56 protein-coding genes and 3 tRNA genes are annotated in these 55,592 nt (G+C 68.9%); 30 read left to right on the forward strand and 29 right to left on the reverse strand.

What is annotated here, in order from left to right; translation table 11 throughout:
- Positions 1-153: 153 nt before the first annotated feature.
- Positions 154-1,086, reverse strand: a complete 933-nt coding sequence (locus ACEN2M_RS15880; RefSeq protein WP_441649117.1) for a diacylglycerol/lipid kinase family protein — start codon at positions 1,084-1,086, stop codon at positions 154-156.
- A 130-nt stretch (positions 1,087-1,216) separates the two neighbouring features.
- Here ACEN2M_RS15880 and ACEN2M_RS15885 point away from each other — a divergent pair, with 130 nt between their 5' ends.
- The 3 genes from ACEN2M_RS15885 (at position 1,217) to ACEN2M_RS15895 (ending at position 2,841) form a co-directional block, all read left to right on the forward strand.
- Positions 1,217-1,663 carry a MarR family winged helix-turn-helix transcriptional regulator gene (locus tag ACEN2M_RS15885; RefSeq protein WP_441649118.1) on the forward strand — a complete coding sequence of 149 codons (447 nt, stop codon included), beginning with the start codon at positions 1,217-1,219 and terminating at the stop codon, positions 1,661-1,663.
- A 260-nt stretch (positions 1,664-1,923) separates the two neighbouring features.
- Complete coding sequence (locus tag ACEN2M_RS15890; protein ID WP_134452604.1) at positions 1,924-2,109, forward strand: DUF1918 domain-containing protein; 186 nt, start codon at positions 1,924-1,926, stop codon at positions 2,107-2,109.
- Between the two features lie 93 nt (positions 2,110-2,202).
- The gene (locus ACEN2M_RS15895; protein WP_441649119.1) at positions 2,203-2,841 is read left to right on the forward strand and encodes an NUDIX hydrolase; all 639 of its coding nucleotides are present in this window, start codon (positions 2,203-2,205) and stop codon (positions 2,839-2,841) included.
- Between the two features lie 79 nt (positions 2,842-2,920).
- On the opposite strand, the gene ACEN2M_RS15900 is transcribed toward ACEN2M_RS15895, so the two are convergent.
- The 3 genes from ACEN2M_RS15900 to ACEN2M_RS15910 form a co-directional block, all read right to left on the reverse strand.
- Positions 2,921-2,993 (reverse strand) — tRNA-Arg (locus ACEN2M_RS15900).
- 52 nt (positions 2,994-3,045) lie between these two features.
- A complete protein-coding gene (locus ACEN2M_RS15905) occupies positions 3,046-3,453 on the reverse strand; it encodes an MmcQ/YjbR family DNA-binding protein (RefSeq protein WP_441649120.1) in 408 nt (135 codons plus the stop codon).
- 2 nt (positions 3,454-3,455) lie between these two features.
- A complete protein-coding gene (locus tag ACEN2M_RS15910) occupies positions 3,456-4,841 on the reverse strand; it encodes a DHA2 family efflux MFS transporter permease subunit (RefSeq protein WP_441649121.1) in 1,386 nt (461 codons plus the stop codon).
- A gap of 199 nt (positions 4,842-5,040) precedes the next feature.
- Between ACEN2M_RS15910 and ACEN2M_RS15915 the strand changes: the two genes are divergently transcribed.
- The 7 genes from ACEN2M_RS15915 (at position 5,041) to ACEN2M_RS15945 (ending at position 12,332) form a co-directional block, all read left to right on the forward strand.
- A complete protein-coding gene (locus ACEN2M_RS15915) occupies positions 5,041-5,826 on the forward strand; it encodes an SDR family NAD(P)-dependent oxidoreductase (protein WP_441649122.1) in 786 nt (261 codons plus the stop codon).
- Between the two features lie 30 nt (positions 5,827-5,856).
- The gene (locus ACEN2M_RS15920; RefSeq protein WP_441649123.1) at positions 5,857-6,531 is read left to right on the forward strand and encodes a TetR/AcrR family transcriptional regulator; all 675 of its coding nucleotides are present in this window, start codon (positions 5,857-5,859) and stop codon (positions 6,529-6,531) included.
- Positions 6,521-7,294: a hypothetical protein gene (locus ACEN2M_RS15925; protein ID WP_441649124.1), complete on the forward strand. Its 774-nt coding sequence runs from the start codon at positions 6,521-6,523 to the stop codon at positions 7,292-7,294. The genes ACEN2M_RS15920 and ACEN2M_RS15925 overlap by 11 nt, the downstream gene beginning before the upstream one ends.
- 5 nt (positions 7,295-7,299) lie before the next feature.
- Entirely contained in the window at positions 7,300-8,595 is a 1,296-nt protein-coding gene (locus ACEN2M_RS15930; protein WP_441649125.1) for an aminotransferase class III-fold pyridoxal phosphate-dependent enzyme, read from the forward strand.
- Entirely contained in the window at positions 8,592-9,800 is a 1,209-nt protein-coding gene (locus ACEN2M_RS15935) for an MFS transporter (protein ID WP_441649126.1), read from the forward strand. The genes ACEN2M_RS15930 and ACEN2M_RS15935 overlap by 4 nt, the downstream gene beginning before the upstream one ends.
- 157 nt (positions 9,801-9,957) lie before the next feature.
- Complete coding sequence (locus tag ACEN2M_RS15940) at positions 9,958-10,695, forward strand: flavodoxin family protein (RefSeq protein WP_441649127.1); 738 nt, start codon at positions 9,958-9,960, stop codon at positions 10,693-10,695.
- A gap of 47 nt (positions 10,696-10,742) precedes the next feature.
- On the forward strand, positions 10,743-12,332 hold the full coding sequence (locus ACEN2M_RS15945; protein WP_441649128.1) for a carboxylesterase/lipase family protein: 1,590 nt from the start codon (positions 10,743-10,745) through the stop codon (positions 12,330-12,332).
- Between the two features lie 8 nt (positions 12,333-12,340).
- Here the strand turns inward: ACEN2M_RS15945 and ACEN2M_RS15950 are convergent, their stop codons facing one another.
- Positions 12,341-12,784 (reverse strand): winged helix-turn-helix transcriptional regulator, encoded by a 444-nt coding sequence (locus ACEN2M_RS15950; protein WP_441649129.1) that lies wholly within the window; start codon positions 12,782-12,784, stop codon positions 12,341-12,343.
- A gap of 109 nt (positions 12,785-12,893) precedes the next feature.
- On the opposite strand from ACEN2M_RS15950, the gene ACEN2M_RS15955 reads away from it, so the two are divergent.
- The 3 genes from ACEN2M_RS15955 (at position 12,894) to ACEN2M_RS15965 (ending at position 16,226) form a co-directional block, all read left to right on the forward strand.
- Positions 12,894-13,748 carry an SDR family oxidoreductase gene (locus ACEN2M_RS15955; RefSeq protein ID WP_441649130.1) on the forward strand — a complete coding sequence of 285 codons (855 nt, stop codon included), beginning with the start codon at positions 12,894-12,896 and terminating at the stop codon, positions 13,746-13,748.
- 125 nt (positions 13,749-13,873) lie between these two features.
- Positions 13,874-14,371 carry an FBP domain-containing protein gene (locus tag ACEN2M_RS15960; protein ID WP_441649131.1) on the forward strand — a complete coding sequence of 166 codons (498 nt, stop codon included), beginning with the start codon at positions 13,874-13,876 and terminating at the stop codon, positions 14,369-14,371.
- An 85-nt stretch (positions 14,372-14,456) separates the two neighbouring features.
- Entirely contained in the window at positions 14,457-16,226 is a 1,770-nt protein-coding gene (locus ACEN2M_RS15965; RefSeq protein WP_441649132.1) for a putative bifunctional diguanylate cyclase/phosphodiesterase, read from the forward strand.
- 15 nt (positions 16,227-16,241) lie between these two features.
- Here ACEN2M_RS15965 and ACEN2M_RS15970 read toward each other — a convergent pair whose 3' ends face one another.
- A complete protein-coding gene (locus ACEN2M_RS15970) occupies positions 16,242-16,754 on the reverse strand; it encodes a metallophosphoesterase family protein (RefSeq protein ID WP_441649133.1) in 513 nt (170 codons plus the stop codon).
- A gap of 53 nt (positions 16,755-16,807) precedes the next feature.
- Here ACEN2M_RS15970 and ACEN2M_RS15975 point away from each other — a divergent pair, with 53 nt between their 5' ends.
- Entirely contained in the window at positions 16,808-17,797 is a 990-nt protein-coding gene (locus ACEN2M_RS15975) for a DUF389 domain-containing protein (protein WP_441649134.1), read from the forward strand.
- An 11-nt stretch (positions 17,798-17,808) separates the two neighbouring features.
- Here the strand turns inward: ACEN2M_RS15975 and ACEN2M_RS15980 are convergent, their stop codons facing one another.
- The 7 genes from ACEN2M_RS15980 to serS all read right to left on the reverse strand — a co-directional run bounded on the left by ACEN2M_RS15980 (position 17,809) and on the right by serS (position 23,628).
- Positions 17,809-18,117, reverse strand: coding sequence for a hypothetical protein (locus ACEN2M_RS15980; protein ID WP_441649135.1), 309 nt, complete (start codon positions 18,115-18,117; stop codon positions 17,809-17,811).
- Positions 18,117-19,640, reverse strand: coding sequence for a methyltransferase domain-containing protein (locus ACEN2M_RS15985; protein WP_441649136.1), 1,524 nt, complete (start codon positions 19,638-19,640; stop codon positions 18,117-18,119). Before ACEN2M_RS15985 ends, ACEN2M_RS15980 begins: the two co-directional genes overlap by 1 nt.
- A 164-nt stretch (positions 19,641-19,804) precedes the next feature.
- Positions 19,805-19,895, reverse strand: a tRNA-Ser gene (locus ACEN2M_RS15990).
- A 91-nt stretch (positions 19,896-19,986) separates the two neighbouring features.
- A complete protein-coding gene (locus ACEN2M_RS15995) occupies positions 19,987-21,273 on the reverse strand; it encodes an LCP family glycopolymer transferase (protein WP_441649137.1) in 1,287 nt (428 codons plus the stop codon).
- Between the two features lie 43 nt (positions 21,274-21,316).
- Positions 21,317-21,401: transfer RNA gene (locus tag ACEN2M_RS16000), tRNA-Ser, on the reverse strand.
- A 152-nt stretch (positions 21,402-21,553) separates the two neighbouring features.
- Entirely contained in the window at positions 21,554-22,366 is an 813-nt protein-coding gene (locus tag ACEN2M_RS16005) for an HAD family hydrolase (RefSeq protein WP_441649138.1), read from the reverse strand.
- Positions 22,363-23,628 (reverse strand): serine--tRNA ligase, encoded by a 1,266-nt coding sequence (gene serS, locus ACEN2M_RS16010; RefSeq protein WP_441649139.1) that lies wholly within the window; start codon positions 23,626-23,628, stop codon positions 22,363-22,365. The genes ACEN2M_RS16005 and serS overlap by 4 nt, the downstream gene beginning before the upstream one ends.
- 49 nt (positions 23,629-23,677) lie before the next feature.
- Here serS and ACEN2M_RS16015 point away from each other — a divergent pair, with 49 nt between their 5' ends.
- Positions 23,678-24,730, forward strand: a complete 1,053-nt coding sequence (locus ACEN2M_RS16015) for a diacylglycerol/lipid kinase family protein (RefSeq protein WP_441649140.1) — start codon at positions 23,678-23,680, stop codon at positions 24,728-24,730.
- Here ACEN2M_RS16015 and ACEN2M_RS16020 read toward each other — a convergent pair.
- Complete coding sequence (locus tag ACEN2M_RS16020; protein WP_441649141.1) at positions 24,714-25,295, reverse strand: hypothetical protein; 582 nt, start codon at positions 25,293-25,295, stop codon at positions 24,714-24,716. The genes ACEN2M_RS16015 and ACEN2M_RS16020 overlap by 17 nt on opposite strands.
- On the reverse strand, positions 25,292-26,236 hold the full coding sequence (gene pheA, locus ACEN2M_RS16025) for a prephenate dehydratase (RefSeq protein ID WP_441649142.1): 945 nt from the start codon (positions 26,234-26,236) through the stop codon (positions 25,292-25,294). Before pheA ends, ACEN2M_RS16020 begins: the two co-directional genes overlap by 4 nt.
- A 36-nt stretch (positions 26,237-26,272) precedes the next feature.
- Between pheA and pgm the strand changes: the two genes are divergently transcribed.
- Positions 26,273-27,889, forward strand: a complete 1,617-nt coding sequence (pgm, locus tag ACEN2M_RS16030; RefSeq protein WP_441649143.1) for a phosphoglucomutase (alpha-D-glucose-1,6-bisphosphate-dependent) — start codon at positions 26,273-26,275, stop codon at positions 27,887-27,889.
- Positions 27,890-27,974: 85 nt separating this feature from the next.
- Here the strand turns inward: pgm and ACEN2M_RS16035 are convergent, their stop codons facing one another.
- From ACEN2M_RS16035 to ACEN2M_RS16045, 3 genes are all read right to left on the reverse strand, one after another.
- Entirely contained in the window at positions 27,975-28,655 is a 681-nt protein-coding gene (locus ACEN2M_RS16035; protein WP_441649144.1) for an amidase domain-containing protein, read from the reverse strand.
- A gap of 118 nt (positions 28,656-28,773) precedes the next feature.
- Positions 28,774-29,817, reverse strand: a complete 1,044-nt coding sequence (locus ACEN2M_RS16040) for an amidase domain-containing protein (protein WP_441649145.1) — start codon at positions 29,815-29,817, stop codon at positions 28,774-28,776.
- A gap of 212 nt (positions 29,818-30,029) precedes the next feature.
- Entirely contained in the window at positions 30,030-30,881 is an 852-nt protein-coding gene (locus tag ACEN2M_RS16045; RefSeq protein ID WP_441649146.1) for a M15 family metallopeptidase, read from the reverse strand.
- Positions 30,882-30,970: 89 nt separating this feature from the next.
- Between ACEN2M_RS16045 and ACEN2M_RS16050 the strand changes: the two genes are divergently transcribed.
- The 6 genes from ACEN2M_RS16050 to ACEN2M_RS16075 all read left to right on the forward strand — a co-directional run bounded on the left by ACEN2M_RS16050 (position 30,971) and on the right by ACEN2M_RS16075 (position 37,620).
- Positions 30,971-31,666 (forward strand): NAD(P)H-binding protein, encoded by a 696-nt coding sequence (locus tag ACEN2M_RS16050; RefSeq protein ID WP_441649147.1) that lies wholly within the window; start codon positions 30,971-30,973, stop codon positions 31,664-31,666.
- Between the two features lie 247 nt (positions 31,667-31,913).
- The gene (locus ACEN2M_RS16055; RefSeq protein ID WP_441649148.1) at positions 31,914-33,197 is read left to right on the forward strand and encodes an ABC transporter substrate-binding protein; all 1,284 of its coding nucleotides are present in this window, start codon (positions 31,914-31,916) and stop codon (positions 33,195-33,197) included.
- 101 nt (positions 33,198-33,298) lie between these two features.
- Positions 33,299-34,291, forward strand: a complete 993-nt coding sequence (locus ACEN2M_RS16060) for a carbohydrate ABC transporter permease (RefSeq protein WP_441649149.1) — start codon at positions 33,299-33,301, stop codon at positions 34,289-34,291.
- Positions 34,288-35,133: a carbohydrate ABC transporter permease gene (locus ACEN2M_RS16065; protein ID WP_441649150.1), complete on the forward strand. Its 846-nt coding sequence runs from the start codon at positions 34,288-34,290 to the stop codon at positions 35,131-35,133. Before ACEN2M_RS16060 ends, ACEN2M_RS16065 begins: the two co-directional genes overlap by 4 nt.
- A complete protein-coding gene (locus tag ACEN2M_RS16070; protein ID WP_441649151.1) occupies positions 35,130-36,581 on the forward strand; it encodes a GH1 family beta-glucosidase in 1,452 nt (483 codons plus the stop codon). The genes ACEN2M_RS16065 and ACEN2M_RS16070 overlap by 4 nt, the downstream gene beginning before the upstream one ends.
- A 10-nt stretch (positions 36,582-36,591) precedes the next feature.
- Entirely contained in the window at positions 36,592-37,620 is a 1,029-nt protein-coding gene (locus ACEN2M_RS16075; protein ID WP_441649152.1) for a LacI family DNA-binding transcriptional regulator, read from the forward strand.
- Positions 37,621-37,645: 25 nt separating this feature from the next.
- Here the strand turns inward: ACEN2M_RS16075 and ACEN2M_RS16080 are convergent, their stop codons facing one another.
- Together ACEN2M_RS16080 and ACEN2M_RS16085 are read right to left on the reverse strand one after the other, a co-directional pair.
- Entirely contained in the window at positions 37,646-38,572 is a 927-nt protein-coding gene (locus ACEN2M_RS16080) for an LLM class F420-dependent oxidoreductase (protein ID WP_441649153.1), read from the reverse strand.
- On the reverse strand, positions 38,569-39,474 hold the full coding sequence (locus ACEN2M_RS16085; RefSeq protein ID WP_441649154.1) for a DNA-methyltransferase: 906 nt from the start codon (positions 39,472-39,474) through the stop codon (positions 38,569-38,571). The genes ACEN2M_RS16080 and ACEN2M_RS16085 overlap by 4 nt, the downstream gene beginning before the upstream one ends.
- Positions 39,475-39,508: 34 nt before the next feature.
- Between ACEN2M_RS16085 and ACEN2M_RS16090 the strand changes: the two genes are divergently transcribed.
- Positions 39,509-39,814 (forward strand): GNAT family N-acetyltransferase, encoded by a 306-nt coding sequence (locus ACEN2M_RS16090; protein WP_441649155.1) that lies wholly within the window; start codon positions 39,509-39,511, stop codon positions 39,812-39,814.
- A 15-nt stretch (positions 39,815-39,829) separates the two neighbouring features.
- Here ACEN2M_RS16090 and ACEN2M_RS16095 read toward each other — a convergent pair whose 3' ends face one another.
- Both ACEN2M_RS16095 and ACEN2M_RS16100 read right to left on the reverse strand, forming a co-directional pair.
- Positions 39,830-40,879, reverse strand: coding sequence for a lipoate--protein ligase family protein (locus tag ACEN2M_RS16095; RefSeq protein WP_441649156.1), 1,050 nt, complete (start codon positions 40,877-40,879; stop codon positions 39,830-39,832).
- A 9-nt stretch (positions 40,880-40,888) separates the two neighbouring features.
- On the reverse strand, positions 40,889-41,824 hold the full coding sequence (locus ACEN2M_RS16100) for an alpha/beta fold hydrolase (protein WP_441649157.1): 936 nt from the start codon (positions 41,822-41,824) through the stop codon (positions 40,889-40,891).
- A gap of 198 nt (positions 41,825-42,022) precedes the next feature.
- On the opposite strand from ACEN2M_RS16100, the gene ACEN2M_RS16105 reads away from it, so the two are divergent.
- From ACEN2M_RS16105 to ACEN2M_RS16120, 4 genes are all read left to right on the forward strand, one after another.
- Positions 42,023-42,583, forward strand: coding sequence for a MarR family winged helix-turn-helix transcriptional regulator (locus tag ACEN2M_RS16105; protein WP_441649158.1), 561 nt, complete (start codon positions 42,023-42,025; stop codon positions 42,581-42,583).
- Positions 42,584-42,588: 5 nt separating this feature from the next.
- The gene (locus ACEN2M_RS16110) at positions 42,589-43,974 is read left to right on the forward strand and encodes an MFS transporter (protein ID WP_441649159.1); all 1,386 of its coding nucleotides are present in this window, start codon (positions 42,589-42,591) and stop codon (positions 43,972-43,974) included.
- A 99-nt stretch (positions 43,975-44,073) separates the two neighbouring features.
- Positions 44,074-44,469: a sortase gene (locus ACEN2M_RS16115; protein WP_441649160.1), complete on the forward strand. Its 396-nt coding sequence runs from the start codon at positions 44,074-44,076 to the stop codon at positions 44,467-44,469.
- A gap of 119 nt (positions 44,470-44,588) precedes the next feature.
- Positions 44,589-44,957: a LysR family transcriptional regulator gene (locus ACEN2M_RS16120; protein ID WP_441649161.1), complete on the forward strand. Its 369-nt coding sequence runs from the start codon at positions 44,589-44,591 to the stop codon at positions 44,955-44,957.
- Positions 44,958-45,123: 166 nt separating this feature from the next.
- Here the strand turns inward: ACEN2M_RS16120 and rocD are convergent, their stop codons facing one another.
- Both rocD and ddaH read right to left on the reverse strand, forming a co-directional pair.
- Positions 45,124-46,383: an ornithine--oxo-acid transaminase gene (gene rocD, locus ACEN2M_RS16125; RefSeq protein WP_441649162.1), complete on the reverse strand. Its 1,260-nt coding sequence runs from the start codon at positions 46,381-46,383 to the stop codon at positions 45,124-45,126.
- On the reverse strand, positions 46,380-47,171 hold the full coding sequence (ddaH, locus tag ACEN2M_RS16130) for a dimethylargininase (RefSeq protein ID WP_441649171.1): 792 nt from the start codon (positions 47,169-47,171) through the stop codon (positions 46,380-46,382). The genes rocD and ddaH overlap by 4 nt, the downstream gene beginning before the upstream one ends.
- Positions 47,172-47,479: 308 nt before the next feature.
- On the opposite strand from ddaH, the gene ACEN2M_RS16135 reads away from it, so the two are divergent.
- The 3 genes from ACEN2M_RS16135 (at position 47,480) to ACEN2M_RS16145 (ending at position 49,316) form a co-directional block, all read left to right on the forward strand.
- Entirely contained in the window at positions 47,480-47,917 is a 438-nt protein-coding gene (locus ACEN2M_RS16135) for an Lrp/AsnC family transcriptional regulator (protein ID WP_130177356.1), read from the forward strand.
- A gap of 71 nt (positions 47,918-47,988) precedes the next feature.
- Positions 47,989-48,957, forward strand: a complete 969-nt coding sequence (locus ACEN2M_RS16140; protein ID WP_441649163.1) for a hypothetical protein — start codon at positions 47,989-47,991, stop codon at positions 48,955-48,957.
- Positions 48,954-49,316, forward strand: coding sequence for a GntR family transcriptional regulator (locus ACEN2M_RS16145; protein WP_441649164.1), 363 nt, complete (start codon positions 48,954-48,956; stop codon positions 49,314-49,316). The genes ACEN2M_RS16140 and ACEN2M_RS16145 overlap by 4 nt, the downstream gene beginning before the upstream one ends.
- Before the next feature lie 47 nt (positions 49,317-49,363).
- On the opposite strand, the gene ACEN2M_RS16150 is transcribed toward ACEN2M_RS16145, so the two are convergent.
- From ACEN2M_RS16150 to ACEN2M_RS16170, 5 genes are all read right to left on the reverse strand, one after another.
- Positions 49,364-49,804 (reverse strand): YdeI/OmpD-associated family protein, encoded by a 441-nt coding sequence (locus ACEN2M_RS16150; protein WP_441649165.1) that lies wholly within the window; start codon positions 49,802-49,804, stop codon positions 49,364-49,366.
- Between the two features lie 200 nt (positions 49,805-50,004).
- Complete coding sequence (locus tag ACEN2M_RS16155; protein WP_441649166.1) at positions 50,005-50,976, reverse strand: NAD-dependent epimerase/dehydratase family protein; 972 nt, start codon at positions 50,974-50,976, stop codon at positions 50,005-50,007.
- A gap of 13 nt (positions 50,977-50,989) precedes the next feature.
- The gene (locus tag ACEN2M_RS16160; protein WP_441649172.1) at positions 50,990-53,725 is read right to left on the reverse strand and encodes an alpha/beta fold hydrolase; all 2,736 of its coding nucleotides are present in this window, start codon (positions 53,723-53,725) and stop codon (positions 50,990-50,992) included.
- The gene (locus tag ACEN2M_RS16165; RefSeq protein WP_441649167.1) at positions 53,722-54,723 is read right to left on the reverse strand and encodes a 3-oxoacyl-ACP synthase III; all 1,002 of its coding nucleotides are present in this window, start codon (positions 54,721-54,723) and stop codon (positions 53,722-53,724) included. Before ACEN2M_RS16165 ends, ACEN2M_RS16160 begins: the two co-directional genes overlap by 4 nt.
- Positions 54,724-54,938: 215 nt before the next feature.
- On the reverse strand, positions 54,939-55,565 hold the full coding sequence (locus ACEN2M_RS16170) for a hypothetical protein (protein ID WP_441649168.1): 627 nt from the start codon (positions 55,563-55,565) through the stop codon (positions 54,939-54,941).
- Positions 55,566-55,592 lie beyond the last annotated feature (27 nt).

Here is a 55,592-nt window from a genome sequence, read left to right on the forward strand (position 1 = left end):
ACAACACTGAACGCATCCACACCGGCATCGGAGGAACACCCATCAGCCGAGTGTCACCCAGGTAGTGGCTCAGTACAACTAGCGCGCTGGCTCCCGGACTCGCAGGTGGGCTAACCCCACCATGCGGCCCGGCCGGGCTTCACCTGGCCGTCGTCAGATCCTGGCGGGCACCGGCAGTCGCACCAGCAGCCCACCCGGGTCGACACCGAACCGGCCGGTGCGGGTCAGGCCCACCGGGTCACCATCGATCTCGGCGAGCACCGGCCGGTCGAGGTCGAAGCGGAACTCCCGGCCCGACCACTGGCCCAGTGAGGCCATCCCGTTGCGCATCCGGGTGGCGAGATCGATCGCAACCCCCACCCAACCGGCCACGGCGTTCGGGCGCAGCATCACCAGGTCCAGATTGCCGTCGTTGACTTGGGCGCCACTGGCAAGTTGGATGTTGGCCACGACGGAGCTGCAGTTGCAGGCCAGCAGCATGAGGCATTCGCCGCTGGTGTGCTCCTCGCCGTCGACCGACAGGGTCACCCCGAACCCGGCGCGGAACATGGTCGCTCCGCCCGCCACGACGTAGGCGCCCCAGCCCACCTTCTTTTTCAGTTCACCGTCGGTCTGCTCCATGATGGCGGCGTCCAGTCCCACACCGCCCATCACCATGAAGGCGCGTTCCTCGCCGTCGTCGAACGTTGCCAGGCCCACGTCGATGGGCCGGGTCTGGCCGAGGAACGCGATCTCCAGCGCGTCGGGGAGCGAGTCCACCGGGATGCCCAGATTGCGGGCGAGCAGGTTGCCGGTGCCACTGGGCAGCAGACCGCACGGCACCGTCGCGCCGCGCAGCACGCTGGCGACGGCCCGAACCGTGCCGTCGCCGCCCATGACGCAGACGAGATCGGGGGCGTGCGCCAGCGCCGACCGCGCCGCAGCGACGCCCGAATCCTCGATGTTCGTCTCGAACCAGAGCGGGTCGCCCCAGTTGAAGCGCCGCGACGCCACCTCGACCTCGGCCTTCGTGACGGCAAGATCCGGGAACTTGCTCGGATTGATGACAATGGCGACGGTCGGCGCCCGACCCAGCGAAGCATCCATACGCGCACTATAGAACGGTCCCGTCGAGCGGGCGGAAATGCGCGATCGACCGGGCTAAGCTGCCGCGGGACGCAGCACCGATCCCATATTGTTGAACACAGGGTGCCTGGTGGCACGGGGAGGAGGCAACATGGTCGATCGGGCAATAGCCGTCGGCGCGTGGGAGTCCCTGTTTCGCGCCCAGGTAGCCATCATGCGCAGCCTTGCCGAAGACTTTCCGTCGCGGGAGATCTCGTTCAACGAGTACGACGTGATGTTCAACCTGTCTCGTCAACCCGAGCGCAGCATCCGGTTGCGGGAGTTGAACAAGCATGTGCTGCTCACCCAGCCCAGTGTGAGCCGTCTGGTCGACCGTCTGGCCTCCCGCGGGTACGTGCTCAAGCACGCGGACCCCGATGACGGTCGCGGGGCCATCGTCGAGTTGACGGATGCCGGTTTCGCCCTGTTCCGGCGCGTGGCCTTGGACCACATGGGTTCCATCACGACCCGGGTGGGCGACAGTCTGAGCGACGACGAACTGCTGCAGCTCACCGCGTTGTGCGACCGTCTGCGGCTGGGCCCGGACCAGCCCGCCTGAGCCAGCGGCGAGTTCGCCACCCGATTAGCGGCGAGGCGAGGGCCCTACCCCTCACCCCACCGTGGCCCTCCCTTGCAGGATTGCCGCCTCGGCCAGGCGACCCGAACGCTGCCCGGCTGAGTCTGGGTGCCGCGCACGACGAAACTAAGGTTAGCTCAGTTCTGCTGATGCCGCTGGGTCCTCGAAACTGCCGGGGCGACACCTTCGCCCTGTGCAGGCGGCGACCGCGAGCGTAGCCTGCCCGACAGGAGGTGAGCGCTATGCGCGCAACAGAGAACGACCGGATCATCATCCGGGGCAAGACCGATTCAACGCCCGACCGGCACGGCACCATCCGTGAGGTGCGCGGGCCGGAGGGCGAACCGCCCTACCTGGTGTCGTTCGACGACGGCCACGAGACCCTGGTCTTCCCCGGCACCGATTTCGTGGTCGAGCACGCCCGCTGACCGGCGCAACTGTTGCCGGTGCGGACAATTGGTCCCGGCGTACCGGGTGCAATAGTCCGGACGGGCAACAGTTGTCGGCGGTTACCCTCAGGTATGCCCGATCCCGCCCGTCGCTCCCCCGCCGCCCAGCACGCCGCCACCCAGCACGCCGCCGCCGCTGACCGTGTGGCCGCCCACGCCGCGGCGCGCGCCGCCGACCTGATCGACCGCCTGCGCGCCTGGACGCCGCTGGCCCCGGGGCAGGCCGCGCTGCGCGACGAGTACCTCGATTTCGTTCTCGCCTCGCCCGAGGCGGCGCTGGAACGTCACGGCGGCCCGGAGCACGTGACCGGGAGCTGCTTCGTCTTCACCCCCGACCTGACCCAGGTGCTGCTCTGCTTCCACAAGAAGGGCCGGTTCTGGGTGCAGCTGGGCGGTCACGTCGAGCCGGCCGACGGCTCCGTGGCCGACACGGCGATGCGGGAGGCCCGGGAGGAATGCGGCATCGACGACCTCGTGCCGGTCGGCGGCGGCATCCTGGATCTGGACCGGCACGCCCTGGGCGGCGGGTTCAGCTGTCGCACGCACTGGGACGTGGGCTTCGCGGCGATCGCCCGCCCGGAGGCCGCCGCCGTGGCCAGCGACGAGAGCGACGATGTCGCGTGGTGGCCGGTGGCCGCGCTCCCGGAGAACGTGCCCCCGATGTTTGCACGCCGCCTGGCCGGTGTGCTTGCGGAACTCGCGGTAGCCTAACGCCCAAACCGATCAGAGACTTTCAACATTCGGCCAACAAAAAACCCCCGCAATCTTGATGATTGCGGGGGTTTAGCTGTGCGCCCGAAGGGATTCGAACCCCCAACCTTCTGATCCGTAGTCAGATGCTCTATCCGTTGAGCTACGGGCGCAGTGATGAATTCAGGATCGAAACCCTCGAAGACAACTTAGAAACTATAACAGTTATTTTCCGCCCTCTGGTGCGCCTGGGGCCCTCCCGCGGTCCAATTGCACCAGTTGGCGCTTGAGCGCGACCTGCCGGTACGACGTCTCCACCAGTTCGGCCAGCTCAATCCAGTCGGTTTCGGGTGGGTCGAAATCGATCGCCAGCCAGCCGGCGGGGCCGAAATACGGCGGGATGAAGAAGCGCGCGTCCTGCACGAGGGCCCTCCGCTCCTCGGGATCCGGCTTGAAGACCATGCTGTGCGGTCGGTCCATGCTCGCCCCGGCGGTGACGAAGATCTTCTTGCCGGCGCGAAAGGTGGGCCGCCCCCACGCGAGCACCTCGACCGCCTCGGGCAAGTCCAGGCACACGGCCCGCAGCCGGTCCAGCGCCGCATCCGGCTCGTCGAACAGGCGGGGATGCTCCATGGCTAGGCTGGCTCCCCGATGGCCGCGGCCGGCGCATCCGCGGTGGGCACGGCCGTACGGATGCCCAGCCAGGAGACGATGCCGCCCGCGAACATCAGCGCGGCCACGACCACCATTGCGCGCTGGAAGCCGGCGACATCCAGGACCGACCCGACGATGGTGCCGGTCATGGCGATCGCGACGAGACCGGCGACGCGAGCCACCGCGTTGTTGATCGCCGACCCGATGCCCGCCTGTCCGGCGTGGATCGAGCCGAGCACGGCCGACGTGAGTGGGGCCACCGTGATGGCCAGCCCGAGGCCCACGAGCACGATTCCCGGCAGCACGTGCAGCAGAAAGTTGACCGGCGGCACGGCCGTGGTCACCAGCAGGAAGCCGGCGCCGGCCACGAACGGACCGATCGTCATGAACAGTCGCGGCCCGTACTTGCCGGCCAGGGTGCCGAACAGGGTGGCGAAGAGCAGCATCATCACGGTGGCCGGGATGCCGGCCAGTCCGGCGAGGGTGGCGGAAAACCCACCGACCTCCTGCAGGTAGAGCGCGAAGAGGAAGAAGCCCAGGTTAAGCGCGGCGTAGATGCCGACGGTCGCGATGTTGCCCACGGCGAAGTTGCGCACCCGGAACAGCCCGAGCGGCATCATCGGCTGCGGGGCCCTGGCCTCCCACCAGAGGAAGGCGGCGAAGGAGATCAGGCCGATGACCATCGGCAGGTACACGACCGGACTGGCCCAGCCGAACCGGCCCTGCTCGATGAGAGCGAAGACCGGGCCGCCCAGCCCCACCACGGCCAGGCAGGCGCCGAGCACGTCGACCCGAGCGCCGGCCACGGGCCGCATCGGCTCTTCCACCCGGCGGAGCAGGAACATCGTGACCGCGATCGGGATGACGTTGATGAAGAAGACCAGTCGCCAGCTCACCGAATCCACGAGGATGCCGCCGAGCAGCGGGCCGGCGATACCGGCCACCCCGGTCCAGCCGGTCCAGGCGCCGATGGCCTTGCCCTGCGCGACACCGCTGAACGTGGAGGTGATCAACGCCAGCGAACTCGGCACCAGCAATGCCGCCGCGACCCCCTGGAACAGCCGGGCGATCACGAGGATCTCGCCGGTGGGCGCCAACCCGCAGGCCAGCGACGTGATGCCGAACCAGATCAGCCCGGCGCGCAGAACCCGCACCCGACCGAAGGTATCCGAGAGCGACCCGGCCACCAGGATCAGCGCGCCCAGGCTGAGCAGGTAGCCGTCGACCACCCACTGCTGCAGCGGCAGGCCGCCGCCGAGTTCCCTGGAGATCGCCGGCAGCGCGACATTGATGATCGAGCCGTCGAGAAAGGCCACGAATGACGACAGGATGGCGACGATCAGGATGCGGCGCTGGACTGAGGTCATCCCCATAGTTAACTCCCATCGCGGCCGGATGTGGAAGAGCGCCCGCGAGCAGCCCCGCCCGCCCTGAGGCCGTTTCCGCCGGCGAACGGTTGTGTTTCGGGGCCGTAAAGTCCACCCAGCGCGCTTGCGCGCGGGCCTCAGGTGCGGGAGATTGAACTGTTGGACGAGTGTCCAAGTCAAATGACCCACTGGAGACACCGTGCCCGCTGTCGCACACCGCCGCGTCGTACTCATCACCGGAGCCAGCTCGGGCTTCGGTCGCACCTTCGCCCAACGCTTCGCCAAGCAGGGCGCTGACCTGGTGCTCGTCGCCCGGCGTCGCGACCGCCTCGAGACGCTGGCTCGAGACCTGCACGCCGCTTTCGGCACGACGACGACAGTGATAGCCAGGGACCTCAGCCTTCCCGGCGCCGCCCAGGCGGTCGTCAACGACCTCGGCGAGCGCGGCCTGGTCATCGACGCCCTCATCAACAGCGCTGGTTTCGGCACGGCCGGTCCGTTCGCCGACGAACAGGTGGGCCGGGTCACCGACGAAATCCAGCTCAATGTCGTGGCCCTCACCCAGCTCAGCCTGCTGCTGCTCCCCGATCTGCTGCGCTCCCCTGCCGGCCTGCTGCTCAATGTGTCGAGCACCGCCGCCTACCAGCCGCTGCCGAACATCGCCGTCTATGCGGCCACCAAGGCCTACGTCACCGCGCTCACCGAGGCCATCTGGCAGGAATCCCGCGGCACCTCCCTGCAGGTGCTGGCGCTGGCACCCGGCCCCACCGAGACGGAGTTCTTCGCCGCCGCCGGGTCCGACCGCTTCAAGGTGGGGCAGATGCTCACGGTGGACCAGGTCGTCGACGCGGCCTTTGCCGCGCTCGCCCGGCGCAACCCCCCGCCGTCTGTCGTGGTCGGTGGCCGCAACCGGGCCACGGCCTTCGTCGCCCGGCTGGCCCCGGCCCGACTCGCGCTGCGCGTATCCGCCCGGCTCACCGCCTGACCCAGCCCCTCCCCGCCGCACCGGAGACCCATGACCCGCCTCGCCCTCGCCGACCGCCGTGCCGCGTTGATCAGCGCCGCCGTGCGCGTCATCGCCCGTTCCGGCCTGGCCGCGGCCACCACCCGCGCCATCGTCGCCGAAGCGGGCATGCCACTGGGCAGCTTCCACTACGCCTTCGAATCCCGCGACGACCTCATTGCCGCGGTCATCGCCGCCATCACCGACGAGGTGCAGAACGCCGCGCTGGGGGCGCTCCCGGCCCCCGACAGCCCGCACGCCGACCTCGCCGCCACCCTGCGCCACGGCCTCGACCGCTTCCTCGACCTGCTCGTGGCCGACCCGCAGCGCGAGCAGGCCCTGCTCGAACTGAGCCTCTACGCGGTGCGGCAAAATGCCCTCTCGGCGCAGACGACCCACCAATATCGCGCTTACTACCGGGCGGCGGAGCACAGCCTGACCCTGGCGGCCGCCGCGTGCGGCATGGCGTGGTCGGTGCCGCCGGCCCGCGCGGCCCGGCTGCTGGTGACCGTCACCGACGGCATCACCAGCACCTGGCTCGCCGACCGCGACACCGAGGCGGCCCGCGAGACCGTCGTCTTCGCGGCGGATGCCCTCGCCCGGCTCGCCCGGCCGGCCCGGGCGGCCACCCAGACCCTCACAGTTCCGTCCCCCCAGTTCCACAAGGAGCAGCCCCGTGCTGATTGACACCGACCCGCGCGTCCAGGCGCACATCAACCTCTATGCCGTGCTCGGCACGCTTCCGCTGCTGGTGGAGCGGGTGCCGGCGGCCCGGGAGTTGCTCGCCGGCACACCGACGCCGGTGGGCATCCGCTTCGTCATGCCCGGGCTGCCGCGGCCGGTGCTCACCTTCGACGCCACCGGTGTGCGCTGGGGCCGGGAGCCGAAGACCCCGCTGCTCACCCTGGCCTTCACCTCCGTCGCCCACTTCAACCGCATGATCGACGGCACCGCCCAGCCGATCCCCGTTGCGGCACCGCACCGGCTGCGCTTTCTCACCGGGGTCTTCGCGCCCCTCACCGACCTGCTCGGCCGGTACCTGCAACCCACCGAGGCCGATCTGGACGACCCGGAGTTCCGCGAGACGAGCACCATCCTCAGCCTGCACGTGGCGGCGGCGGCGCTGGCCCAGGTGGCCAACGAAGACCGCAGCGGCCGGTTCAGCGCCCAGCACATCCCCGACGGTGACATCGCCCTCGAGGTGACCGGCACGCTGGCGTACCACCTGCAGCTGCGGAACCACCACGCCACCTTCGTGCCCGCTCCGTCGCCGCACCCGAGGGGCGCGCTCACCTTCTCCACCCTCGAGGTCACCGGCGGCATCCTCGCCGGCGACCTCAGCGCCATCGCCTGCATGAGCGACGGCCGCCTGGCCATGCGCGGTGTCATCTCCATGGTCGACAACGTCAACCGCATCCTCGACCGTGTCGGTCACTACCTCGGAAAGTAAGCACCATGACCCTCGTACCCGCCCGCAGCATGCCCACCACCCCGTACACCTTCGAGAAGAGCCGAGCCGCGTTCGACCGCGCCCTCAACGTCATCCCCTCCGGCATCTACGGCCACCAGGGCCCCACGGAGGGCTGCTACATCCCGCAAACCTCGTTCCCGCTGTTCTCCTCGCGCGCCGAGGGCAGTCGGTTCTGGGACCTCGACGACAACGAGTACATCGACTACATGTGCGGCTACGGGCCCAACGTTCTGGGCTACCGCGACCCGGATGTCGACGCCGCCGCCGCCAGGCAGGCCAAGCTTGAAGACGTGGTCACCATCCCCTCCGCGATCATGGTCGACTTCGCCGAACTGCTCGTGGACACCGTGGCGAGCGCCGACTGGGCCTTCTTCGCCAAGAACGGCGGTGACGCCACCACCCTGGCGGTGATGACCGCCCGCGCCGCCACCCGGCGCAAGAAGATCGTCTTCATCAACGGGTTTTACCATGGCGTCGCCCCGTGGAGCCAGAAGCTCGACTACCCCGGCGTGCTCGAGGAGGAGGTGGCGAACAACCTCTACGTGGACTTCAACGACCTGTCCGCCCTGGAGCGGCTGTTCAGCGAGCACCGCGGCAGCATTGCCGGCCTCATCGCGCAGCCGTACATGCACGGCAATTTCGTAGACAACACCCTGCCGGAGGCCGGCTATTGGCAGGCCGTGCGGGCGCTCTGCAACGCCCATGGCGTGGTGCTCATCGTCGATGACGTACGCGCCGGGTTCCGCCTCGACCTGGCCGGGTCCGACCACTACTTCGGTTTCAAGGCCGACCTCATCTGCTTCTGCAAGGCCCTGGCCAACGGCTACAACGTCTCGGCGCTCTGCGGGCGGGAGTCCCTCAAAGACACCGTGAGCAGCCTGAGCTATACCGGCAGCTACTGGATGAGCGCCGTGCCGTTCGCCGCCGGCATCGCGACGCTCACCAAGCTCAAGCAGCTGGATGCGCCGGCGCAATTCCAGCGGCTGGGCACCGAGCTCACCACCGGCCTGCGTGCGGTGGCCACCGAACACGGCTTCACACTGATAACCTCCGGGGCACCGGCGTTGTTCTACCTCCGCATCGCCGACGACGACTCGCTCATGCTGCACCAGGAGTGGGTGGCCGAGTGCGTGCGGCGCGGGGTGTTCTTCACCTCGCACCACAACCACTTCCTCAACGCCGCACTCACCTCCGACGACATCGCCCGCACCCTGGAGATCGCCCACGAAGCCTTCGGCATCGTGCGGTCCCACCATCCCGAACTGGAGTTGACCGCATGAGCGCACCGACGGCCATCCGCCCCCCGGTCGGTATCCGCCGTGCCCGGGTGGCGGTGAGCGCCAGCTACGCCGCGCAGGGCCTCGGCTACGCGGTGGTGGTCACTTCGCTGCCCAACCTCAAGACCCGGCACGGCATCGACGACACCGTGGTGTCGCTCATCGTGCTGCTGGTCTGCGCCGCGGCCGCCGGCGGGTCGCTGCTGGCCGACCGGCTGGCGCTGCGCTGGGGCAGCCGGGTGGCCCTGGTGGTGGGACTGCTGCTCGAAGCCGTGGCCCTGCCGCTGATCGCCTCGCCGGTGGGGTTGCCCGCCTTCATCGCCGCGTTCGCGATCTACGGCGCGGGCCTGGGCATCGTCGACGCCGCCGGCGCCATGCAGGGTGTCTTGGTGCAGCAGCGGGTGGGCGTCTCGGTGATGGCCGGTTTCTTCGCCTGGTACACCGCCGCGGCCATCGTGGGCGCCCTGCTCATGTCGGCCGTGGCCGGCACCGCGGCCAACGCCAGCATCGCCCTGGTGGCGGGGGCCGCCGTGGCCCTGGCCGTGGCCGGTCTCGGTGTGCGCGGCTTCGACCCGCGCCTGACCAAGCTGGCCCCGGCGGCGGATGCGGAACCGCACGGCAAACTGCCGCGCCGGGGCATCGTGCTGTTCGGCACCGTGGTGCTGGCCGCGTTCGTGGTGGACTCCGCGGTGAGCACCTGGAGCACCGTCTACCTGCACGACGTTCTGCTCACCAGTGCCGCGATCGCCCCGCTCGGCTATGCCGCCTACCAGGCCGCCATCCTGGTCACCCGCATCGGCGCCGACGTGCTGGTGCGCCGGTTCGGCCGGGTGATCCTGGCCGTGTGCACCACGGTGCTGGCGATCATCGGCTGTCTGGTCGTGGCGACGGTTCCCGTCGCGTGGGCGGCCGTGGCCGGCTTCACCCTGGCCGGATTCGCGGTGGGGGCCCTCGTGCCGCTGGCGTTCAGTGCCGCTGGCGAGCTGCACGAGGCCCGCAGCGACGAGGTGATCGCCCGGGTCAACCTCTTCAACTACGCCGGAGCCGTGCTCGGCGCCGTGCTGGTGGGACTGCTCGCCGACACCACCGGGCTCGCGCAGGCGTTCCTGCTGCCAATGGCACTGCTGGTGCCGGTGCTGTTCCTGGCCCGCCGGTTCGGACCGCGCCCGCAGCACACCGCAGCGCCTGCGTCCACGTCCACGCCATGAAAAACGTTCGTTTGCGGACTTCCCCCCTTCGTTTGAGAAACGAAGGCCGGAAGTCTGCAATCGAGCAGATCGAACCCCAACGAAACCTTGGCGACCACGCCCGGGCCGCATCCGCACCGGCCTAGACGCGGTCGGGGGCCGGTGCTTGACTGCCCCCATGGCGCACACGACCAGGAACACGCAGGCCTCGTTCGAGTACCAGGGCCTGCGCGCCCTGTTCATCAACTGCACCCTCAAGCGCAGCCCCGAGATCAGCAACACCCAGGGCATCATCACCCTCAGCGCCCACCTCATGCGCGAGCAGAACGTGCACGTCGAGATCATCCGCGCCATCGACCATGACATCGCCACCGGCGTGTACCCCGACATGACCGAGCACGGCTGGGCGTCGGATGCCTGGCCGGCGCTGTTCGACAAGGTCGCGTCCGCCGACATCCTGGTGCTCGGCGGGCCGATCTGGCTCGGCGACAACAGCTCGGTCACCAAACGCGTCATCGAACGGCTATACGCGATGTCGGGCGAGTACAACGACAAGGGCCAATACATCTACTACGGCAAGGTAGGCGGCGCCATCGTCACCGGCAACGAAGACGGTGTGAAGCACTGCTCGTCCAACATCCTCTACAGCCTGCAGCACATCGGCTACACGATCCCGCCCGCAGCGGATGCCGGCTGGATCGGCGAGATCGGCCCGGGCCCGAGCTATCTGGATGCCGGCTCCGGCGGCCCCGACAACGAGTTCACCAACCGCAACACCACGTTCATGACCTGGAACCTCATGCACCTGGCCGCGATCCTCAAGGCCAACCGGGGCATCCCCGCCTACGGCAATCTGCGCGAGCAGTGGGACGCCGGCGAACGCTTCGGGTTCGAACCCAATCCGGAGTACCGCTAGGAGACGACAGCCCCGAGCGCGCGAAACCGGGGCAGGAGGGATACCCGATGTTCCGCCCGCTGCCGAACAAAGCCCCGGCGCAGCAGCAGTCCGCCGCACTCGAATCCTGGCCCCTGGAGGTGCGTGTCACCGGCGGTCTGATCCGCGGAAGCGCACCCGCTCTGGGCGTGCAAACCTGGCGCGGTATTCCCTACGCGGCCCCGCCGGTCGGGCCACTGCGATTCCGCGCACCCCGGCCGGTGATCCCCTGGGCGGGCGTTCGCGACGCCAGCGAATACGGCTCGGTGGCCCCGCAAGACCGGGGCACCCAGTTCAAGGGGGTCAGCCGCCGCACCCACATGGGCGAGGACTGTCTCACCCTGAACGTGCAACGCCCCGCCGAGCGGCCGGCCGACACCGACCTGCCGGTGATGGTCTTCATTCACGGCGGCGGCTATACCTCCGGATCCTCCCAGGACTTCACGGAGCACAGCCAGACCATCGTGCGGAGCGGCCGCACGGTCTACGTCGCCCTCAACTACAGGCTGGGCGCCCTCGGCTACCTCGACTTCAGCCGGTTCAGCACCCGCACGCGCACCTTCGAGAGCAATCTCGGGTTGCGTGACCAGGTTGCCGCCCTGGAATGGGTGCGGGACAACATCCGCTCGTTCGGCGGCGATCCGCACAACGTCACCGTGATCGGCGAGTCCGCCGGCGGCAACGCCGTGGTGACGCTGCTCGCGACGCCGGCCGCCCGAGGCCTGTTCGCCAGGGCGATCGCCCAGAGCCCGCCGTCGAACGCCGCCTACTCGCCCGCGCTGGCCGGCCGCTGGGCCCAGGAGTTCATCGAAGTGCTGCGGCAGGGCCGCGCGCCCGAGCTGGCCGGCGGGCGGCGCCCGGCCGCCGAACTGCTCGACACGGTCGCCTGGCCCGCCCTGGTTCGGGCCGCCCTCGTGCTGCAACAGCGCACCCCGGATGTCGACCCCGGCACGTTCTGCATGGCCCCGGTCGTCGACGGCTCCTTCCTACCGGAACGCCCCCTAGACGCCTTCCGGCGGGGGCATGCCCATCCGGTGCCGCTGATCATCGGAACCAACGACAGGGAGGGGTCGATGTTCCGCGGCCGGATCGACATCCTGCCGCGGTCGATCCAGCGCATCCAGTCGCTCTTCGATGAGGCCCCGCCCGGTTCGCATCAGGGCATGCGGGCGGTGTACTCCGCCCTGCCGGCCCTGCGCGCCGAAATGGATTTCGGCGGCGATTACGCGTTCTGGTTTCCCAGTGTGCAGGTCGCGGAGCTGCACTCCAGGTCGGCGCCGGTGTACCTCTACCGCTTCGACCTGGCCCCGCGGCTGCTGCGCCTGCTCGGCTACGATGCCACCCACGGGCTGGAATTGCTCGCCCTCTCCACGTCTGCCACCGACCATCGACTGCGCAGGCTCACGTCGTTGGGCGGCCGGGCCAGTTTTCTACGCACCGGCGACCGGATGCGCGCGCACTGGCTGAGCTTCGCGGCCACCGGACTCACCGGGCCGGGCTGGCCGGCCTACACCGAGGGCGACCGGCTGACCCTGATCTTCGACGAGGCCGACAGGGTGGAGTCAGACCCCCGCGGCGAGCGCCGGATGGCCTGGTTGCAGTTTTTGCCGAACCTGTAGCCGCAGCGTCAGCGACCGCCCAGCATCTCGCCGGCGTTCGCGCCCACCCAGCGCACCAGCGGCAGGAGGTGCACGGCGAGCTCGTGCCCGCGGTCGGTGAGGCTGTAATCCACCCGGGGCGGGATGCTCGGCTGTGCGGCACGGTGCACGAGGCCGTCGGCCTCGAGGGTGCGTAGGGTCTGGGCGAGCATCTTCTCGCTGATGCCCTCGATGCCACGGCGCAGTTCGCCCCAGCGCAGGCTGGTCTCCGAGAGCGCCACGATCACGAGCACACCCCACTTGCTTGTGACGTGGTCGAGCACCACCCGGCTGGCACAGCCGGCCGCGAAAACGTTCGCCGCCGGAGCCTCAGAGCCGGCGGGCACGGGGTCGCCGACCAGCCGGGCGAGACGGTCGCGCACGGCAACGTCAACGGTGGGCGGGGCGTCGAGGTGGCTCAGTGCGGCGGTCATGGTTAGTAGCTTACCAAAAGGTGGGTACCTGCGGTAGGGAAGTATTGGGCACCGGCGTCGGTTACACCCACCAGAAGGCACGCGAATGCGCGCCGCGAAGGGATCACCAATGTCTATCGTCGTCACCGGAGCCACCGGCCAGCTCGGCCAGCTCATCGTCGAGCACCTCATCAACCGCGGCATCGCCCCGGCCGAGATCACGGCAGTGGGCCGCAACACCGCGCGTTTGGCCGACCTGGCCGCGACCGGTGTCGCCACGGCTGTCGTGGACTACTCCGACCCGGCCAGCCTGGCCGCCGCCTTTGCCGGCGCCGACCTGCTGATGCTGGTCTCCGGCAGCGAAGTGGGCCAGCGCGTCGCGCAGCACACCAACGCCATCACCGCCGCGGTCGCCGCAGGCGTGGGCCGCATCGTCTACACCAGCGCCCCGAAGGCCGACACCTCGGCGCTGATCCTCGCGCCGGAGCACAAGGCCACCGAGGAAGCCCTGCGCGCCTCCGGCGTCGGGTTCACGATCCTGCGCAACGGTTGGTACACCGAGAACTACGCTGCCACCGTGCAGCAGGCCCGCGAGACGGGCGTCTACCTCACCAGCGCCGGCGACGGCAGGGTGGCCAGCGCCTCCCGCACCGACTACGCCGAGGCCGCCGCCGTGGTGCTCACCACCCCCGGCCATGAGAACACCGTCTACGAGCTCGCCGGCGATGTCGCCTGGACGGGTACCGAGATGGCCGAGGCCCTCACCGAGGTTGTCGGCCGCCCGGTTGTCTTCACCACGGTCTCTGCCGAGGAGCACACCGCGATCCTCACCGGCGCCGGCCTGGACGGCGGCACCGTGGGCTTCGTCGTCGCCCTGGACGGCAACACCCGCGACGGACTGCTGGCCGGCGGCTCGAGCGACCTGGCCACTCTGATCGGCCACCCCACCACCCCACTGGTGGACGGGCTGCGCGCGGTCGCCTAACCCCCCGAAGCGGCGCTGCGGCCGCGACCCTGAGCATCCGCCCCCGGCCCGTCACGCGCCGGGGGCGGAACCATTGAGCCCGCCGGAGGCCTCGACTACGCTGTACGGATTATCGGAGGGAGATCATGAAACCACTTTCTGCTGCCGAGATCCGGGGTTCCATCGTGAACGCCACCGCCGAGGAGATTTCCCGGATTCCGCTCCCCGGCCTGCACGAGACCATCTGGGATGAACGCGAATACCTGGGTTGGCGTGACCCGCAGTCGCCACAGCGCGGCTACATAGTGTTCTGGCGGGGGGATGCCCCGCTCGGCATGGTGTTGCGGGCCGCCACCCGGGGACCCGGCCGGTCGATGTCGGCGTTCTGCTCGCTGTGTCGCACCCAGCAGCCGGCCCACCAGGTGAGCCTGTTCAGCGTGCCCAAGGCGGGACAGGCGGGCAGGGACGGCAACACCGTCGGCACCTACATCTGCTCCGACCTGGCCTGCTCCACGCTCATTCGCATCTTGCCACCGCCGTCGCAGATGCAACCCAACCCCGCCGAGATGGTCGCCACCCGGGGTGCCGGCCTGCTGGCCCGCCTCGAGGGTTTCACGAACGAGGTGCTCAAGCCCGCTGAGTGACCGATGCCACGTGTTCGGGGGTGGCGCGGTAGGTTAGGGATGACCCGGTGATGACGCCGATGACTGTGGGGCAGGGGGTGGGGGCATGGCACATTCTGCCCAGCGCCCGGGGGTCGGATATCGCCCCGGACTCTTCAACGCGGCAGAATCGGCCGGCATCCTGCTTGCCTTCGCCCAGATCGGCTTCGGGCTCCCGCTTTTTCTCTACGCCTGGTATCAGTCCGTGCAGAACGAAGAACCCAAGGTCATCCTGCTGGCCGTCGGAGCGGCTCTGCTCGCCTCCGGCGCCGTCACCGCCTGGTTGCGCCGGCGGATCAGCGTTCCCCTCCGGCACCTCTCGCTGTGCTGGATGGGCATCATGGGCATTGTTTGCCAGGCCGCCAGCGGTGCCGAGCCGATCACCTTCACCTTTGCCTGGACCCCCAGCCTGCTCGCCCTGATCGCCTTCGCGGTGATCCCCGCCGCACAGTCGCTGGCCTACCCGATCGTCTTCATCCCCCTGTCCCTGATCACCCTCGCGATCCACCCCAATGCCAACCCGGCGGATGTCGCCATGTCCTCGCTCCTGATGCTCTCCACCGGTCTGGGCTTGACCTGGTTCGCCCGCAGCGCTCTCCTGGCCGAGACCGATGAGCTCACCGGCATCCACAACTTCGCCGGGTTCGAGCAGGTGCTCAGCGCCGCCATGCGCGACAACGCGCCGACCGATCCGCTCTCCCTGGTGCGGCTGGACATCAACGAATTCGCCCTGGTCAACCGGCGCGAGGGTCTCGAAGGCGGCGACGCGGCCATCGTGGCCTTCGTCGCCGGCGTGAGAGCGGCCCTGCCCGCCACGGCAACGATGGGCCGGATGGAGGGCGACGCGTTCGCGATCCTGCTGCCAGCGCTCACCGCGGCCGAGGCCCGCAACCTGGTGGTGGCGGTGCAGGGACAGGTGGCGGGGTTTTCGGCCGGCATCTCGTCCCGGGAGGTCGGCGAGTCCGAGAGCGAGTTCTTCGGCCGGGCCGGCAAGGCGCTGTTCGAGGCTCAGCGCGTGGGACGGGGCAAGATCGTCTCCCACGGCGGGTACTACGCCTCCCCGGCTGCCGTGCGCGACGGCCTCCGCAACGGCGAGTTCTACCTGCTCTTCCAGCCCGTGATCGACCTGGTCACCGGCACCGCCACCGGCGCTGAGGCGCTGGTGCGGTGGCAGCACCCCCGACGGGGCCTGGTGCCGCCGAGCGAGTTCATTCCGCTCTGCGAGGCGAGCGGTTCCATCGAGGTGCTCGGGCATTGGGTCGTTCGCGAATCAATTGCCCAGGCTGCGACCTGGCGTCGGCTGCGCCGGTGGGACCGCCCGGCGGTGAGCGTGTCCATCAACGCGTCGGCGCGGGAGCTGGCCTCCGCCGGTTACGGCGAGTTCGTCCTCCGCGAGTGTGCCGACATGGGCTTTCCACCCGCCCTTGTGCGCATCGAGGTCACCGAGACCGACTTCGGCACCGATGCGGCGGTCGTGCGCGACAACATCCGGGTTCTGCGGGGCGCAGGCGTGCTCATCTCGATGGATGATTTCGGCACCGGACACTCGAGCCTGTCCAGGCTCACCGAGATCGATCTGGACGTGATCAAGATCGACCAGTCCTTCGTGAGCACGATCGATTCCGAGCGCGATTCGCCGGTCGCCGACCTCACGATCAAGCTGGCCGCGACGCTCGGCCTCCAGGTGATCGCCGAGGGCGTCGAAACCGAAACGCAGGCCCAGTGGCTGCGGGATCGCGGATGCCCGTTCGCGCAGGGCTACCTGTACTCACGGCCGGTTCCATCCGACGAGTTCGTGGCGAGGTTTCTCGACCAGCGGTCCCCCGCCCACCCCTGATGGCGCTCCCGCCGGCTAGCGTGCGTCCGGCGTGATCGGCACCAGTGTGACATCGGTGAGAGCGCCGTCGTCGGCGACCGCGGTCAGGTAGGTGTGCGCGAGCTGGCGGCGCCGGTCGGTCGGTGACCCGGGGTTGAGCAACCGCAGCCCCGCCGGCGTCACGCTGTCCCAGGGAATGTGGCTGTGCCCGAAAACGAGCACGTCGGTGTCGGGAAAGGCGACGTCCATCCGGCTCTCCCGCCCGGTGGCCTGACCGGTCTCGTGGATCATGGCGAAGCGGATGCCCTCGATGCTGGCCCTGGCGATCTCCGGCAGCACAGCGCGCAGGCCGGCGCCGTCGTTATTGCCGAACACGCCCAGCACCGCTGTCGCCCGCTGCACCAACTCGTCGTACAGGCTGAGGTCGACCCAGTCTCCGGCGTGCAGAACCAGGTCGGCCTGCTCCACGGCCTGCCACACCTGCTCAGGCAGGCGCTGGGCCCGTTGGGGAACGTGGGTGTCAGAGATCAGCAGCAGTCTGGTTGCCATGCCTCCATTCTGGCCCGCTACCGGTGGGGGCGCACGCGGGATAGGTTCTCAGCGTGGCCGACCGCTTCAACAGCACCGACAGCATGCGCGACGCCGTCTTCTTCGACGGGCCGGCATCCGCTGCGCGGTATTCCAGGTTCTGGATGCTGCTGGTGCTCGCCTCGATCATCGCCTCAGCGGGGATCGTCGGCGATTCCACCGCGACGGTGATCGGCGCCATGATCGTCGCCCCGCTGATGACACCGATCCTCGGCACCATGCTCGCCACGGTGCTGGGCGACCGGGCCAATCTCATCCGTTCCCTGTCGTTGGTGCTCGGCGGCGCTGCGGCGGCCGTTCTGATCGGTTTCGCTGTGGGCCTTCCCGTGCAGACCGAGGTGCTGGCCAGCACCAACGCCCAGGTCGCGGCCAGGGTGAGTCCCCGGCTCATCGACCTCCTGGCCGCCCTCGCCACCGGGGTGGTCGGCTCGGTGGCGCTGGTGCGCCGGGACATCTCCGACACCCTGCCCGGCGTCGCCATCGCCATCTCCCTGGTGCCACCCTTGACCGTTGCCGGGCTTGTCCTGGAGTCCGGCTCTGCGGATCAGTTTCTGGGGGCGATACTGCTCTTCGTCACCAATGTCGTCGCAATCCTCGGCACCGGCATCGTCGTGATGTCGGTCTATGGCGTCAGTCGGCTCGCCCGCCACCGGGTTCCCGGCGACACCAGCACGCCCAGCCTGTTGCGCCCGGTGGCGGTGCTCGCCGTGATGTTGCTGGTCATCGGTGTTCCGCTCACCCTGACCAGCGTCGAGGTCACCGCGCGCAGCAATCTGGAAGGCGCTGTGCAGACCGTGGGAGCGGAGTGGGCGAGCAGCGTCGGCTGGAGCGTCACCAACGTCTCCTCGCGCGGGACCGAGGTGATCCTGCAGGTGCAGGGGTCGCCGCCGGTGCCCGACACCGGCGGGCTGGAAAGATCGCTCGCAGCGGCGGGGATCAACCCCGACCGGGTCACGGTCGACCTGTCCCCGGCCACCATCGTGAAGCTCTCGCGCACTCCCTGACCGGTGCCGGATCAGCCGCGCGGTTCGCTGCCGCCGGGGGTGCCGGGCAGGGCGCCGAGCGTGCTGACCACGAGATCGGTCAGCTCGGCGATCCGCAGCGAGTCCCGACGCAGCTCGTCCACGGCCAACGGGACTCCGTCAAGCGCACTCAGCCGGCCTTCGATCCTCTCGACCCGGGCCTGGAGATCGTCCACCCGCGCAACCACTTCGGGCAAGCGGCCGTCCAGCTCCCGGAGCCGTCCGGCATACTCCAGGGTGAGCATCGTCTCAGGGGCGAGCTTGCGCACCAGCCCGCCGATGAGGTTCTTCGCTGCAGACACTACGACGGTCCTTTCCTGGCAACGCCGACAGTGGCGATGCGTCGATCGGTGGCCATGGCGACCTCTATGGAACGAATCTGCAGATCAGGTTCGAGTTCAATCAGCTGCCGGAATTCGCTCACGGTGAGGTGCCAGGTTGTGGGGTCGTCGACGCTCAACCGTGGCGCAGGCACGGTGGCGAAGGTTGCCATCCATTCGCCACCGCGGCGCAGGAGGAGGGCCACCAGGTTAAGCATCGCGGGCCGCGCTTCCAGGGTCATCGCGTGCACGAGCTCAGCGGCGAACACGTGTGCAGGCCCCGTCCGGCCCGATTCACCGATGGCCAGCGCCAGGGTCTGGCGGCGATCGCCCAGATCGGTCCGATGGAGTTCGACGGCGGGATGGCTCGACCCCAGCTGGGCGGAGACCGACCGCAGGGCCGACGCCGAGAAGTCCATGCCGACGAGGCGGTGGCCGCGGCTCGCCAGATGCAGGAGGTCGGTGCCGGTGCCGAAGCCCAAGTCGTAGATGGTCGCATCCGCCGGCACCCGGTCGAGGAACGCTCTGGCCACGGCCGAGGGGCGAGCGGTTTCGTCCGCGTGGGACGCGTTCTCCTCGTCCCAGAAATGGAGATGCTGATTGGTGTTGCCGAACCAGGTCTCGTAGCGCCGGGCGGCGTCAGGGGGCGTGACGAACCGGTGCCCGGTATCCGGGGTGCGCCAGGTTGGACCGTAATTGGCCTCGAGCCAGCGCTCGGGCGGATTCGGGGCGGCGAACGGCCAGCCGTCGATGACGATCTCGGTGAGCTGTTCGAAGGTGTCCCGAGGAATCGGGGCCCGCACGTGGAAGGGTTGCATGAAGATGTCGTCGCGGTAGAACCCGCCGAAGACGTCAACGTGGAACGCGGTGCCGCGCTCCTCGGGGAAGTGGATCTGCATCTGGGTGGCGCTGTACCGGATCACGGTGTGCCCGGCGTCCTCCAGGAAACGTTGGAGTTCGAAGCTCTCCAGCGCAGCATCCAGGGGGTTCTCGTAGGAGCTGACGTAGCCCACGTCCGCGTCGTCGTCGTGGGGCAGGAGCGCGCCGGAACGCACCGGGCCGAGGAGAGTCCCACCCATGATCCACGGCTTCAGGCCGAACCTGGTGAGTTCGGCGAATACTTCGGTGGTGCGGCGGAGGAGGTCGGCGACGGTCTCCCGGTCGGCGTCACCGAAGGTGACCGAGTGGTGACCCCATTTGTTCAGGACCACGGCCTGCCCGGCCTCATCGGTGAAGCGCAGGGCACCGTCCGGGTCGACCGCAGACCGCACCGGCACCCGTTCGAGCTCCGCTCCGGTCTCGGCAGAGTGCACCACGAGGTCGCCGGCTCCGCGCAGAGTGAGACCGAAGGCCGGGGGCAGGTGGTAGCGGACGACACCGTCGACCGACCGGTCTGCGACCTCGGCGGTGAGGGTGAGCACACGACGACCCGACACTCGCACCTCGATGGCGTGAGCGGCGTCGCCCGGCATCTCCAAGGCTGATCGGGTCAAATCGAGCTTCATTTCACTGCGACCGCCTGTAGCTCAGCCGGTGAAGTGTTCATCGGATGTTCAAGTACCGTCCTCCTGCCGTTAACCCTACTGTCTGAGAGTTCTCACAGGCAAGGGCGCGGGCGGGCGCAGAAAAGCCCGCCCGATCCTGAGGACCTGGCGGGCTTTTCGAAGTGCGGAGACGGAGGGATTTGAACCCTCGGTGCCCCGTGAAGGGCACTCCACCTTAGCAGGGTGGTGCACTAAGCCGGGCTATGCGACGTCTCCCGAATGTCTGCTTGCGCAAACACACATCCACCATACTAACCGCACCGCGGCGTCCGTTTGAACACCGTTCGCACGGATGCCGCGGCGGGTACTACTGGTCGGCGAGTGTACGGCCGGCCGAGCAGGTGTACTGGGACGCATCCTGCCCGTAGACGTTGCTGGGCAATGCCGACGCCGTCGGAGCCGGCTCGGCCTCGGGGTCGGCAGGGACCGCCGGATCCACCGGAGCCGCCGGCTCCACGGGTTCGACCGGCGCTCCTGCTGCAGGGTCGGCCACCGAGAGGAAGTCGGCCTCTCCGGGCGCCAGCGTCGGTGACTCGTCGGCCAGGATGGACGCCATCAGGTCGTCCGCGGCAGATTCGTCGGGTTCGACGCCCCCGTCGACGTTGTAGACCGGGTACTGCACGAAGACGACCTTCTCGAGCGGAATGTCCTTGAGCGCCATTGCGATGGAGACCATGGTGTCCATGCTCTGCAGGTGGCTCGACAGCTCCATGTTCTCGACGGCGGCCTTGGCGATCGAATACAGCTTGATCGGGTCGCTCAGGGTCTCGGAGCTCTTCAGTGTGCGTACCAGCGACGACAGGAAGACCTGCTGGTTGCTGATGCGGCCGAGGTCGCTGCCGTCACCGACGCCGTACCGGGTGCGCAGGAACTGGAGGGCCTCCAGGCCCTTGAGCTCATGCTCGCCTGCCGTGAGGTTCAGGTCGGTGTGCTCGTCGACGATCGGCTCCGCGATACAGACCGGAACGCCGCCGACGGCCTCTGACATGGCCGCGACGCCGTTGAACTGCACAACAGCCGCGTACTGGATCGGTAGGCCGGTGAGCTCTTCGACTGTCTTCACCGTGCAAGACAACCCGCCGTAGTTGAGGGTGGTGTTGATCTTCTGGTTGCTCATGGCGGAATAGGTTTCGCCGTCGGGGCCCGTGCACTCGGGGATGGGCACGTAGGTGTCGCGGGGGAAGCTGACGACCGTGGCGCTGCTGTGGTCCTCGGCGATGTGCAGGAGCATGGTGACGTCGTTGAGGACGGCGGTCTCCTCGTCCGGGTCACCGTAGCCGTCGCCCTGACCAGCCCGGCTGTCGCTGCCGACGAGGAGCAGGTTGGCCCCGCCGTCGATGGAGCTGATCTGCGGGACCGGGCCCTCGGTCTCGTTCTCCAGGTGGATCGGCGCCTTGACGCTCGTGGCCACGTTGAGGGTGGCGAGGGCGGCGACGGAAACGCCGCTCACCATGACCACGGCGAGAGCCGCGGCGAGCACCTTGGCGACGTTGGCGAAAGCGTTGGAGCGCTTGAGCCGTCCATGCCTGGCGATGGTGCTGATCTGCTTCGATCGTTTCGATCGTGTCGAGCGGGGGCGCAACTGGTCGCTCACTTACGATCCTTTCGTCATCCTGCAGGTGCGGCGCCTCGCAGCGCGGAGGGCGTGGGATTCGAACCCACGAGACATTTCTGCCCACCAGTTTTCAAGACTGGCTCCATCGGCCGCTCGGACAGCCCTCCCGTGTTCGACGGCGGGACCACCCCGTGATGGGCTGGATCCAACATCGAACTTCGCCCGATCTTAGCCGATCACGGAATCTGTAGCCTGACACGCGAATCTGGTAAGGCCCTGCACGGCCGATCACTGCGCCGCGGTGGCGCCCGCCGCAGCTCTAGAGACTGCTCAGAACCACGGCCAGGCCGTCGTCCTGCACGCTCACCGTGAGCTCGCTGGCGGCCTCGAGGACGTCGTCGGGTGACTGGCCCATGGCGACGCCTCGTCCCTCGGCACCGGCCCAGAGCAGCATGTCGATGTCATTCCGTCCGTCGCCGACCGCCATCACCCGGCTGCGCGGGATGCCGCACTCGGCCCGCACCCGTTCCATGGCGGTGGCCTTGTTCACCCCGTCTGGGGCGATGTCGAGCCAGGCGGTCCAGCCGATCGCGTAGCTCACCCGGTTCAGACCCATCTGCTCGACCACAGCCAGGAAGTCCTCCATGTCGTGGTCGGGCGAGACGACGACAACGCGGGTGGCGTCGTGGCGCAGCAGCTCTTCGAAGGCGACGTGCTCGCTGTCGATGCCGATGGTGGCGTCGGGGAACGCCTCGGTGTACCTGTAGAAGCCGTGCTCGTCCTCCACCGCGTACCGGGCATCCGTGAGGTGCGAGCGGATGGAGAGCAGCACGTCGCTCGGGTCGAAGGTCTCGACCCATTCGCGGCGGTACCCGGTCGGGGCATCCGCGTCTCGGTGCAGCGTGATGGCCCCGTTGGAACAGACCACGAATTGCGGCGTGATACCGAGACGCTCGAGCACGGGAAGGGTGGCGGCGGCGCTTCTCCCGGTCGCGAGCATGATCTCGTGACCGGCCCGGTGCACCCGGCGCACCTGGCGGATGACGGCCTCGCTGATGGTGCCGTCCTCGTGCAGGGTCGTGCCGTCGATATCGAGGGCGACGAGCCAGGGAGCGTCGGTCTGCGGCGTCATCGGATGGGTGTGAGCACTTCGAGCCCGCCGAGGTACGGTCGCAGCGCCTCAGGCACAATGACCGACCCGTCGGCCTGCTGGTGGGTCTCCAGAATGGCGACGATCCAACGGGTGGTGGCCAGGGTGCCGTTCAGGGTCGCGACCGGCGCGGTCTTGCCCGATTCGGTGCGGTAGCGGATGTCGAGGCGCCTGGCCTGGAAGGTCGTGCAGTTGCTGGTGCTGGTGAGCTCGCGGTACGCGCCCTGGGTGGGCACCCAGGCCTCGATGTCGAACTTGCGGGCAGCGCTGGAGCCCAGGTCGCCTGCGGCCACATCGATGACCCGGTAGCTCAGGCCGAGGGCCTGCAACATGCTCTCCTGCAGGGCAACGAGGCGGTTGTGCTCGGCCTCGGCGTTCTCGGGCAGCACATAGGTGAACATCTCGAGCTTGTTGAACTGGTGCACCCGGATGATGCCGCGGGTGTCCTTGCCGCCCGACCCGGCCTCACGGCGGTAACAGGTGGACCAGCCGGCGTAGCGGAGCGGGCCGTCGGTGAGGTCGAGGATCTCGTCGCTGTGATAGCCGGCGAGGGCGACCTCGCTGGTGCCGGTGAGGTAGAGGTCGTCGGCGGGCAGGTGGTAGATCTCATCGGCGTGCTCGCCGAGGAACCCGGTGCCGTCCATGATCTCGGGGCGCACCAGGGTGGGTGTGATCATGGGGATGAAGTCGGCCGCGAGAGCGTGGTCCAGGGCCATGTTCATCAGCGCGATCTCCAGCCTGGCGCCGATGCCGCGCAGGAAGTAGAAGCGGGCGCCGGAGACCTTGGCCCCGCGGGCCATGTCGATGGCTCCGAGCATCTCGCCCAGTTCCAGGTGGTCGCGGGCTTCGAAGTCGAAGGTGGGGATCTCGCCGTGCGTGCGCAGGGTGGCGAAGTTGTCTTCGCCACCGGCGGGCACGCCGTCGATGATCGGGTTGGCGATGGTACGCATCACGCTCGTGAAGCGGGCTTCGGCTTCTGCGGCGGTCACGCCGGCGGCCTTGACCTCGGCGGCGAGGCTCTGGGCCTGGGCCACGAGGGCCTTCTTCTCGGCCGGGGGCGCCTGCGCCACGGTCTTGCCGAACGCGTTCTGCGAGGCGCGCAGCGCTTCGAAGGTGGTGATCGAGGATCGCCGCTCGGCGTCCGCGGCGAGCGCGGCGTCGACGGCCTCGACAGAGTCGCCTCGCGCCTCCTGCGATCGCTTGACGAGGTCGGGATTTTCGCGTAGCAGCACCGGATCAATCACCCGGTCAGTCTACAAGCGCCAGCCGTTGCCCCCTTGCTAGCCTGTGCGGGTGCCAGCCTCGAGTTCCGTACCCAGCGACATCCCCTCGAGTGTGCGCCGCGCGGCGGTGGTCTACAACCCGGTCAAGACGGATGTCGACAGGTTGCGCCTGGCCGTGAACGCCGCCGCGGCCGCGGCGGGCTGGGCGGAACCGCTCTGGCTGCAGACGAGCGTGGCCGACCCCGGCCAGCGGGTGACCCGGCAGGCTCTGCGCCAGGGCGTGGCGATGGTGCTCGCCGCGGGCGGCGACGGCACGGTGCGCGCGGTGGCCGAGGCGCTGCGCGGCTCGGAGGTGAGCCTGGGCATCCTGCCCGTGGGCACCGGCAACCTGCTGGCCCGCAACCTGCAGCTGCCGTTGAACAGCCTCGACGAATCCATCGCCATCGCCTTCGACGGGGCCGACAAGGCGATCGACCTGGGTGTGGCCTCGGTGACCTACGCCGACAACAGCATCGACGACCATGTCTTCTTGGTGATGGCCGGCCTCGGCGTGGATGCCCAGATGATCGCCGCCACCCGCCCCGACCTGAAGAAGCAGGTGGGCTGGTTGGCCTACGTGGATGCCGGCATGCGCGCCATTCCCAAGGCCGAACCGTTCCGGATCCGGTACAGCCTGGGCACCCGCAGTGAGCACCAGGCGCTGGTGAGCACCATCCTGATCGCCAATTGCGGCGTGCTGCCGGGCAACATCCAGTTCCTGCCCGACGCCCTCCTCGACGACGGCATCCTCGACATCGCCGTGCTGCAGCCCAAGGGTGTGCTCGGCTGGCTCAAGATCTGGCGCCGGGTGACCTGGCAGAACGGGGTGCTGCGGCGCTCCGCCGTGGGCCGGCGGATCATCGAGCTCACCGAGACCGATGACGAACGCGCGATGACCACCCTGGTCGGCACCGACATCCGCATCGTGCCGGACCACGCGCAGGAGTTCGAGCTGGACGGCGACGAATTCGGGCTGGTGAAGAGCGTGTTCCTGCGGGCCGACGCCGGCGCCCTGCTGGTACGGGTGCCGGCCGGCCGGGTGGCTGCGCGAGACGCCGGAGTCGGGCTCAGTCCGGCCGGGTGATGGTCCCGCGCCGGGCCTGCCAGGTCCAGGCGTGCCAGAACAGCAGGCCGGCCATGGTGACCAGGCTCGCGATCAGTATCGGCGGGGTGATCGAATAGCTCAGCTGCTGGAGCAGCATGCCGAACGGGACGGGCCCGTTGCCGCTGTAGGAGTAGTTCGCGAAGGCGTTCGTCGCTGCTTGCCACTGCAGGGTGAGGGCGGCGACGACGAACAGGATGCTGGCCGTCCAGAGGGAAACGATGAACGGGTTCTTCTTCGGGCTGGCGAACTCGTCCTGGAACGCGTCGGCGTCGAACGGGTCGGTGTCCAACGGGTCGGTGTCCGACAGGTCGGAGTCCGTCGGATCGCCGCCGGGGTGGCCGCCAGGGCGCACGCCGTCGAGAAGGTCGGGCCAGGACGGCTCGGTGGGCCTGGCCGGCGCCGGCGGGGCACCGATCAGGGGCGCACGCGCGGGAGGGCGCGGCGCGTCGCCGGGCTGGTATCCGCGCTGGAACCTGGCGTCGTGCCGTGGATCGAACGTCGGCGGCTCGAGCGCCGACCCGTCGTTCGCCCCCCGGCCGGTCATGCCGCCGGCTCCCCCGTGATGAGGCCGCGCAGCCAGTCCCTGGCTTCGATGAAAACACCGTCGTCGTAGCGGTCGGTGAACACGTTGAGCTGTTTGTCGGCCCGCGGATAGGAGCCGAGGAAGATCACCTTGGGGCTGAACCGGCGAAGGCCGAGCAGGGCGTCTGCCACCCGTTCGTCGAGGATGTGCCCGTCGGCGTCGATCACGAACCTGTAGCGGCCGAGGGAATCGCCGATCGGGCGGGACTGGATCAGGCTGAGGTTGACGCCGCGGGTGGCGAACTGCTCGAGCATCTCCAGCAGGGCACCGGCCCGGTCCTCCGGCAGTTCCACGATCACGCTGGTCTTGTCGGCGCCGGTGGGCGCCGGGATCACCGTGGTGCGGCCGACGAGCACGAACCGGGTGACGGCGTTGGGGTTGTCTCCGATGTTGCGCGCGAGCACCACCAGGTCGTGGTGCTTCTCGATGCCGGGCGGCGCCACGGCGGCATCCGCCGGCCCTGGCTCGAACAGGGCGGCTGCGGCGGACACGTTGCTCGACGACGGGATGTGGCCGTGCCTGGGCAGGGTGGCCTCGAGCCAGCTGCGGCACTGCGCATACGCCACCGGATGCGCGTTGACGATCTTGACGTCGTCGAGGGTGGTGCCTGGCCTGGCCACGAGTACGAAGTTGACCGGCACCAGGTATTCGCCGATGATCCGCAGGTTGGGCACGCTGGCCAGGGCATCCTGGGTGGCGCTTACCCCGCCGTCGACCGAATTCTCGATGGCGATCATGGCGGCGACGCTGCGTCCGCTCACGACATCGGCCAGGGCCTCCCCCACGTTGTTGACGGCCCGCCATGGCAGGCCCTGGGCCTCGGGTACCTGGGCGAGGGCGGCCTCGGTGAAGGTTCCCGCCGGTCCCAGGAAGCTGTAGTGCACATCGGGAGTCTCTGGCATGGCTCACAGCCTAGTTGGAGTGCAAGACTGGGCAGTATGAACGCACGCGCAGGCACCCCGGCCCAGAAATCCGATCTGATCGACGTTGAGGCTCTCATCAGGGCGTATTACGACCTCAAACCGGATGTCACGGTTGCCGCCGAGCGGGTCGTCTTCGGCACCTCCGGGCACCGAGGCAGCGCGTTGAACACGGCGTTCAACGAAAACCACATCCTCGCCACCACGCAGGCCATCGTGGAGTACCGCACCGCCCAGGGCATCACGGGGCCGCTGTTCATCGGCGCGGACACCCACGCGCTCAGCGCTCCGGCCACCACCAGCGCCCTCGAGGTGCTCGTGGGCAACGGCGTGCGGGTGCTCGTGGACGAGTTCGACGACTTCGTGCCCACCCCGGCGCTTTCGCACGCGATCCTGGCCTACAACCGGGCCGGCCACGACGACCAGGCCGACGGCATCGTCGTCACCCCCAGCCACAACCCGCCCATGGACGGCGGCTTCAAGTACAACCCGCCGCACGGCGGACCGGCCGACAGCGACGCCACCTCCTGGATCGCCAACCGCGCGAACGAGATCATCGTCGACGACATGCGGGACGTGCGCATGGCCGAGCCGAGCGCCGTCGAGACCTACGACTTCCGCGGGCACTACGTCGACGACCTCGAGAACATCATCGACATGAAGGCCATCAAGGCCAGCGGCATCCGCATCGGCGCCGACCCGCTCGGCGGCGCGAGCGTGCACTACTGGGGCGCCATCCGGGACCGGTACGAACTTGACCTCACCGTGGTGAACCCACTGGTCGACCCCACCTGGGCCTTCATGACCCTGGACTGGGACGGCAAGATCCGCATGGACCCGTCCAGCCCCTCCGCGATGGCTTCGGTGCTGGCGCACAAGGACGATTTCGACATCCTCACCGGCAACGACGCCGACGCCGACCGCCACGGCATCGTCACGCCGGACGCGGGCCTGATGAACCCGAACCACTTCCTGGCCGTTGCCATCGAATACCTCTACAGCCACCGCGACGGCTGGCGGGCGGATGCCGCGATCGGCAAGACGCTCGTCTCCTCCACCATGATCGACCGGGTCGCCGGGTTCCTCGGCCGCGAGCTGTGGGAGGTGCCGGTCGGCTTCAAGTGGTTCGTGCCCGGACTGATCGACGGCTCCGTCGCTTTCGGCGGCGAGGAGAGCGCCGGAGCGAGCTTCGTGCGCTTCGACGGCACGGTCTGGACCACAGACAAGGACGGCATCCTGCTGGCGCTGCTTGCCGCGGAAATCGTGGCCGTGACCGGCAAGTCGCCCAGCGTGCGGTACGCCGAACTGGCCGAGCACTTCGGTGCCCCGGCCTACGAGCGCATCGACGCCGTCGCCACACCCGCCCAGAAGACCGCCCTCGCCAAGCTGGACGGAGCGGCCATCACAGCCACCGAGCTGGCCGGCGACAAGATCATCGGTGCGCTCAGTCACGCGCCGGGCAACGGCGCGGCCATCGGCGGGGTGAAGGTCTTCACCGAGTACGCCTGGTTCGCGGCCCGGCCCAGCGGCACCGAGGACGTCTACAAGATCTACGCCGAGTCGTTCAAGGGCCCGGAGCACCTGGCCCAGGTGCAGATCGAGGCGAAGGCCATCGTCGACGCCGCGATCAGCTAGCCCAGCGTCTGACTGGCCCATTTTTGCTAGTGCGGAACCCCGCCCAACTAGCAAAAGTGGGCCACTCTTGTTTGCGGATGTGGGGCTAGGGGATGCTCCAGTAGTACGCGGTGCCGCCCGGGTGCTTCTCGGTGATGGCGTAGTCCACCGAGAGGTAATCGGTGTTGTCGGTGTGCCCGGCGTAGGAGATGACGATGTCGTCACCGGTTCCCTCGATGCGCGAGACGATGGCGGTGTGATCGCGGTCGCCGGAGTTGTCCCAGTCGAACTGCACGACATCACCGAGCTTCACCTGGTCGCGCTGGTCGTCGGTCAGGGCGGTGGCACGGCCGGAGTCGGCCAGGTAGTTCATGAACGCGGTTGAGCTCACCCAGGGCGAGGAGAAGTCGAAGTCGGAGCCGGTGCCGCTGGTCCACCAGGCGTCGTCCATGGCCCAGCCTCTGGCGACGAGGGACTGGCTGGTGAAGTTCACGCAGTCGTTGCCGGTGACGACACCGTACGCGTCGGTGTTGTACTCGCTCCAGTACGTGAGCGCGTAGTCCAGCTGGGCCTGCACGGCGGGGTCGACGTCGACCGGTTCGGCTGTTGTCGCCGGGGTCTCGCGCGGCAGATCAGTCGTCTCGGCGGAAGCGGCCGTCGCGGCCGAGTCGTCCCGGGTCGCACCGGCGTCGCCGGCGCCGGATGTGGCCAGTGCCACGGTCCCCACGACAAGTCCGCCGAGCACCAGGGCGACGACTCCGATCCGTGCTGGTCGAGCTAAAGCCACAACTACCTCTATTCGAAGGGGGAATCCTTAAGCCAACCACATCACTTGGTGAAGAGTCTGTGACCGGGCTATGAGCAGCCGATGCACCGTGAGGGCATCGGCCGGAGCACGTTGCGGTCTAGACAACGCTCCAGTAGCTGACGCTGCCTCCGGCCAGTGCCAGTGACTCGTCGACCGACCTGTAATCAGTGTTGTTCGTATGTCCCGCGTAGTAAACCTCCACGCCGACGTCGGTCTTCTCGACTCGTGTCACGATGCCGGTGTGGTCCTTGTCGCCGGAGTCATCCCAGTCGAACTGCACGATGTCACCGACCTTGACCTCGGCGCGCTGCTCGGCGGTGAGCGGCGTCGCGCGTTCGGGATGGGCCGCGAGGTAGGCGGCGAAGGCCGTGGAGCTGGCCCAGGCCGCGCTGTACTGGCCGGTGCCGAATGACCACTCGGCGTCCATGGCCCACCCTCGTGCGATGAGGGACTGGCTGGTGAAATTCACGCAGTCGTTGCCGGGAATCGCGCCGTACACCGCTGAGTTGTAGTTCTGCCAGTGCGCCAGCGCGTAGTCGATCTGCGCGGTGATCCTGGGGTCGGCCACGTAGGTGAAGGTGAGGGCGGGCGGGGCCGGTTGTGATGCCGTCTCGGGCGCGGCAATGAGGGCGGCGGCCATCGGTTCGACCGCCTCGGTCACGGCGGCAGTGGCGGCGGCGCTAGACGCGGTGTCGTCGCCGTTCAGGCTTGCTCCCCCGGCCACCGGCACGGGGTCGCCGGCACCGGAGAACAGGCTGACCGGCACAGCGCCGAGGCCGGCCGCTGCCGGCGTCTGCAGGGTCACGGTATCCGCTGTCGCCGACACCACCTGGGCCGGGTTGTCGCCGAAGCTCGCGCTCGTCACACCCTCGAGGTCGGTGCCAGTGACGGTCACGAGGGTTCCGCCGGTCACCGGCCCCGCCGGCGTGCCATCGGTCGCCAGCACCGTACTGCGGATGATCGGCTCTGCCGGCGTGATGACGGTGGGCATGGAGATGGTCGCCGAGGGGGTCGGGCTGGACGTCACGGCCGAAGCGGCGGCCACGGGGCCGGCGTCGGCCCGGAACGCGCCGCCATCAATGACGAGGCCGGCAACGATGGCCACCGCGGTGGTAGCGGCGGTGAGGCTCCCGACAATCACGAGGTGGCGCTTGTGCTGTGCCTTTTTCCGCTGGTGTTGCAGCTGGCGTCTGGTGGGGTTGCGGGAGTCAAAAGGGGAAGCGGGGCGCACAGAATCGTTTCTCGTTGGCAGAGTGGGGACCTGTCAGGGAATCATCCGCGCATGACAAGAGCCTGTGCCCCACCTCCGAAACCCATGCATGAGCATGAATGCGACCGAGGGTTTCAGCCGTTTCAGCCGTAGGAGGGTGCGGCGGGAAGACCGAAGAACTCCTCGAGAGTGGTGACGCCCGTGTTGTGCATTTCGGTAGAAAGGTCGATTCCGATGTACCGGAAATGCCAGGGTTCGAACTCGTAGCCGGTCACGGGGATCTTGTCGGCGGGGTAGCGCAGCAGGAATCCGAACCGCCACGCGTTGGCGGCGAGCCATTGGCCGTGCGGCGTCTGGGCGAAACAGGCGTCGAGGGAACACTGACCGGGCTGGGCGCTGATGTCGATTGTGAGGCCGGTCTGGTGCTCACTCGTGCCCGGGCGCGCGGTGCTCAGGTCGGCTCCGGCCTGGCCGAGGTTGCCGACATCGTTGTTGTACACCCGGGTTTGGGAGTCGAAGCTGCGATACGCGCTCTGCGACTGCAGCGCCAGTCCGGTTTCGGCCGTGAACGCCGCGAACAGTGCTACGACGGCGTCGGAGGCCTCCTGCCGGAGCTTGGGCGGATTGGCGAACGGAACGGGCACGTCGACGAGGTCAGCCGGGCCGTAGTCGGTCGGGTTGAGCGGACGAAGCTTGTCGACGACCACCCAGATGCTGTCGGGGTCGTCGATCGAGCGTGCAGTGCGGTCGAAGGCGGGCGCAGGGACCGGCTCTGGCGTGGCGGAGGGAAACGGGCGAGGCGGGTTGGGCGACGCGGTGGCCGACGGCACCGGCGTCGTGGTCGGGTCGGCGGGCAGAGCCCCGGCCCGGCCCGTGATTCCGCCCAGAACCATCGCGCCACCGCCGGCGAGCACGAGAAAACCTGCTGCGAGCGCGATGAGCGTGCGACGACGGCGCACGGCCGGCGACGCCCCCCGGCGCGATTCTTCAGACACGATGCCGAGCATATCCTGCGCCGTCGACCAACTCTGCGTCCACCGGGCGGATCGGGAATTCCATCGGACAATGACCTGTTGTACCCGACATGCGAATTGTTGTAGCTGGTGCCCACGGAAAAATCGCTCGTTCTCTCAGCCGGGAGCTGTCCCGGGACGGCCACACCGTGGTCGGGCTGATCCGCAATGAGGAACAGAGCGCGGATCTGCTGCTGGACGGAGCCCAGCCCGTGGTCCTGGACCTGGAGAACAGTTCGGTAGACGCCTTGGCTGCGGTTCTTTCAGGTGCCGACGCGGCGGTGTTCGCGGCCGGTGCCGGAGCCGGCAGCGGCGACGCGCGCAAGAGCACGGTCGACCTGGGCGCCTCAGTGCTGCTGGCGGACGCCGCCGAGGCAGCCGGCGTGCGCCGATTCGTACAGATCTCCTCCACCGGCGCCGACCTGGTGCGCGACGGCGTCGTGCCCGAGGGTGTGCCGGCAGACTTCGTGGCGTACCTGCGAGCCAAGCTCGGCGCCGAAGAAGACCTGGTACGCCGTGACCTGGCGTGGACCATCGTGCGCCCCGGCACGCTCACCGACGATGAGCCGACGGGCAGTGTGCGCCTGGAGCGCACCGGACCCGACAAGAGCGGCGCCGTGCGCCCCGAGACCACGGGCAGCATTCCCCGCGCCGACGTGGCCGCGGTCCTGGCCGCGCTCCTGGGCACCGGAGCGGGCGACCACGCCATTTTGCACCTGATCTCCGGTCCCACGCCGGTGGCCGCGGCGGTCGCGACCTTCGCCTGACCCGCGTGGGCCGCCCGCGTGTAGCCCGACCGAGAGTGCCACGGCCGCGTAGGCGTCTGTTTTGACCCTCGAACAGGTGTGTATTTCGGCATCAAGGTAACGAATCGCACATCAGTGCCGGTTCGTGAGAGCGCTCTCTTGACATCGGCTCCCAGCGGGTTCTATGGTGGGCATCACACGTGAGAGCGCTCTCACAGCTTTTCTTCGGCGGCGCTCCACACCACCAGCACCACACACACACAAAGGAGTGACCGTGAAGCGTTTCCCGCGCCCCACGATTGTGGCCGCCGTTGCCGGCGCCGCAGCCTTCGCCTTGCTTGCATCGGGCTGCGCGCCCGCCGGCGGCTCGAACGAGGCAGAGGGCGGCAAGATCAAACTGACCGTCGCCACCTTCAACGAATTCGGCTACGAGGGCCTGTTCGAGAAGTACATGGAAGAGAACCCCGACATCACCGTCGTGGCCAAGAAGGCCGCAACGTCGAACGAGGCCCGCGACAACCTCACCACCCGGCTCGCCGCCGGCAGCGGCCTGGCTGACGTCGAAGCCATCGAGGTCGACTGGCTTCCCGAGCTGCTTCAGTACTCCGACCAGTTCGTCGACCTGTCCAGCGACGAGGTCGAAGGTCGCTGGCTCGACTGGAAGGAAGAGTCCGCAACCGACGCGGACGGCCACCTCATCGCCTACGGCACCGACATCGGCCCGGAGGGCGTCTGCTACCGCTCCGACCTCTTCGCCGCCGCCGGACTGCCCACCGACCGTGCCGAGGTTGCCACCCTCCTCGGTGACAGCTGGGACAGCTACTACGCCGCGGGCGCGACCTTCACCGCAGCCGGCACCAACGTGCCGTGGTTCGACTCGGCCGGAGCGACCTGGCAGGGCGTCATCAACCAGTTCGACAACGCCTACGAGAAGGATGACGGAACCGTCATCGCCACCGAGAACCCCGACGTGAAGGCGGCCTACAACAGCGTCCTCGACGCCAGCGGCACCCTCTCGGCTCACCTCCAGCAGTGGAGCGACGACTGGACCGCGAGCTTCCAGAACGACGGCTTCGCGACCATGCTGTGCCCGGGCTGGATGCTCGGCATCATCGAAGGTAACGCCGAAGGCGTCACCGGCTGGGACATCGCAGACACCTTCCCCGGTGGCGGCGGCAACTGGGGCGGTTCGTACCTGACCGTTCCCGCTCAGTCCGAGCACCCCGAAGAAGCCCAGGCGCTTGCCGCCTGGTTGACCGCCCCCGAGCAGCAGCTCTCGGCGTTCGCCTCCAAGGGCACCTTCCCGAGCCAGGTCGAAGCTCTCGAGAGCCCCGATCTGCTCGAGTCGACGAACGAGTTCTTCAACAACGCACCGGTCGGCCAGATCCTCGCCACCCGCGCCGCGGCCGTTGAGGTCACCCCGTTCAAGGGCGTGAAGTACTTCCCGATCAACGACGCCATGCAGCAGGCCCTCACCCGCGTCGAAGACGCGACGATGACCCGCGAACAGTCGTGGGAACAGTTCGTCACTGACGTGAACGCACTGGGCTAACCAGCCGGTTCACCGCTCGTCCGCAGTACCCGCCAGGTGGAGGCACCTGCCTCCACCTGGCTCCCTTTCGTTTCACCTGCTACCACCCCCCAAGGACTCGAATGACAGCCGCGACCGAAGTCGATGCCCGCGCGATCCGCCGCATCGCCTTCAACCACCGCCTTTCCCACTGGGATGTGAAGTTCTCTCCCTACCTTTACATCTCACCGTTCTTCATCGTCTTCGCACTGATCGGACTGTTCCCCCTGGGGTACACGGCCTGGGTGTCGCTGCACGACTGGAACCTCATCGGCGGGCAGGGCGACTTCGTCGGCCTCGAGAACTTCCAGACCGTACTCGCGCAGCCGTACTTCTGGATCTCGCTGCGCAACACATTCAGCATCTTCCTGCTCTCGGCCGTGCCCCAGGTGATCGCGGCCATCGCCATCGCCGCCGTTCTCGACTTCAACCTGCGCGGCAAGACGTTCTGGCGCATGGGCGTTCTGCTGCCCTACGTGGTGGCCCCGGTTGCCGTCGCCCTGATTTTCAACGACCTGTTCGGTGACAAGTACGGCGTCATCAACCAGCTCCTCAACACGGTCGGCATCGACTCCATCCGCTGGCACGTGGACATCATTCCCAGCCACTTCGCGATCGCCACCATGGTGAACTTCCGCTGGACCGGCTACAACGCCCTCATCTTCCTGGCTGCCATGCAGGCCGTGCCGCGCGACTTCTACGAGGCCGCCATCATCGACGGCGCCGGCCGCTGGCGCACCTTCTGGTCGCTCACGGTTCCGCTGATGCGCCCCACCATCATCTTCGTCATCATCACCTCCACCATCGGTGGACTGCAGATCTTCGACGAGCCGCGCATGTTCGACCAGTACGGCCAGGGCGGCGCCAGCCGGCAGTGGCAGACGCTGACCCTCTACATCTACGAGCTGGGCTGGAACCAGCGGAACTTCGGCAGGGCATCCGCCGTCTCGTGGCTCCTGTTCCTCATCATCATCCTGATCGCGGCGCTCAACTTCTACATCAGCCGGCGCATCAGCGCCACGAGCGACAAAGCCATCAAGGTTCGACCCATCAAGGCACGAGGAAAAATCTCATGAGAAAGTCACGTTCAATCGGCGGCCACGACCGCCGTCCGGGCTTCTGGGTCTATGGCGTTCTGATTGCCGTGCTGGTGGGATCGTTCTTCCCGATCTGGTGGTCTTTCCTGATCGGCAGCCAGGATGCGGCCGCCATCAACAAGAACGGCATGATCTTCGTGCCCGGCGGCAACTTCTTCGCCAACGCCGCCACCGTCATCGACAGCATCCCGTTCTGGAACGCCCTGTTGAACAGCGTCATCGTGTCGTCGGCCGTGGCTCTGAGCGTGGTCGCCTTCTCCACCCTGGCCGGCTACGCATTCGCGAAGCTCAAGTTCCGCGGCCGCGAAGGCCTGCTGGTCTTCGTCATCGCCACCATGGCCGTACCCACCCAGCTGGGCATCGTGCCGCTGTTCATCGTGATGTCACGGCTCGGCTGGACGGGCAGCCTCTGGGCCGTCATCGCGCCCGGCCTGGTCACAGCGTTCGGCGTGTTCTGGATGACCCAGTACCTCAAGGACGCCCTGCCCGACGAGCTCATCGAGGCCGTGCGCATGGACGGCGCGTCGATGATCCGCAGCTTCTGGCACGTCGGCCTGCCCGCCGCCCGGCCGGCCGCCGCGATGTTGGCCCTCTTCGCCTTCATCGGCACCTGGACCAACTTCTTCTGGCCGTTCATCGTGCTCGACCCCGGCAACCCCACCCTGCCGGTGGCCCTGCAGCAGCTGCAGGCCGCCTACTACGTGGACTACTCGCTGGTGCTCTCCGGCGTCGTGCTCTCGATCATCCCGTTGATCGTGCTCTTCGTCTTCCTCGGCAAGCAGCTGGTCGCCGGCATCATGCAGGGCGCGGTCAAGGGATGACCGAACAGCCGCGCGGTGACCGGCGCGAATTCCCGGCCGGTTTCCTGTTCGGTGCGGCCACAGCCGCGTACCAGATCGAGGGTGCCGCCCACGAAGACGGGCGCACCGACTCGATTTGGGATGCCTTCAGCCGCATCCCGGGAACCGTCGTGAACGCCGAGAACGGCGACGTCGCCTGCGACCACTATCACCGGTACGCCGGCGACGTGGCCGTGATGAAGGAGCTGGGCCTGCAGACCTACAGGTTCTCCACCTCGTGGTCCCGGGTGCGCCCGGACAATGGGCCGGTCAACCCCAAGGGCGTCGACTTCTACTCGCGGCTCGTCGACGAACTTCTCGGCGCCGGCATCAAGCCGTGGCTGACCCTGTACCACTGGGACCTGCCGCAGGCCCTCGAGGAGAAGGGCGGCTGGGCCAACCGCGACACCGCCGAGCTGTTCCGTGACTACGCCCTCTCGGTGCACGATGCGCTCGGCGACAGGGTCGGCGTCTGGACCACGCTCAATGAGCCGTGGTGCTCCGCCTTCGTCGGCTACACCGCCGGCGTGCACGCCCCTGGGCGGCAGAGCAAGACCGACGGCCTCGCCGCCGGCCACCACCTGCTGCTCGGCCACGGCCTTGCCGTCCAGGCCCTGCGCGAGCGCGACAGCAGCCTGGAACTGGGCATCACCCTGAACCTCACGGTGGCCAAACCGGTGGACCCGACCAGGTCCGGCGACGTGGACGCGGCCCGGCGCATCGACGGCCAGCTCAACAGGTTCTTCCTCGACCCCATTTTCCGCGGCAGTTACCCGGCGGATGTGCTCGACGATGTGGCCCACCTGGGCTTCACGGAGTTCGTGCGTGACGGCGACCTCGCCCAGATCAGCCAGCCGCTGAATAGTTTCGGTGTGAATTACTACAACGGCTCCGCGGTCAGTGACCGGCCCGTCGCATCTCCGCAGCTCTCGCACGACCCCACCAATCGGGTGACCAGTTCACCGTTCCCCGCCGCGGACGGCGTGTACAACCACCCCCAGGGCCTGCCACTCACCGCCATGGACTGGGAGGTGCAACCCGACGGGCTGCGCGAGCTCCTGGTGCGGGTGCAGACCGACTACACAGGCCCGGCCGGTACCGACCTCTACGTCACCGAGAACGGCGCCGCCTACGACGACGTCGTGGCGACGGATGGCGCCGTGCACGACGCCGACCGCACCCGGTACCTACAGCTGCACCTCGGCGCCGTCCTCGACGCCATCAACGAGGGCGTGGACGTGAAGGGCTACTTCTACTGGTCGCTGATGGACAACTACGAGTGGGCCTGGGGCTACCAGAAACGCTTCGGCATCGTGCGCGTGGACTACGAGACCCAGCAGCGCACCATCAAGGACAGCGGCCTCGCCTACGCCGCCATCATCGCGGCTCGCTCGCTGCCCACGGCAGCGGAATTCGCTGTCACAAAATAGAATGACCTCCATGACAACCGGAACGCGCCAGTTGCGTCCAGCGCAACCGACCCTCGAGTTGGTGGCCGAGGCCGCTGGCGTGTCCCGTGCCACCGTGAGCCGGGTGGTGAACGGCTCCACCAAGGTGAGCCCGGAGATCGTTGCTGTTGTCACCGAGGCCATCGAACGACTCAACTACGTGCCGAACCGCGCCGCCCGGTCGCTGGCCAGCCGGCAGACCCAGGCCGTGGCCCTCGTCGTTCCCGAAGACATCACCAGATTCTTCGGCGATCCGTACTTCGCGGCCATCGTGCAGGGCATCACCCGGCGACTGGACGAGAGCCAGTACATCCTCAACCTGCTCGTCGCCTCCAGCGATCCCAGCCACAAGACCATGCGCTACCTGCGCAGCGGCAACGTGGACGGCGCCTTCGTGGTCTCGCACCACACCCGCGACGAGTTCCTGACCGACGCCGGGTCGCTGATTCCGCTGGTGTTCGGTGGACGGCCCTCGCACAACTTCGGTGAGAACACCTTCTACGTCGACGTTGACAACGTCGCCGGCGCGCAAGCCGGCACCCAGCACCTGCTCGACATCGGGCGGCGGCGCCTGGGCTCCATCACCGGCCCGATCGACATGCCGGCCGGCATCGACAGGTTCACCGGCTTCCAGCGCACGCTGGAGCAGGCCGGCCTGCCGACGGATGCCGTCGAGCACGCCGACTTCACGGCGGTGTCCGCCGCTGCCGCCATGCGACGACTGCTCGAGCGCAGACCCGACCTCGACGGGCTCTTCGTGGCCAGTGACCTGATGGCCACGGGTGCCCTCGACGTGCTGCGCGAGCAGGGCTATTCGGTTCCCGATGACATCGCGATCGTGGCGTTCGACGACAGCCCGGCCGCGATCGGTGCCGCCGTTCCCCTGACGACGATCAGCCAGCCGTCGGCCGAGATGGGCTTCGCCATGGCCGACATGCTGCTGCGGCTGCTCGCCGGTGATACCGACGTGCCGCACCGCAACATCATGCCGACCCGGCTCATCCAGCGCGCCTCGGCCTGAACCCCGCGCGGGTCGGCGTTCGGGCCTAGTCGAGCTGCGGCACGACCTCGCGGGCGATGAAGTCGAGGTGGTCGAGGTCGGCCAGGTCCATGATCTGCAGGTAGACGCACTCCACGCCGTCGGCCGCGAGGGCGCCCAGCCGGTCGACGACCTCACCGGCAGTGCCGGCGATCCCGTGCTCACGAAGCTCGGCGGGCTCGCGGCCCACCGCGGCGGCGCGGCGGCCGAACTCGGCCTCGTCGGCGCCGGTCACCGCGATCAGCGCCGCAGAGTAGACGAGCTCCCGCGGGTCACGTCCCACGGCTTCGCACGCGGCGCGCACCCCGGCGAACTTGCCCGGGATATCCGCGAAATCCGGGAACGGCAGGTTGAACTCGGTGGCGAACCGTGCCGCCAGCGCCGGGGTGCGCTTGGCTCCGCCGCCGCCCACGATCACGGGCACCCTGGCCTGGGTGGGCTTGGGCAGTGCGGGCGAGTCGACGAGAGTGTAATGCTCGCCGGCGAAGCTGTAGCTGTCGCCGACCGGGGTGCCCCACAGGCCGGTGATGACCTCGAGCTGTTCCTCGAGCATGCCGAACCGCTTGGCCGGGAACGGGATGCCGTAGGCCAGGTGCTCCTGCTCGAACCAACCGGTGCCCAGGCCCAGCTCCACGCGCCCGCCCGACATCTGGTCGACCTGCGCCACCTGGATCGCGAGGACCCCTGGCGGCCGGTAGGTGAGCGACGAGACCAGGGTGCCGAGGCGGATGCGCTCGGTCTCGCGGGCCAGGCCGGCCAGCGTGGTCCAGGCATCCGTCGGCCCCGGCAGCCCGGTGACGTGGTCGCCCATCGCCAGGTAGTGGTCGGAACGGAAGAAGGCATCGAAGCCGAGCGTCTCGGTGGCCTGCGCGACCGCGAGGATGTCGTCGTAGCTGGCACCCTGCTGGGGCTCGGTGAAAATGCGGAGTCTCATGCTCCCAGTCTTGTCTCCAGTTCGGCGTCCACGAAATCCACGCCCGGCAGGGCGCCGAGTCTCTCGTGCATCACAACGAGCGATTCAGGGTTCTGGTCGATCAGCAGGAACTTGCGGTTCAGCGCCGCCGCCACGGCCCCCGTCGTGCCGCTGCCGGCGAAGAAGTCCAGCACCCAGTCGCCCTCGCGGCTGGATGCCTGGATCATGCGCCGCAGGATGCCGACGGGCTTCTGGGTGGGATACCCGGTCTTCTCCTTGCCCGTGGGCGAGACGATGGTGTGCCACCAGACATCCGTGGGCAGCTTGCCCTTGGCCACCTTCTCCGGAGTGACCAGGCCGGGCGCCATGTAGGGCTCACGGTCGACGGTGCTGGAGTCGAAGTAGTAGCTCTTGGGGTTCTTCACGTAGACCAGGATCGTGTCGTGCTTGGTGGGCCAGCGGTTCTTCGATTTTGCGCCGTAGTCGTAGGCCCAGATCAGTTCGTTGAGAAAGCAGTCCCGGCCGAAAAGCGCGTCGAGGAGCACCTTGGCGTAGTGCGCCTCGCGGTAGTCCAGGTGCAGGTAGAGGGTGCCGTCGTCGGCGAGCAGCCGCCAGGCCTCGATCAGGCGCGGCTCCAGGAAGGCCCAGTAGTCCTCGAACTGGTCGTCGTACCCGAGCAGGTCACCCTTGATGCGCTCGTACCGCTGGCCCTTGAACCCGGTGATGGTGCCGGTGGCGTGCGCGCCGCTGGCCAGGGTGCTCCGCACCGAAGTGGTGGCCTGCCGTTTCTGGCTGCGGCCGGTGTTGAACGGGGGGTCGAGGTAGATCAGGGTGAATGCGGCGTCGGGCAGCGTCGGCAGCACGGTCAGGTTGTCTGCCTCGATGACTCTGCTGGGAGAGGACTGAGTCCACGCGTTTGGCATTCCCTCATTCTGTCAGTCGGCCTACGCTGTTCCGATGACCAGTCACGAAGCAACCATCCAGGTCGAGCACGAGCCTGACCTCTCGCGGTACACGCTCCGGCAGGACGGCGAGCCGGTCGGGCTGGCCGATTACCGGCTCATCGGCCAGGAGTTGCGCTTCACTCACACCGAAATCGACCCGGCCAGGCGCGATCTCGGGCTGGCCGGCATCCTGATTGAGCGTGCTCTCGATGACGTGCGCATCCGCACCGACCTCACCGTCGTCGCGGACTGCCCGTACGTCGCGGAATGGATCGACCAGCACGCCGAGTACCAGGACCTGCTCAGCCGCGGCCGGTAACGCCCGTTCTGCCCGCTAGGGCACCCGTCCGATCCACGCGTCGGTGCTGAACTTGCTCTCGACGAGGTCGGCGGCCTTGGCGTACTCCTCGTCGGTGATATCGCCAGGCGTCGCGCCGTAGAGGCTGGTGAACGTCTGCTTCATGCGGTCGATGATCTCGGCCCGGGTCAGGCCGGTCTGGCTGCGCAGCGGGTCCACCCGCTTGGCGGCGCTGGTGATGCCCTTGTCGCTGAGCTTCTCCCGGCCGATGCGCAAGACTTGCACCATTTTTTCGCCGTCCATGTCGTAGCTCATGGTCACGTGGTGCAGCACGGCGCCGCTGCCGAGCCGTTTCTGGGCTGCCCCACCGATCTTGCCGGTGGGGCTCGTGATGTCGTTCAGCGGCTGGTAGTGCGCGTCGATGCCGAGCGACTTGAGCGCCGTGATGACCCACTCGTCGAGGAAGGCGTAGGAGTCGGCGAAGCTCATGCCGTGCACCAGTTCGGTGGGCGCGTAGATCGAGTACGTGATGACGGAGCCGGCCTCCATGAACATCGCGCCGCCGCCGGAGACCCGGCGCACCACTGTGAAGCCGTGCTTCTCGGCGTTGACGGGATCGACCTCGTTCTTCAGCGACTGGAAGCTGCCGATCACGACGGCAGGTTCGTTCCACTCCCAGATGCGCAGGGTGGGGGCGCGGCGGCCCTCACCGACCTCGACGGCGAGCACCTCGTCGAGCGCCATCTGCATCACCGGCGGCACGGCCTTGGTGTGGATGAGCTGCCACTCGTAGTCGCGCCAGCCGCTGGCGTGGGCGAGTGAACGACGAATGGCCACGGCGACCGACTCCGGGCTGAAGCCGAGCAGGGTGGCCGTGGGCGGCAGCGCGGCCCGAACAGCGGCGGCGATCGTGGCCGCGTCGCTGTCGGCGGCGAGGCCGTTCACCGCGGCATTGATGTCTTCGAGGGCGTCGTCAGGCTCGAGAAAGAAATCACCGGCCAGGCGGAAATCGGTGATGATGTTGTCGACGACATTCAGATCGACCACAACGAGTTTGCCGCCAGGGACCTTGTATTCACCATGCATGTGCTCAGCCTAATCGTCGGCAGCGGCCGCCTGGGCGGGGGCAGGGAGGTGACTGTCGAGCCAGGTCACCAGGTCGGCGAGCACCTCGTCGCGGTTGACCTCGTTGAAGACTTCGTGCCTGGCGCCGGGGTACACGATCAGGCGCACATCCCGCAGGCCGGACCGGCGCGTGTACGCCGCCACGAGCTTCTGAGCGCTGCGCTCCCCGCCCACCGGGTCGTCGCCGCCGACCTGGATGAGCAGGGGAAGCTCGGCGGGCAGCCGCCGGGCGGGGCGTCCGAGAATGCGCACGGCGTCACGCAGCCCGAAGAGCTTGGCCAGCGGCACACTCGTCGTGAGCGGATCGGCCACGAACGCCCCCGCCACCGCAGGGTCGCGGCTGAGCCACTCGGCACCGGTGGTACCGAGGTGCTTGTGCCTGCGGTTGAGGTCGCCGCTCTCGAGAAAGCCGGGCCAGCGGTAAGCGGTGCCGGTCAGCACCACCGCCTGGTAGTCCTCCGGATACCGGTTGAGGATCATCTGCACCATGAACGAGCCCCAGCTGTGGCCGACCAGCACCAGCGGCACCGGCGAGCGCCCGGGTGCATCCTGGGCCCCAGCGTCGTTGACCTCGGCATCGTGCGCCTCGGCCTGCTGCAGGGCCGCCTGCCGGATCACGCCGGTGAAGGCGTGCACGGCGGCGACCGCCGCCCGCAAACCGCCGACACCGAGCCGGCCGAGCTGGCCGGCGTCACCGCCGTGCTGCAGCATCCCGGTCTGGCCGTGCCCGCGGTGGTCGTCGGCGTACACCGAGTACCCGGCCGCGTTCAGCGCGCGGGCCACCTGTCGATAGCGCAAGGCGTGCTCACCCACCCCGTGCACAAGCTGCACGATGGCGCGGGGGTTGTCGACCGGCCAGGCGTAGTAAACGATCGGCACGCCGTATTCATCGGTGAAGGTGGGCACGGGCTCATTCTGCCGTAGAACCGGCCTCGCCAGCTCCCCCCACTTTCCGCACTTTCCCGCACAAGTGTTGCCCGTGCGGACAAGTGCACCCGGCGCACCGGGGGCATTTGTCCGCATCGGCAACAGTTTGGGCGTGAGGTGGGGGGAACGGAGGGAGCGGGAATCATTAGCATGGCTAATTTGTTAGGCTAAGTAATCATGTCTGAGAGTCCTCTTGCGCCCACCACCCCAGCGTCTGCAGCGCACCCCGTGAACGCCGCGCACCCCGTACACCCCGCGGCCGCGCACCCCGCGGCCACGCCGGCGCATCCGGCGTTGGCGACCTTGCACTCCAAGCGGCGCACCGTGGCGGAGTTGAGCCACGACTTCAGGCTCGCCAACGGCCGGCTCGCCCGCCGGGTGCGCCAGGAGCAGGCCGACAACGAACTCACCAGCGGCCAGTTCTCGGCACTGGGCGCGGTATTCAGGCTCGGACCGATGACGCTGAGCGCGCTCAGCGAAGAGGAACGGGTGACCCCGCCCTCGATGAACCGCACCGTCAACGCCCTGGTCGAGGCCGGCCTTGTCGACCGGGCCGGCTCCGCGGAGGACGGGCGCAAGGTTGTGCTCACCGTCACAGCCGCCGGGCTGACCCTCGTGCGCGAAACCCGCAGGCGCCGCGACGACTGGATCGCCCAGCGCATCCTGCGCCTCACCCCCGAGCAGCGCCAGACCCTGGCCGCCGCCACCGAAATCATGAAGGAGCTCGCCAACAGTTGAGTGCAATGTTCCGCTCTATGAGCGTGGTCAACTACCGGATCTGGTTCGCCGGCGCCCTGGTGTCCAATGTGGGCACCTGGATGCAGCGCACGGCCCAGGACTGGATCGTGCTGACCCAGCTCACCGACTACAACGCCACAGCGGTGGGCATCGTGATGGCCCTGCAATTCGGGCCGCAGCTGCTGCTGATGCCGTGGTCCGGCCTCATCGCCGACAGGTTCGACCGGCGCAAGCTGCTGATGCTCACCCAGACCCTGATGGGGCTGCTCGCCCTGGGCCTGGGTCTGATCACCGTGACCGGGGTCGTGGAACTCTGGCACGTCTACCTCTTCGCCCTGGGCCTCGGCATCGTCGCCGCCATCGACGCTCCCGCGCGGCAGACCTTCGTCTCCGAGCTCGTGCCCGACGACAGCCTCTCGAACGCCGTCGCGCTCAACTCGGCCTCGTTCAACGGCGCCCGGCTGATCGGCCCCGCCGCGGCGGGCCTGCTCACCGTCGCCGTCGGCGCCGGCTGGGTGTTCATGATCAACGCCGTCACCTTCGCCTTCACCGTCTTGGCCATGACCCTGCTGCGCACCAAGCAGCTGCGCAAGCAACCCCGCGCGCCGCGCGAACGGGGCCAACTGATGGCCGGCTTCCGCTACGTCTGGCATCGGCCGGACATCGTCGCGGTGCTGATCACGGTGTTCCTGGTGGGCACCTTCGGCTTCAACTTCGCCATCTTCACCTCGACCATGGCCACCGTGGAGTTCGGCATGGGTGCCAGCGAGTTCGGCATGCTCAGCTCGATCATGGCGGTGGGCAGCGTGGTCGGCGCCCTGCTCTCGGCCCGGCGCAGCCGGCCCCGGATGCGCCTGGTGGTGGGCGGTGCCTTCTTCTTCGGCCTCACCTGCGCCATCGCCGCCGTGATGCCCAGCTACCTCAGCTTCGCAATCTCGCTCGCGTTCGTCGGGCTCACCTCACTGACCCTGATGACCACGGCGAACGCCTACGTGCAGACCACCACCGAACCGGCCATGCGCGGCCGGGTGATGGCTCTGTACATGGCCATCTTCGCCGGCGGCACCCCGCTCGGCGCTCCGCTGGTCGGCTGGGTCGCCGACCAGTACGGCCCACGCTGGGCCATCGGCGTCGCTGCCGCCTCCGGGTTGATCGCGGCCGCAGCCGTCATGTTCTGGATGGTGCGATATCAGCGTCTACGCGTGCGCATCCGGCCTCGCACCGCGCACCGCGGAGCGCCCAGGCTGCGCGTGCGGCACCGCGGGGACGGTCAACCACTCACCTCGGCCATCCGCACCGTCACCACCAAGGCCGATGCCGCCAGTCAGGAGCGCGACCGGGAGACCGCCACCCGCGAAATCGCGGTCGTCGAGGCCACCACGCCGCGCTGACCGACGCATGCGCCGCACAACCGCCGCCCGACAGCATTCTGCGAGGCCGCGCGCGATAACATTTCACCCTAGGCAGGGCGACGGGAACGGCGGGCACGGGTGGAGCTACACGACATCGTCTCGATGCTCAGCGAGATCTTCACGATCGTCGGCCTCCTGGTCGGCGTTCCGCTCTACATCATCGGCCTCTCGGTGCGGGGGTTCGGCCACCGCTGGATCGAGGCGGATGGTGTCGTGGCGGCCACCAAGTCCGGCTCCGTCATCCGCTGGTTCGACAAGACCGGCGAGGTGCACGAGGCGCGCGCCGACAGCCACGAGACCGAGCACCTCGAACCCGGCGACGACGTGACCGTCTGGTTCAACGCCAGGTCCCCCGAGCGCTGCCGCACCCATTCCCCCGACCACGACGGCAAGGCCCTGCGCCTCACCGGCCTGATCTTGACCGGGCTCGGCGTGGGCTCGGCGATCCTGGGGATCGTGCTGCTCTTCGTCTGAGCCGGGTGCTACGGGCTGCGCTGGGCCGATAGCTGCCGCCAGCGGAGCCGACCGGCGAAGGCGACCGCGACCGCGTAGCCTGTACTCAAGGCACGCGACTCGCGCGTGCGGCAGAGAGGATGCCCGTGGACACCACACTGCTCCGGCGTTTTGTCGCCGTCGCCGAGGAGCTGGACATTGCCCGCGCCGCGAAGAACCTCAACGTGTCGCGCACAACGCTGATGAAGTCGGTTGCCTCGCTCGAAACCGAACTGGGTGTGCCGCTGTTCGAACCGGCGGCGGACAACCCCTACCTCACCGAGGCCGGCATAGCCTTGCTCGCCGAGTCCAAGGGGCTGCTTGCCCACATGCCGCCGGCCGGCGGACCGTCCCAGGGCTCCGGCAACTCGTCGGGAGGCGGCGGCAAGGCCAAGGCGTCCAAGGGCCGTGGCCGCGCTCCCGCCGTGAAGGGCCAGGCCGCGCCCGGCAAGCGTCGCCAGTCCCGCTGAGCCGACGGTTCGACGTGTGGCCGGGTTCTCCGCCCTGAGCCGCTGACCTGCTGACCTGTTGATCCGCAACCGCACCGGTTGCGCGGAGGTGCCCGCGTGGGCACGAGTCGCCCCGGCGCGACCGGGGCAACTCGTGCGCGACAGGGCGCTTCGCGGGATCGGGCGCCTACGCGGCGCCGAACTCCTCGAGCACGGCGGCGAGCTGGTCGACCGCCCAGTCGAGGTCCTCCGCCGACACCACCAGCGGTGGGGCGAGGCGGATGGTGGAGCGGTGGGTGTCCTTCGCGAGCACACCGCGCTCCATCAGGGCCTCGCAGACCGCACGCCCAGGCGCCAGCGCGGGGTCGATATCAATGCCGGCCCAGAGGCCCGCGCCGCGCACCTCGAGCACACCGTGCCCGACCAGGCCGAGCAGCCTCTCGTGCAGGTGGGCGCCGAGGTCGCGGGCGCGCTGCTGGTACTCGCCGGTGGCGAGCAGGTTCACCACGGCCAGGCCCACCGCCGCGGCCAGCGGGTTGCCGCCGAAGGTGGAGCCGTGTTCGCCCGGGCGCAGCACGCCGAGGATGTCGGTGTTGCCGACCACGGCGGAGACGGGCACGATGCCGCCACCCAGGGCCTTGCCGAGCAGGTAGAGGTCGGGCACGACGCCGGCCTGCTCCACCGCGAAGGTGGCGCCGGTGCGACCCAGGCCGGACTGGATCTCATCGGCGATGAAGAGCACATTGTGCCGGGTGGTGATCTCCCGCACGGCGGGCAGGTAGTCCGCGGGCGGTACGACGATGCCGGCCTCGCCCTGAATGGGTTCGAGCAGCACCGCCACGGTGTTCTCGTCGATCGCGGCCTCCAGCGCGGCGGCATCCCCGTAGGGCACCGTGCGGAACCCCGGCGTGAACGGGCCGAAATCCGCTCGGGCGGACTCATCGTCGGAGAAGCTGATGATGGTGGTGGTGCGGCCGTGGAAGTTGCCGCCGGCGACGATGATGTTCGCCATCCCGGCCGCGACACCCTTGACCCGGTAGCCCCAGGCGCGGGCGACCTTGACCCCGGATTCCACGGCCTCCGCGCCGGTGTTCATCGGCAGCACCATGTCTTTGCCGGCCAGCTTCGCCAGGGCGGTCACGAACGGGCCGAGCTGGTCGTTGTGGAAGGCCCGACTGGTGAGCGTGATCCGGCCCAGCTGCGCGCGCGCGGCATCCAACAGCACCGGGTTGGAGTGGCCGAAGTTGACCGCGGAGTACGCGGCCAGGCAGTCCAGGTAGCGCTTGCCGTTGATATCGGTGACCCAGGCGCCGTCTCCGGACGCGACCACCACGGCGAGCGGGTGGTAATTGTGGGCGGCGTGCTCGTTCTCGAGCGCGATCGCCGCGGTCTGGTCGGAGAGGCCCACCTGGGCGGTGAGGCCGGACTGGTCGGTCAGGGCGCTCATCGGCGCAGCTCCAGAGTGCAGCATTTCACTCCTCCGCCGCCGAGCAGCAGCTCGGACAGGTCGACGCCGATCGGGTTGAAGCCGCGCCCGCGCAGCTGGCGTTCGAAGTCCTTGGCCTTGGCGGCGATCACGACGTTGTAGCCGTCGGAGTAGGAGTTGAGGCCGAGGATCGCGGCATCTTCCTCGGTGACGATGATGGCGTCCGGGAAGCGTTCCCGCAGGATGGCCAGGCTCGGTTCGTCGAACGCGCTGGGCAGGTAGGCGATCTCGCCGTTGCCGGACGTGGGGGACGCATCCAGCACGGCGATGGCGGTGTCCAGGTGGTAGAAGCTCGGGTTGACCAGTGTGAGGGTGATCACCTGACGGCCGTAGATCGCCGAGATCTCCTCGTGGCTGTTCGACGCGCTGCGGAAACCGGTGCCGGCCAGGATGACGTCGCCGACGAGCAGGAAGTCCCCCTCGCCCTCGTTGATCTCGACGGGCTCGCGCACGTCGAAGTCGTTGGCGCCGAACCAGTCCATGTAGGCGGGACCCTCGGGCTGGCGCTGCGGGTAGGTGAAATTGGCCCCGTAGGCGATGCCGTCGATCACAAAACCACCGTTGGCGGCGTAGACCATGTCGGGCAGGCCGTCGATGGGCTCGATCAGGTGCACGTCGAAGCCGAGTTCGATGTAGGTGTCGTACAGCGTCTGCCACTGGGCGACGGCCAGGCTGGTGTCGGTCGGCAGGGCCGGGTCCATCCACGGGTTGATCCGGTAGACCACGGTGAAGAATTCTGGTTTGCACATCAGGATCGTGCGTTTGACCGGGGTGCGAGTCAGTGCGACGGGCGCGACCGATTCGTCCGGGTTGGCGGATGCGACATCAATTGACACTGGAGCTCCTCTGGGGGCAGTCCGTCGGCCGAGGCGTAGACGGAACGCGGGTGGGTGGCGGACCAGGTCGCTCTCGTGAGCCCGGTGTGATCGGTGAGGCCGGTCGCACAGGGACGCCGGTTCTAGTTTCACACAGCATGAATCAACGTTTCGTGCGAATTGGCGCATGGAATGCGCGTTGGCCCCGATGATCACGCAACTTCGCAGCGTAGACTGGTCGGATGGACAACCTCGATCGCGGCATCCTCGACCTACTCCGCCAGAACGCCCGGGCGGGCTACGGCGACATCGGTTCCGTGGTGGGCTTGTCGGCCTCCGCGGTGAAGCGGCGGGTGGACCGGCTGGTCGCCGACAAGGTGATCCGCGGGTTCACCATCCAGGTCGACCCGTCGATCGACGGCATGAGCACCGAGGCGTACGTCGAGCTGTTCTGCCGCGGAACGGTCGCACCCGATGAGCTGTTGCGCATTCTCTCCGGCGTGCCGGAGGTCGTCGACGCCGGCACCGTGACCGGCAGCGCCGACGCGATCGTGCACATTCGGGCCCGCGACATTCCGGGCCTCGAAGCGGCGCTGGAGAAGGTGCGACTGGCCCCGAACGTGGACCACACCCGCAGCGCGATAGTGCTCACCCGGCTGATCCACCGCAGCGCTGAGTAGCCGCATCAGGCCTTGACGGGCGCACCCCGGCTTGTTAGCTTGGTACAAACACCAAACAAACGAGGATGCCCGTGGACCTGTACGAGATCACCCTGCTGGTCGTGGCTGGACTGCTGACGGTCGTCTTCGCGTGGCAGCTTCGGCCAGGTGCCGCCATTCGCCCGGATGCGCTGCGAGATACCGCGCGCCGCGCCGGCTTGGCCATCACACCGGAGGTCGAGCCTGTCCTGATCGCGCGCATCCGCTCGCGCACCCGCGGCGTGTTGGTCGGCACCCTGATCGCTCTGCTCGTTGCGACAGCTGCTCTTATCGCGCTACCGGAATCACCGGACGGCGGCATCTGGTCCGGGCTGATGCTCATCGTTCTGACCGGCCTGGGTGGCGCCGTCGGACTGTGCGTGGCGGAGTTCAGGTCGGCGTTCGTCTCGCTCGGCGATCGTCCTCGCGTGGCGCGGGCGCCCACGCCGAGCCGTGCGGACTATCTCTCTACCGTCGACCTCTGGTGCGGTCCCGTTGCCATGGGTGTCAGCGGAGTGGCACTGGCCGCCGTGGCCGCGCTGATCCTGGTCGATCCCGACGACGCGCTCAGTGGCGCGAGCATCCCTTCTCTGTGGTGGCCCGGCTTTGTGCTGTGGATCATCTCGCTCGCATCGGCCGGAGTCGGCCGCATCCTGTCGACTCGCTTGGTGGGGCGGGGCCAGCCCGCCGGCAACGACATGGAGTTGGCGTGGTCCGACGCTCTTCGCAGTTTGACGCTGCGTGCGCTGGTGCAGACTCCCGCGCTGGGGGCGCTCTGCAGTGTGATCGTGGTGCTGACCTCCGTCAGCGCAGCGGTGACACCCTCGTCGGGAACCGGAACCGCCATAGCTGTGGCCTTTTCCATCGTGCCACTGGTCATGGGCCCGGTGGGTGTGGCTCTACTCTCGATGGGGTCACGCCGTCCGCCGCACTACCTCACCCGGCTCTGGCCGGACGTGGCCGTGGAGCTGCGCCGCGGCGCACACGGAGGAGCCGCTCCGGTCGAGAGCCGCCGCCCGTGAGACTGGTCGTCGACCCGCACTCCACGACACCCCCGTTCGAGCAGATCCGGCTGCAGGTGATCGAGGCCGTTCGAACCGGTGCGCTCACACCCGGCGACAAACTGCCCACGGTGCGGCGGCTCGCGGAGGACCTGGGCCTGGCGCCGAATACGGTGGCCCGCAGTTATCGGGCCCTCGAGCAGGACGAGGTGATCGAGACCCGCGGCCGCCTCGGCTCGTTCGTCGCCGCCACCGGGGATGCCACGCACCGGCAGGTGCAACTGGCCGCCGTGGCCTACGCCGACCGTGCCAAATCGCTCGGGGTGGGCCCGGACGAGGCGCTGGCGATCGTGCGGGCGGCACTGGGGCTGTCGGACTGAGCCGGATCCGCTGAGGGACGGTGCATGCGCCGCCCTGGCGCGGCGGCTCAGGCGCCGCGCAACTCGGCGAGCACGGCGTCGACCCGGCGCTGCCGGGTGGCGTCGGTCTTCGCGCCCTCGATGGCCAGCACGTGCCGGCGCTGATTGCTGAACGAGAGCTTGGCAAAGGCCGCACGGGCCGCCGGATCCGCATCCAGCGCTTCGGTGAGCGGTTCGGGCTCGTCAACGGTGCGCGGCTGATCATCCAGCTCGACCGTCACCTCCACCTCATCGCCGCCGGCCACGCCCGCCTTGGTGCGATTCTCGGCGCTCAACGCGATCATGTAGGCGCCCCGGTACGGTGCGACGGAACTGCGATAGCTGTGCCCGTTGATGGTGACGGTGATGGCATGCCGCTTGCCCGGGCCGAGCCCGGCCACGACGTCGTCGGGCACCGGGATGCCGGTGGCGGTGGCGCCGGATTGCTCGATGACCGTTCGGAAGTCCATAGAGCGAGTATGTCGCCGTCGGCCGGATGTCGACAAGCGCGCTCCGCACATCCACCGCGTCCGCGAGTTACGGCGTAGTACCCCTTCAGCAGGCCCGAAGGGTCACATTGGCGCGACTCCCCACATCCCGCTCTCGCGAGTTGCGCCAGGATGTCCCGTCGGAGCGGCCAATGGGGCACCTTGCCGCAACTCGCGGACGCTCAGACGGCGCGGTAGTGCTCGGCCAGGCGCGCCAGGCCCTCGTCGAGGGTCACCGCCGGCGTCCAGTGCAGGTCGGCCCGGGTGCGGCGCTGGTCGAACCAGTGCGCGGTCGACAGCTGCTCGGCGAGGAACCGGGTCATCGGCGGTTCGTCTGCGCCAGGGAACACCCGCCACGCCGCCTCGATGGCGGAGCCGGCCGCGCGGGCCACCCCCGCGGGCACACTCCAGGCGGGCGCGGGCACGCCGGCTGCCGCGCAGATGCCGGCCAGCAGGTCGGCCACCGGCCGGGGCTCGCCGTTGGTGATGACGTACGCGTTGCCGTGCACGGCATCCACCCGCTCGAGTGCGGCCGCGATGGCGCCGGCGGCATTGTCGATGTAGGTGGAGTCGATGAGCGCCGCGCCGTGCCCGAGCAGCGGCAACCGGCCGGCCCTGGCGCGTTCGACGATGCGGGCGATCAGCTGGGTGTCGCCGGGGCCCCAGACCAGGTGCGGCCGCACGACGACGACCCGCAGCCGGGGCGAGTCGGCGGCGAGCGCCAGCAGCTCGGCGGCGGCCTTGGTGCGGGCGTAGTCGCCGCGCGCCCGCTCGGGGTCGGCCGGCAGCGCGTCGGTGCCGGTGATGGATGCCCCGGCGTGCGCCACCGACGGCGACGACACGAAGACCAGGCGTTCGACGCCGGCCGTGCGGGCGGCGTCGATCAGGGTGCGGGTGCCGCCCACGTTCACGCTCTCGAACTCGGCGGGCGGGCCGGCCAGGGAGACCTTGGCGGCGAGGTGCACGATGGCGTCGACCCCGGCGACGGCCGCGGAGACGTCGGCCGGGTCGGTGATCGAGCCGAGGGCATCCGTGGCGCCGGCGACCCCGCTGGGCCGGCGCTGGAAGCAGCGCACCTCATGGCCGGCGGCGACGATCGCCGCGGCGACGGCTCGACCGAGGAAGCCGCTGGCTCCGGTGACGAGCACTCTCACGGCTGGCCTTCTCTCACGGCTGGGTGAGCCTGGCGCCGGTGAGGATCCCGTGCGCCCAGCCGGCCAGGCGGGTGCGGTCGATCTTCGAGTTGTGGCGGATGTCGGTGGGCAGGTGCGGCACGACGAGCACGGCCGCGATCGGCTGGCCGGTGACCGCGCGCACGTCTCTGGCCAGCTCGGCGTCGGCCAGGCCAACCCGCGCGGCGGGCGGCACCGTTTCGACGACGATGACGACCTGCTGCGTGCCGGCGGGGCCGACACCCACGGTCGCGGCACGGTCGACGCCGGCCAGGGCAGAAACGGCCAGCTCGGGTCCGACGGGGGTGACGACGCCGTGCGCCGTGGTGATCACGTGCGGCAGGCGCCCCTCCACCCAGAGCCGGCCCGCGGCATCGAGGTGCCCGACGTCACCGGTGCGGTGCCAGCGCTCCCCCGCCGTGACCTCACGGGTGGCGGCCAGGTCGGTGAGCCAGAGCCTGTCGTAGTGGTCCTTGACGTGCGGGGCCGAGACCACGATCTCGCCGGTGACCTGCGGGGCCTCGGAGAGGGCGCCGACGGCGGCGCCGGTCTCGTCGAGGGCGCTGATGCGCACCCGGGTGGTCGCCGTGGGGCGTCCGACGCAGACCCCGCCGGGGCCGCGCGCCGCGTCGTCGCGGGCAGCCTCGCGGATGCCGTCGAGGCTGATGTCGGTCATCAGCAGGCCCTCGGTCATGCCGTAGGGAGTGTGCGCGGAGGCGCCGGGCATCAACGCGGCGGCGGAAGCGAGCAGCGGTTCGGACACGGGGGCGCCGGCCGACAGGAAGCTTGTCACGCGGGCGAGGGCGTCGTGGTCCGCGGGGGTCAGCTCGCCCTGGGTGGCCACCACGTTGGCCAGCGCGGCCGGGGAGAGGAAGACGACGGTGGCGTCGATGGCGGCCACCGCGGCGGCGACCGCGACGGCGGTGAGCGTCTTCGGCGCGGTGACATCCATGTCGGGCGTTACCGAGCGGGCGCCCAGAGCAGGGCCGAGCAGCGCGAACGGCGCGAACCCGGCGACCAGGCCGGTGCCGCGGCCCACGCCGTACTGCCTGTGCAGAGCGTCACTGACGGCGGACAACTGGCCGTGCGTGTACACGACGCCCTTCGCGGGCCCGGTCGACCCCGAGGTGAAGAGCACCGCGGCTACGTCACCGGGCTGCGGCGGCTCGGGCAGCTCTTCGTCGCGGCCCAGCGAAATCAGGTCGGCAAGAGCGAAGGAGACGCCGAGGGCACGGCGGCTGGCCGCGGGAAGCCGGTTGACCGAGATCTTCTGGCCCGGCCAGCCGAGGGCACGGGCGGCCATCAGGCCGGGCAGCGCTCCGATGACGTGGTCGGGGCGGGCGCCGCGCACCGCGCGGGTGAGACCGGTGAGGCCGAGGCCGGCGTCGGCCACCACCACGATCGCGCCGAGGCGGATGCAGGCGTAGAGCACCGCGGTGAGGTCGGCGCTGGGCGGAACCAGCAGGGAGACCCTGTCGCCGCGCCGCACGCCGATCTGGTGGAGTCCGGCCGCGATCTCACGCACCCGGCGGGAGAGCAGCCGCCAGGTGACGACGCGGGGGCCGGCGCCGCCGGCGGGGGCCATGTCGATGAGGGCGGTCTCGTCGCTGTCCCGCAGCTCATCGAGGTAGTGCCACAGGGGCGGGTTGGCGAGGTCGACCCGCGGGGTCTCGTCCAGCGGGGCAGGCTCGGCCAGCGGGGCAGGCTCGGCCAGCGGGGCCGGCTCGGCGGGCTCGGCCGGGCTCGCGGCGAGCCAGGCGAGCGCGGCGCCGGCGTAGTCCACGTCTTCGGCGATCAGGTGCCCGGCGCCCTCGAAGCGGTGCACCGCGGCGTGCGGGAGCCTGTCGATGAGGTCGTCGAGGTACCGGTCGCTGAAGATCGGGTCGCGCGGGCCCCAGAGCATCAGGGCCGGCACCGTGAGCGACCGGAGGGACTCGGCGATGCGGTGCAGTTCGGCGTGGCTGTCGTGGCGGGCGTCCACGGGGATGTCGGCGACGAAACCGCCGATGCCGCCGCGGCGGGTGGCCGTGCGGTACGGCGCCCGGTACGCGTTCTTGACCTCACTCGTCAGGGCCGGATGCCCGAGCGCGAGGGTGGTGTCCAGGAACGCCGGTGTGAGCACGGTGCCGGCGCTGAGCATCCCGCGGGCCAGCGCGAGGCGCAGCGGGGCCGGGATGTCTTCGGTGGCGCTCTGGTGGATGGCCGTGTTCAGCAGCATGACGCCGGCGAGCCGGTCGGGGTGGTCGACGGCCCAGCCCAGGGAGACCACGCCGCCCCAGTCGTGGCCGAAGGTGACCACGGGTCCGGTGAGACCCAGACCGCGGGTGAGGTCGTCGAGGTCCTGCACCCGGCGCGCGAGTGGGCGGGCGACACCGGTGCGCTCCGAGAAACCCATGTCGAGCTGGTCGACCGCGATGACGCGCCAGGCGGGCCGGCCGGCGGCGGCAGCGGCGGTGGCTTGGGCCACGAGGTCCCGCCAGAGGTAGGACCAGGTGGGGTTGCCGTGCACGCACAGCACGGTGCCCACCGGCTCGACGCCGAGCGCGGCCAGCTGCTCCCCGTTGTCGAGCAGGTGCCACGCGTGACTGACGCCGGCATCCGCGCCGTCGTGCGGGCCGCTCTCGACCACATCGACGATCCGGGACCACTCCGGGTCGAGCCCGGGCAGCCCGCTCGGCGGAACGCTCGCCGGAGCGAGGGCCGTCGCGGTACGCGGCAGCCGGTAACTCACCACTGGATCTCCATCATGGCCGTGTTGAGGCCGGAGCCGACGCCCATCAGCAGCACCCGGTTGCCGGGCTGGAGGCGCGCGGCCTCCTCGGAGAGCGTGATCGGGATGGAGGCCGGTCCCACGTTGCCGTAGCTGGGATAGGTCAGCGGCACCCGGCTGCGGTCGAGGCCGGTGGCCTTCACGATGGCGTTGGTGTGCACATCCGACACCTGGTGCAGGATGTAGCGGTCCATGTTCGACCAGCTCCAGTCCCGCTTGGCTTCGGTCCAGGCCGACACGACCAGTTCCATTCCGCCCTTGAGCAGCGCCTTCGCGTCGGTGAACATGCCGTCGACGCTGCCGACGCAGAGGTCGTTGAACTGGGTGGCCGCCCGGGTCACGCCGCCGAGGATGCGGTGGCCTTCCGGGTGCGCGTCGGCCCGGCCGAGCACGGCCGCCGCGGCGCCGGAACCCAGTGTGAGGCTGGCGAACTCGCTCATGAAGTCTTTGCGGCCGATGTCGGGCCGGCCCAGGCGCTCAATGGTGTTGGTCTGGATCTCGTCGGCGTCTTCGCCGTCGATGATCACCGCGTAGTTGATCTGACCGGAGTCGATGAGCTGGGCGGCCAGGGTCATGCCGTTCACGAAGCCCAGGCAGGCGTTGGCGATGTCGAAATTCGTCGCCGACGACGGCAGCCCGAGCCCGTGGTGGATGCGAACCGCGACCGACGGCTCCAGGTGCTTGCGGGTGACCGACGTGTTGATCATCAGCCCCACCTCGCTGGGGTCGATCCCGGCGGCCGCCAGGGCGCGCTTGCCGGCGGAAACGGCGGCGTCATCGAAGGCCTGCCCCACGTCCCAGTTGCGTCGTTCGTGCACGCCGGCGACGCGTTGCAGCAGCCCCTTGGGCAGGCGCAGACGCTTCAGCGCCGGTTGCAGGCGAACGTCGATCTCTTCAGACGTCGTGATGCGGGGGGCGATGGTCGTGGCGACCGACAACAACGCGACATTGCGGTGCATCGTTGTTGCGTTTCCGTCCAACGGGGTCCCCTGTCGAGTTATGGATGGCGACAAATCAAGTCCTATCGATTTTCTCCCAGAAGTCTGGGTGTCAACCGTGCGTCAGCTGATGCCCGCAGCGGCGTGGAATCCGGTGGCTGCCGCGATGGCTACCTTCCATTATCAGCCTTTCAGACGGTGCCGCCGTCACCCGCCCTTCGCCCGCGTTCGGCAGGTCAGGACAGACGCGGCGTGCCGGGTCGGGTCAGGGCGGCAGCCACCAGGAAGCAGGCGCCGCCTGCGATGGTGCCGACAGTAGCCCAGCTGGCGAGAAACTGTTGACCGGACTCCGAAATCGGGTACGCGCCGACCGCGGCGACCCCGAATGCCACCGAGCCCAGCAGGTTGAGCCAGGTGCTCCGCCAGGTGCGCGCCTTCGGATCCCACAGGGCATCCCGACCGGTGGTGGCTGCAACGGCGAGGAGGCCGGCGAGCAGGAAGCAGACCGACCCGTAGGCATCCGGGCGCCAGCCGGTGCGGCCGGTGCCGCCGATGCTGGCGGCGAGCGCCGTGGCCGTGCTCAGGTTGAAGAACAGCGTGCCGGCGAACTGGATGGCCGCGGCCCACCAGTCGAACCGGTCCGGCCGGTTGGTGGTGGTGCGCGGTGGCCGACGACCACTGAGGTTGAGCTGGATGAAGGCGGCGACGGTGAAGAACAGCGAGCCGATGAAGAAGGTGAGATTGTCGAGCACGGGGCCGGCCCAGGCCACAAAGCCCGGCACGGCTCCCACGATGAACAGGGCCGAACCGACGATGAATCCCCACGCCTCACGGCGCAGCCGAAGGAACTTCGGTGTCGCCACTGGATCACCTCGCCTTCGGCCGCCGCC

Source organism: Cryobacterium sp. W22_MBD10_FK3 (assembly GCF_052113745.1).
Taxonomy (GTDB): Bacteria; Actinomycetota; Actinomycetes; order Actinomycetales; family Microbacteriaceae; genus Cryobacterium.

Excerpts from the sequence above, each read along its gene's own strand:
- ACEN2M_RS16065 (WP_441649150.1), top strand. The coding sequence starts at position 34,288 with ATGAGAAAGTCACGTTCAATCGGCGGCCACGACCGCCGTCCGGGCTTC.
- ACEN2M_RS15945 (WP_441649128.1), top strand. The coding sequence starts at position 10,743 with ATGTTCCGCCCGCTGCCGAACAAAGCCCCGGCGCAGCAGCAGTCCGCC.
- ACEN2M_RS16110 (WP_441649159.1), top strand. The coding sequence starts at position 42,589 with ATGTTCCGCTCTATGAGCGTGGTCAACTACCGGATCTGGTTCGCCGGC.
- ACEN2M_RS15890 (WP_134452604.1), top strand. The coding sequence starts at position 1,924 with ATGCGCGCAACAGAGAACGACCGGATCATCATCCGGGGCAAGACCGAT.
- ACEN2M_RS16135 (WP_130177356.1), top strand. The coding sequence starts at position 47,480 with ATGGACAACCTCGATCGCGGCATCCTCGACCTACTCCGCCAGAACGCC.
- ACEN2M_RS15955 (WP_441649130.1), top strand. The coding sequence starts at position 12,894 with ATGTCTATCGTCGTCACCGGAGCCACCGGCCAGCTCGGCCAGCTCATC.
- ACEN2M_RS15940 (WP_441649127.1), top strand. The coding sequence starts at position 9,958 with ATGGCGCACACGACCAGGAACACGCAGGCCTCGTTCGAGTACCAGGGC.
- ACEN2M_RS15930 (WP_441649125.1), top strand. The coding sequence starts at position 7,300 with ATGACCCTCGTACCCGCCCGCAGCATGCCCACCACCCCGTACACCTTC.
- ACEN2M_RS15905 (WP_441649120.1), bottom strand. The coding sequence starts at position 3,453 with ATGGAGCATCCCCGCCTGTTCGACGAGCCGGATGCGGCGCTGGACCGG.
- ACEN2M_RS15920 (WP_441649123.1), top strand. The coding sequence starts at position 5,857 with ATGACCCGCCTCGCCCTCGCCGACCGCCGTGCCGCGTTGATCAGCGCC.
- ACEN2M_RS16095 (WP_441649156.1), bottom strand. The coding sequence starts at position 40,879 with ATGCATGGTGAATACAAGGTCCCTGGCGGCAAACTCGTTGTGGTCGAT.
- ACEN2M_RS16085 (WP_441649154.1), bottom strand. The coding sequence starts at position 39,474 with ATGCCAAACGCGTGGACTCAGTCCTCTCCCAGCAGAGTCATCGAGGCA.
- ACEN2M_RS15910 (WP_441649121.1), bottom strand. The coding sequence starts at position 4,841 with ATGACCTCAGTCCAGCGCCGCATCCTGATCGTCGCCATCCTGTCGTCA.
- ACEN2M_RS16120 (WP_441649161.1), top strand. The coding sequence starts at position 44,589 with ATGCCCGTGGACACCACACTGCTCCGGCGTTTTGTCGCCGTCGCCGAG.
- ACEN2M_RS16165 (WP_441649167.1), bottom strand. The coding sequence starts at position 54,723 with ATGCACCGCAATGTCGCGTTGTTGTCGGTCGCCACGACCATCGCCCCC.
- ACEN2M_RS16150 (WP_441649165.1), bottom strand. The coding sequence starts at position 49,804 with ATGGACTTCCGAACGGTCATCGAGCAATCCGGCGCCACCGCCACCGGC.
- ACEN2M_RS15880 (WP_441649117.1), bottom strand. The coding sequence starts at position 1,086 with ATGGATGCTTCGCTGGGTCGGGCGCCGACCGTCGCCATTGTCATCAAT.
- ACEN2M_RS16075 (WP_441649152.1), top strand. The coding sequence starts at position 36,592 with ATGACAACCGGAACGCGCCAGTTGCGTCCAGCGCAACCGACCCTCGAG.
- ACEN2M_RS15895 (WP_441649119.1), top strand. The coding sequence starts at position 2,203 with ATGCCCGATCCCGCCCGTCGCTCCCCCGCCGCCCAGCACGCCGCCACC.
- pgm (WP_441649143.1), top strand. The coding sequence starts at position 26,273 with ATGAACGCACGCGCAGGCACCCCGGCCCAGAAATCCGATCTGATCGAC.
- ACEN2M_RS16050 (WP_441649147.1), top strand. The coding sequence starts at position 30,971 with ATGCGAATTGTTGTAGCTGGTGCCCACGGAAAAATCGCTCGTTCTCTC.
- ACEN2M_RS15950 (WP_441649129.1), bottom strand. The coding sequence starts at position 12,784 with ATGACCGCCGCACTGAGCCACCTCGACGCCCCGCCCACCGTTGACGTT.
- ACEN2M_RS16020 (WP_441649141.1), bottom strand. The coding sequence starts at position 25,295 with ATGACCGGCCGGGGGGCGAACGACGGGTCGGCGCTCGAGCCGCCGACG.
- ddaH (WP_441649171.1), bottom strand. The coding sequence starts at position 47,171 with ATGTGCAAACCAGAATTCTTCACCGTGGTCTACCGGATCAACCCGTGG.
- ACEN2M_RS15935 (WP_441649126.1), top strand. The coding sequence starts at position 8,592 with ATGAGCGCACCGACGGCCATCCGCCCCCCGGTCGGTATCCGCCGTGCC.
- ACEN2M_RS15965 (WP_441649132.1), top strand. The coding sequence starts at position 14,457 with ATGGCACATTCTGCCCAGCGCCCGGGGGTCGGATATCGCCCCGGACTC.
- ACEN2M_RS16005 (WP_441649138.1), bottom strand. The coding sequence starts at position 22,366 with ATGACGCCGCAGACCGACGCTCCCTGGCTCGTCGCCCTCGATATCGAC.
- ACEN2M_RS16070 (WP_441649151.1), top strand. The coding sequence starts at position 35,130 with ATGACCGAACAGCCGCGCGGTGACCGGCGCGAATTCCCGGCCGGTTTC.
- ACEN2M_RS15985 (WP_441649136.1), bottom strand. The coding sequence starts at position 19,640 with ATGAAGCTCGATTTGACCCGATCAGCCTTGGAGATGCCGGGCGACGCC.
- ACEN2M_RS16105 (WP_441649158.1), top strand. The coding sequence starts at position 42,023 with ATGTCTGAGAGTCCTCTTGCGCCCACCACCCCAGCGTCTGCAGCGCAC.
- rocD (WP_441649162.1), bottom strand. The coding sequence starts at position 46,383 with ATGAGCGCCCTGACCGACCAGTCCGGCCTCACCGCCCAGGTGGGCCTC.
- pheA (WP_441649142.1), bottom strand. The coding sequence starts at position 26,236 with ATGCCAGAGACTCCCGATGTGCACTACAGCTTCCTGGGACCGGCGGGA.
- ACEN2M_RS16060 (WP_441649149.1), top strand. The coding sequence starts at position 33,299 with ATGACAGCCGCGACCGAAGTCGATGCCCGCGCGATCCGCCGCATCGCC.
- ACEN2M_RS15970 (WP_441649133.1), bottom strand. The coding sequence starts at position 16,754 with ATGGCAACCAGACTGCTGCTGATCTCTGACACCCACGTTCCCCAACGG.
- ACEN2M_RS15885 (WP_441649118.1), top strand. The coding sequence starts at position 1,217 with ATGGTCGATCGGGCAATAGCCGTCGGCGCGTGGGAGTCCCTGTTTCGC.
- ACEN2M_RS16090 (WP_441649155.1), top strand. The coding sequence starts at position 39,509 with ATGACCAGTCACGAAGCAACCATCCAGGTCGAGCACGAGCCTGACCTC.
- ACEN2M_RS16080 (WP_441649153.1), bottom strand. The coding sequence starts at position 38,572 with ATGAGACTCCGCATTTTCACCGAGCCCCAGCAGGGTGCCAGCTACGAC.
- ACEN2M_RS15960 (WP_441649131.1), top strand. The coding sequence starts at position 13,874 with ATGAAACCACTTTCTGCTGCCGAGATCCGGGGTTCCATCGTGAACGCC.